Source organism: Streptomyces sp. NPDC051109 (assembly GCF_044455885.1).
Taxonomy (GTDB): domain Bacteria; phylum Actinomycetota; class Actinomycetes; order Streptomycetales; family Streptomycetaceae; genus Streptomyces.
This window is the reverse complement of record NZ_JBITFF010000017.1, coordinates 1-57671: the sequence shown is the minus strand read 5'-3', so window position 1 is coordinate 57671 and position 57671 is coordinate 1. Positions and strand designations below refer to the sequence as shown.

47 protein-coding genes (1 of these 47 running past the window's edge) are annotated in these 57671 nt (G+C 74.3%); 26 read left to right on the top strand and 21 right to left on the bottom strand.

What is annotated here, in order from left to right:
• Positions 1–525 carry the 3' portion of a LysR family transcriptional regulator gene (locus ACIBAD_RS27375; RefSeq protein WP_134076135.1) on the top strand. The gene continues 399 nt to the left of window position 1, outside the view, so only the last 525 of its 924 coding nucleotides appear in the window; its start codon lies beyond the left edge, outside the window; the stop codon is at positions 523–525.
• Between the two features lie 6 nt (positions 526–531).
• Here ACIBAD_RS27375 and ACIBAD_RS27370 read toward each other — a convergent pair whose 3' ends face one another.
• Genes ACIBAD_RS27370 through ACIBAD_RS27345 form a run of 6 tightly spaced genes read right to left on the bottom strand, consistent with a single transcriptional unit; the run spans position 532 to position 6516 of the window.
• Positions 532–1569 carry an oxygenase gene (locus ACIBAD_RS27370; protein WP_398909113.1) on the bottom strand — a complete coding sequence of 346 codons (1038 nt, stop codon included), beginning with the start codon at positions 1567–1569 and terminating at the stop codon, positions 532–534.
• A gap of 5 nt (positions 1570–1574) precedes the next feature.
• A complete protein-coding gene (locus ACIBAD_RS27365) occupies positions 1575–2678 on the bottom strand; it encodes an aspartate kinase (protein WP_398909110.1) in 1104 nt (367 codons plus the stop codon).
• Positions 2675–3715 (bottom strand): aspartate-semialdehyde dehydrogenase, encoded by a 1041-nt coding sequence (locus ACIBAD_RS27360; RefSeq protein WP_398909108.1) that lies wholly within the window; start codon positions 3713–3715, stop codon positions 2675–2677. Before ACIBAD_RS27360 ends, ACIBAD_RS27365 begins: the two co-directional genes overlap by 4 nt.
• Before the next feature lie 22 nt (positions 3716–3737).
• Positions 3738–4733, bottom strand: coding sequence for a transporter substrate-binding domain-containing protein (locus tag ACIBAD_RS27355; RefSeq protein WP_398909105.1), 996 nt, complete (start codon positions 4731–4733; stop codon positions 3738–3740).
• Positions 4730–6067 (bottom strand): methylaspartate mutase, encoded by a 1338-nt coding sequence (locus ACIBAD_RS27350; RefSeq protein ID WP_398909103.1) that lies wholly within the window; start codon positions 6065–6067, stop codon positions 4730–4732. Before ACIBAD_RS27350 ends, ACIBAD_RS27355 begins: the two co-directional genes overlap by 4 nt.
• Complete coding sequence (locus tag ACIBAD_RS27345; protein WP_119097987.1) at positions 6064–6516, bottom strand: cobalamin-dependent protein; 453 nt, start codon at positions 6514–6516, stop codon at positions 6064–6066. The genes ACIBAD_RS27350 and ACIBAD_RS27345 overlap by 4 nt, the downstream gene beginning before the upstream one ends.
• A gap of 275 nt (positions 6517–6791) precedes the next feature.
• Between ACIBAD_RS27345 and ACIBAD_RS27340 the strand changes: the two genes are divergently transcribed.
• From ACIBAD_RS27340 to ACIBAD_RS27320, 5 genes are all read left to right on the top strand, one after another.
• The gene (locus tag ACIBAD_RS27340; RefSeq protein WP_398909100.1) at positions 6792–7979 is read left to right on the top strand and encodes an acetyl-CoA carboxylase biotin carboxylase subunit family protein; all 1188 of its coding nucleotides are present in this window, start codon (positions 6792–6794) and stop codon (positions 7977–7979) included.
• Between the two features lie 434 nt (positions 7980–8413).
• Positions 8414–10372, top strand: a complete 1959-nt coding sequence (locus ACIBAD_RS27335) for a phenylacetate--CoA ligase family protein (protein ID WP_398909097.1) — start codon at positions 8414–8416, stop codon at positions 10370–10372.
• Positions 10372–11658: an MFS transporter gene (locus tag ACIBAD_RS27330; protein WP_398909095.1), complete on the top strand. Its 1287-nt coding sequence runs from the start codon at positions 10372–10374 to the stop codon at positions 11656–11658. The genes ACIBAD_RS27335 and ACIBAD_RS27330 overlap by 1 nt, the downstream gene beginning before the upstream one ends.
• A 317-nt stretch (positions 11659–11975) precedes the next feature.
• A complete protein-coding gene (locus ACIBAD_RS27325; protein WP_398909094.1) occupies positions 11976–12647 on the top strand; it encodes a DUF4097 family beta strand repeat-containing protein in 672 nt (223 codons plus the stop codon).
• A gap of 40 nt (positions 12648–12687) precedes the next feature.
• Positions 12688–13524, top strand: coding sequence for an alpha/beta fold hydrolase (locus ACIBAD_RS27320; protein ID WP_398909092.1), 837 nt, complete (start codon positions 12688–12690; stop codon positions 13522–13524).
• A gap of 262 nt (positions 13525–13786) precedes the next feature.
• Here ACIBAD_RS27320 and ACIBAD_RS27315 read toward each other — a convergent pair whose 3' ends face one another.
• A complete protein-coding gene (locus tag ACIBAD_RS27315; RefSeq protein ID WP_398909090.1) occupies positions 13787–14521 on the bottom strand; it encodes a helix-turn-helix domain-containing protein in 735 nt (244 codons plus the stop codon).
• A 231-nt stretch (positions 14522–14752) separates the two neighbouring features.
• Between ACIBAD_RS27315 and ACIBAD_RS27310 the strand changes: the two genes are divergently transcribed.
• Both ACIBAD_RS27310 and ACIBAD_RS27305 read left to right on the top strand, forming a co-directional pair.
• Positions 14753–15424 carry a DUF4097 family beta strand repeat-containing protein gene (locus tag ACIBAD_RS27310; RefSeq protein ID WP_398909088.1) on the top strand — a complete coding sequence of 224 codons (672 nt, stop codon included), beginning with the start codon at positions 14753–14755 and terminating at the stop codon, positions 15422–15424.
• A gap of 33 nt (positions 15425–15457) precedes the next feature.
• Positions 15458–16561: a serine hydrolase domain-containing protein gene (locus ACIBAD_RS27305; RefSeq protein WP_398909086.1), complete on the top strand. Its 1104-nt coding sequence runs from the start codon at positions 15458–15460 to the stop codon at positions 16559–16561.
• Positions 16562–16645: 84 nt separating this feature from the next.
• Here ACIBAD_RS27305 and ACIBAD_RS27300 read toward each other — a convergent pair whose 3' ends face one another.
• Positions 16646–17218, bottom strand: coding sequence for a TetR/AcrR family transcriptional regulator (locus tag ACIBAD_RS27300; RefSeq protein WP_134076112.1), 573 nt, complete (start codon positions 17216–17218; stop codon positions 16646–16648).
• Between the two features lie 124 nt (positions 17219–17342).
• On the opposite strand from ACIBAD_RS27300, the gene ACIBAD_RS27295 reads away from it, so the two are divergent.
• From ACIBAD_RS27295 to ACIBAD_RS27225, 15 genes are all read left to right on the top strand, one after another.
• The gene (locus ACIBAD_RS27295; RefSeq protein ID WP_134076110.1) at positions 17343–17792 is read left to right on the top strand and encodes a nuclear transport factor 2 family protein; all 450 of its coding nucleotides are present in this window, start codon (positions 17343–17345) and stop codon (positions 17790–17792) included.
• Positions 17793–18217: 425 nt separating this feature from the next.
• Positions 18218–18598 (top strand): hypothetical protein, encoded by a 381-nt coding sequence (locus tag ACIBAD_RS27290; protein ID WP_134076106.1) that lies wholly within the window; start codon positions 18218–18220, stop codon positions 18596–18598.
• Between the two features lie 196 nt (positions 18599–18794).
• The gene (locus ACIBAD_RS27285) at positions 18795–20012 is read left to right on the top strand and encodes an FAD-dependent monooxygenase (RefSeq protein ID WP_398909083.1); all 1218 of its coding nucleotides are present in this window, start codon (positions 18795–18797) and stop codon (positions 20010–20012) included.
• A gap of 129 nt (positions 20013–20141) precedes the next feature.
• Positions 20142–20312 (top strand): hypothetical protein, encoded by a 171-nt coding sequence (locus tag ACIBAD_RS27280; RefSeq protein WP_398909081.1) that lies wholly within the window; start codon positions 20142–20144, stop codon positions 20310–20312.
• A 108-nt stretch (positions 20313–20420) separates the two neighbouring features.
• The gene (locus tag ACIBAD_RS27275) at positions 20421–21848 is read left to right on the top strand and encodes a hypothetical protein (RefSeq protein WP_134076102.1); all 1428 of its coding nucleotides are present in this window, start codon (positions 20421–20423) and stop codon (positions 21846–21848) included.
• Positions 21849–21880: 32 nt separating this feature from the next.
• A complete protein-coding gene (locus tag ACIBAD_RS27270; RefSeq protein WP_398909077.1) occupies positions 21881–23305 on the top strand; it encodes an MFS transporter in 1425 nt (474 codons plus the stop codon).
• Positions 23306–23461: 156 nt separating this feature from the next.
• Positions 23462–24724, top strand: a complete 1263-nt coding sequence (locus ACIBAD_RS27265) for an MFS transporter (protein ID WP_398909075.1) — start codon at positions 23462–23464, stop codon at positions 24722–24724.
• Positions 24721–25734, top strand: coding sequence for a sugar phosphate nucleotidyltransferase (locus ACIBAD_RS27260; RefSeq protein WP_398909073.1), 1014 nt, complete (start codon positions 24721–24723; stop codon positions 25732–25734). The genes ACIBAD_RS27265 and ACIBAD_RS27260 overlap by 4 nt, the downstream gene beginning before the upstream one ends.
• A gap of 98 nt (positions 25735–25832) precedes the next feature.
• Positions 25833–27164 carry a phenylacetate--CoA ligase family protein gene (locus ACIBAD_RS27255; protein WP_398909071.1) on the top strand — a complete coding sequence of 444 codons (1332 nt, stop codon included), beginning with the start codon at positions 25833–25835 and terminating at the stop codon, positions 27162–27164.
• A gap of 250 nt (positions 27165–27414) precedes the next feature.
• The gene (locus ACIBAD_RS27250) at positions 27415–28785 is read left to right on the top strand and encodes an aspartate aminotransferase family protein (protein ID WP_134076094.1); all 1371 of its coding nucleotides are present in this window, start codon (positions 27415–27417) and stop codon (positions 28783–28785) included.
• On the top strand, positions 28782–29792 hold the full coding sequence (locus tag ACIBAD_RS27245) for a Gfo/Idh/MocA family protein (RefSeq protein WP_398909068.1): 1011 nt from the start codon (positions 28782–28784) through the stop codon (positions 29790–29792). The genes ACIBAD_RS27250 and ACIBAD_RS27245 overlap by 4 nt, the downstream gene beginning before the upstream one ends.
• Positions 29789–30739 (top strand): ROK family protein, encoded by a 951-nt coding sequence (locus ACIBAD_RS27240; RefSeq protein WP_398909066.1) that lies wholly within the window; start codon positions 29789–29791, stop codon positions 30737–30739. The genes ACIBAD_RS27245 and ACIBAD_RS27240 overlap by 4 nt, the downstream gene beginning before the upstream one ends.
• On the top strand, positions 30723–31916 hold the full coding sequence (locus tag ACIBAD_RS27235) for an acyl-CoA dehydrogenase family protein (protein ID WP_134076088.1): 1194 nt from the start codon (positions 30723–30725) through the stop codon (positions 31914–31916). The genes ACIBAD_RS27240 and ACIBAD_RS27235 overlap by 17 nt, the downstream gene beginning before the upstream one ends.
• Positions 31906–32694: an inositol monophosphatase family protein gene (locus tag ACIBAD_RS27230; protein ID WP_398909063.1), complete on the top strand. Its 789-nt coding sequence runs from the start codon at positions 31906–31908 to the stop codon at positions 32692–32694. Before ACIBAD_RS27235 ends, ACIBAD_RS27230 begins: the two co-directional genes overlap by 11 nt.
• Complete coding sequence (locus ACIBAD_RS27225; RefSeq protein ID WP_398909061.1) at positions 32691–33251, top strand: NUDIX domain-containing protein; 561 nt, start codon at positions 32691–32693, stop codon at positions 33249–33251. The genes ACIBAD_RS27230 and ACIBAD_RS27225 overlap by 4 nt, the downstream gene beginning before the upstream one ends.
• Here ACIBAD_RS27225 and ACIBAD_RS27220 read toward each other — a convergent pair.
• From ACIBAD_RS27220 to ACIBAD_RS27195, 6 genes are all read right to left on the bottom strand, one after another.
• Positions 33190–35622 (bottom strand): tetratricopeptide repeat protein, encoded by a 2433-nt coding sequence (locus tag ACIBAD_RS27220; protein WP_398909059.1) that lies wholly within the window; start codon positions 35620–35622, stop codon positions 33190–33192. The genes ACIBAD_RS27225 and ACIBAD_RS27220 overlap by 62 nt on opposite strands.
• Before the next feature lie 152 nt (positions 35623–35774).
• Positions 35775–36536 carry a PIG-L deacetylase family protein gene (locus ACIBAD_RS27215; protein WP_398909057.1) on the bottom strand — a complete coding sequence of 254 codons (762 nt, stop codon included), beginning with the start codon at positions 36534–36536 and terminating at the stop codon, positions 35775–35777.
• Positions 36536–37666 carry an aminotransferase class I/II-fold pyridoxal phosphate-dependent enzyme gene (locus ACIBAD_RS27210; protein WP_398909055.1) on the bottom strand — a complete coding sequence of 377 codons (1131 nt, stop codon included), beginning with the start codon at positions 37664–37666 and terminating at the stop codon, positions 36536–36538. Before ACIBAD_RS27210 ends, ACIBAD_RS27215 begins: the two co-directional genes overlap by 1 nt.
• A complete protein-coding gene (gene dapF / locus ACIBAD_RS27205; protein WP_398909053.1) occupies positions 37663–38559 on the bottom strand; it encodes a diaminopimelate epimerase in 897 nt (298 codons plus the stop codon). The genes ACIBAD_RS27210 and dapF overlap by 4 nt, the downstream gene beginning before the upstream one ends.
• 12 nt (positions 38560–38571) lie before the next feature.
• A complete protein-coding gene (locus tag ACIBAD_RS27200) occupies positions 38572–39693 on the bottom strand; it encodes an iron-containing redox enzyme family protein (protein WP_398909051.1) in 1122 nt (373 codons plus the stop codon).
• A gap of 53 nt (positions 39694–39746) precedes the next feature.
• Positions 39747–40442 carry a 2OG-Fe dioxygenase family protein gene (locus ACIBAD_RS27195; protein ID WP_134076075.1) on the bottom strand — a complete coding sequence of 232 codons (696 nt, stop codon included), beginning with the start codon at positions 40440–40442 and terminating at the stop codon, positions 39747–39749.
• Between the two features lie 359 nt (positions 40443–40801).
• Here ACIBAD_RS27195 and ACIBAD_RS27190 point away from each other — a divergent pair, with 359 nt between their 5' ends.
• Positions 40802–41863: an FUSC family protein gene (locus tag ACIBAD_RS27190; protein ID WP_398909048.1), complete on the top strand. Its 1062-nt coding sequence runs from the start codon at positions 40802–40804 to the stop codon at positions 41861–41863.
• Positions 41864–41876: 13 nt separating this feature from the next.
• Here the strand turns inward: ACIBAD_RS27190 and ACIBAD_RS27185 are convergent, their stop codons facing one another.
• Positions 41877–42869 carry a COX15/CtaA family protein gene (locus tag ACIBAD_RS27185; protein ID WP_166682201.1) on the bottom strand — a complete coding sequence of 331 codons (993 nt, stop codon included), beginning with the start codon at positions 42867–42869 and terminating at the stop codon, positions 41877–41879.
• Positions 42870–43161: 292 nt separating this feature from the next.
• Between ACIBAD_RS27185 and ACIBAD_RS27180 the strand changes: the two genes are divergently transcribed.
• Positions 43162–46020: a serine hydrolase gene (locus ACIBAD_RS27180; protein ID WP_398909046.1), complete on the top strand. Its 2859-nt coding sequence runs from the start codon at positions 43162–43164 to the stop codon at positions 46018–46020.
• Between the two features lie 408 nt (positions 46021–46428).
• Entirely contained in the window at positions 46429–46929 is a 501-nt protein-coding gene (locus tag ACIBAD_RS27175; RefSeq protein WP_398909044.1) for a nuclear transport factor 2 family protein, read from the top strand.
• 177 nt (positions 46930–47106) lie between these two features.
• Here the strand turns inward: ACIBAD_RS27175 and ACIBAD_RS27170 are convergent, their stop codons facing one another.
• The 6 genes from ACIBAD_RS27170 to ACIBAD_RS27145 all read right to left on the bottom strand — a co-directional run bounded on the left by ACIBAD_RS27170 (position 47107) and on the right by ACIBAD_RS27145 (position 57274).
• On the bottom strand, positions 47107–48918 hold the full coding sequence (locus ACIBAD_RS27170; RefSeq protein WP_398909042.1) for a thiopeptide-type bacteriocin biosynthesis protein: 1812 nt from the start codon (positions 48916–48918) through the stop codon (positions 47107–47109).
• A gap of 10 nt (positions 48919–48928) precedes the next feature.
• A complete protein-coding gene (locus tag ACIBAD_RS27165) occupies positions 48929–51100 on the bottom strand; it encodes a TOMM precursor leader peptide-binding protein (protein ID WP_398909040.1) in 2172 nt (723 codons plus the stop codon).
• A complete protein-coding gene (locus ACIBAD_RS27160; RefSeq protein WP_398909038.1) occupies positions 51097–52980 on the bottom strand; it encodes a hypothetical protein in 1884 nt (627 codons plus the stop codon). Before ACIBAD_RS27160 ends, ACIBAD_RS27165 begins: the two co-directional genes overlap by 4 nt.
• The gene (locus tag ACIBAD_RS27155; protein WP_398909034.1) at positions 52977–54155 is read right to left on the bottom strand and encodes a lantibiotic dehydratase C-terminal domain-containing protein; all 1179 of its coding nucleotides are present in this window, start codon (positions 54153–54155) and stop codon (positions 52977–52979) included. Before ACIBAD_RS27155 ends, ACIBAD_RS27160 begins: the two co-directional genes overlap by 4 nt.
• Positions 54156–54274: 119 nt before the next feature.
• Positions 54275–56923 carry a lantibiotic dehydratase gene (locus ACIBAD_RS27150; protein WP_398909032.1) on the bottom strand — a complete coding sequence of 883 codons (2649 nt, stop codon included), beginning with the start codon at positions 56921–56923 and terminating at the stop codon, positions 54275–54277.
• Between the two features lie 159 nt (positions 56924–57082).
• Positions 57083–57274, bottom strand: a complete 192-nt coding sequence (locus tag ACIBAD_RS27145; RefSeq protein ID WP_053694258.1) for a thiazolylpeptide-type bacteriocin — start codon at positions 57272–57274, stop codon at positions 57083–57085.
• Positions 57275–57671 lie beyond the last annotated feature (397 nt).

The following is a 57671-nucleotide window of genomic DNA, read 5'->3' as shown; positions in this document are numbered from 1 at the left end:
TCGCTGCGCCAGGGCTCCTTCGACCTGGGCTTCCTGATGGAGGCCGAGACGGAGCACTCCGGGGTGCAGACCGCCGTCCTGGGCTCCGAACCGCTGGCCGTGGTGGCCGCTCCCGACCACCCCCTCGCCCTGGCCCGCGGCCTGACGACGCAGGACCTGCGCACCGCCGCCGTCCTCGCCCCCGAAGCGGGCTGCGCCTACCGCGAGCTGTTCGAGGCCGAGCTGAACGACGGCTCGGGGGAGCCGGTCTCCTTCCTGGAGTTCGGCAACATCGAGTCCATCAAGCGGGGCGTGGCCGCGGGCCTCGGCATCAGCCTGCTGCCGACGATGACCGTCGCCGAGGCGGTGGAGGGCGGACAGCTCGCCGTCCTCGACTGGGAGCCGCCCTTCGAGGTGTTCACCCAGCTCGCCTGGAGGCGCGGCAAGCAGCTGTCGCGGGAGATGCGCCTGTTCGTCGAGCAGACGGTCGCCTTCATGTCCGAGTACTACCGGCCGGCGGCCGCGGCCGCCGCGGCTGCAGCCTGAGGAGGCTCACAGGTGGACGCGGCGGGCGGTCGGCGAGGCGCGGTGGCGGATCGTCCACAGGCTGCGCCGTACATAGGTGCGCTGGACCCAGCGGTCCAGCCCGTCGTAGCGGGGCGTGAACACCGAACGGGCGTGCACCCCCTTGCGGTTGTTGACCAGCAGGGCCTGGCCGGGCCGCAGCCGCACGGGCTGCGCCACCGAGCGGCAGACCTCCTGGAGCCGCAGCAGCGCCGTGCCCGCCGCGGTGGTCATCGGGCGGACCCCGTTGGCCGCCACGGTGATCTCCGGGAAGGCCGCCGCGCCGCCGATGAGGGGCACCGGGTCGGAGAGCACCTCGCGGCCGCCGGCGTGCGCCCGGGTGTAGCCGCCGGGGGCGTTCAGCCGGAACAACGGGCTGCGCAGCGTCGCCAGCACGTCGTCGCCGAGGGAGGCCGCGATGTCGCGGGCGTCCGCGTAGTACGTCACGGCCTCGCCCTCGTGGTCGGCGCGCAGGCAGTTCAGCACCAGGAAGTCGGGGTTGGCCAGGTCGTAGCGGCCCGCCGGGTCGTGGACGATGTCGCTGTGGAAGTTCAGGAAGGCGCGCGAGCCCTGGTTGGTCTGGGTGTGCTCGCCGCCCGGGACGGGCACCACGTCGTGGACGATCCGGCCGTCCTTCTCGGTGAGCATCCCCACCGGCTCGCCCAGCAGCCCGCTCAGCCCCAGCAGCACCCCTTCGGCGACGAAGCTCCCCTTCTCCGGGCTCGGCCCGCCGTCGAGCGGGGTGGGCGGCAGCACGGCGTCCTGCGGCAGGTTCCCGACCAGCGCGACCCCCGGCGTATCGGGATGGCGGCCGAAGTCCAGGAGCCGGCGCAGCAGTTCGGTCGGGAGCTGGGCGAAAACCTGGTGGCAGCGGGCCGTGGCCCAGTCGAGGTCGGCGGCCGGGTCGGCCAGCCGGGCCAGGTCCCGGCCCACCGCCTCGCGCACGGAGTCGGGCAGCTCCCAGACGGCGAGCGAGGAGCCGCTGTCCGGTCGTACGCCCAGGATGTCGGCGACGGTCGTGGTCATGTGCATCACACTCCTGCGAGTCTCAGGGGCCGGCCCCGGGGGACCGGGCCGTTCTCGAACGTGCCGTGGAGCCGCCGCGCGAGGGCCACGGCCCCGTCCGCGTCGGCCGCCAGATGCGTGGTCGCCACCGGGCCGCGCAGCACCGTCACCGGGACGCCCGCGCCCACTCCGGGGGCCAGGCCCCGGCGGCGGTGGAACTCCGCGAGGTCCAGGAACCCGCCGACGGCCACGACCAGCGGGCCCTCGTCCAGCCGTACGGCGTCCGCGTTCGCCGCGCGCAGCGCCGCGTACGCCCGGTCGGCCTCGGCCTCGCCGGCGTACCGCAGGGCGGCCGAGCGCCGGTTGAGGACGACGGCCCGCACCGGCTCGCCCGCCGCGCCCACCCGGGTGCCGTGCGCGAACGGCGGCCGGCCGTGCCGCAGTACGAGCTCCACGCGGCACTTGCGGGCCATCTCGACGGCCCGCCGGTGGATCACCTTCGCGCCGTGCAGCGACAGCAGCGAGGCCGTGTCGTACGAGACCAGCGGCAGCAGCCGCGCCCCCGGCACCACGTGCGGGTCCGCGCTGTAGATGCCGTCCACGTCCGAGTGGATCTCGCACGTGCGCGCGCCGACGGCCGCGGCCACCGCCACCGCCGACAGGTCCGAGCTGTTCTTGCCGAGCCAGGTCGGCCGGCCCCGCGCGTCGACGGCCTGCCCGCCCGGTACGACCACCACCTCGTGGCCGGCCAGCGCCGCGGTCAGCGCCCCCGGGTCCGTGTGCACCAGCCGGGCCCTCGCGAACACCGAGTCCGAGACCAGGCCCAGCTGCTGCCCGGCCAGCACCGCCGAACCGATGCCCGCCCGGTGCAGGGCCGCGGCCAGCAGCTGGGCGCCCGCCGTGTCGGCCAGCGTCAGCAGCCCGGCCAGGGTCTCGTCCTCGGGATGCGGGTCGATGCCCAGCAGCCGCTCCCGCAGGGCCTCCGTCTCGCCCGGCCCCGCGCTCACCACCACGGCCAGGGGGCCGCGCTCCTCCCGCAGCCGGCGGCCGACCGCGTCCGCGACGCGCTCGTACCCGTCCGGCCCGGCGAAACTCGACCCGCCGAACTTCAGGACCCGCGCCCCGCTCACAGCGTGCCCCGGGCGAGGAGTTCCTCCGCGATCTGCACCGCGTTCAGTGCCGCGCCCACCCGCAGGTTGTCGGCGACCAGCCACAGCCAGAAGCCCCGCGGGTCGTTCGGCGAGACCCGGATCCGGCCCACGTGCACCCGGTCCGGGTCCTCCAGCGCTGCCGGCACCGGCGGCTGCGCCTGCGGCCCGTCGTACACGCTCACCTCGGGCAGCGCGTCGAGCAGCGCGACGAGTTCACCGCGCTCGACCTCGCCGGCGCACTCCACCCACACCGACTCCGAGTGCCCGTTGACCACCGGCACCCGTACGCAGGTCGCGGTCACGTCCAGCCCCGGCAGCCCCAGGATCCGCCGCGACTCGTGCAGCAGCTTCTCCTCCTCGCGGGTGAAGCCGCTCTCCAGCACCTCGTCGATCTGCGGCAGCACGTTGAACGCCAGCGAGGGGGTGAACCGCTTCGACAGCGGCTCGGCGCCCGGGTCCTGGAGCGCCAGCGCGCTGGCCTCCTGGAGCTCCTCGATCCCCGAGTGCCCCAGCCCCGACGCCGCCTGGTACGTGCTCACCACGACCCGGCGCAGCCCCCAGCGCCGGCCGACCGCGTCCAGCAGCCGTACCAGCGGGATGGTGGAGCAGTTGGGGTTGGCGACCGTACCGCTGTCCGGCCGGCGGTCCAGCTCCGCGCCGTTGACCTGCGGGACCACCAGCGGGGTCGCCGGGTCCATGCGGAAGGCGCGGGTGTTGTCGATGACGAGGGCGCCCGCGGCCGTGGCGAGCGGCACCCACCGCTCGCTGACCGCCGTACCGGCCGAGAAGAACGCCAGGTCCACGGAGCCGAAGTCGAACTCCTCCAGGTCCCGCACGGTGTAGTAGCGGCCGGCGACGCACACCTCCCGGCTGGCGGAGCGCGGCGAGGCCACCAGGTACAGCTCGCGGTAGGGCAGCCCCCGCTCCTCGAACAGCTCGACGAGGGTGCCGCCTACCGCGCCGGTCGCCCCGATGACGGCGATGCGGGGCGCTGAGGGGTCGCTGACGAGGGTCACACGAATCTCCGATCTCGATCGTTCAGTACAGGGGAACCGGGTAGTGCAGACCACCACCGGTCCACAGCTCGTTGAGGCCGCGCGGCACGTCCAGCCCGGAGGCCGGGCCGAGCGCGCGCTCGTACACGTCCGCGTAGGTGCCGACGGCGGCCAGGACCCGGGCTGCCCACCGCGGGTCCAGCCCGGCGGCCGGCCCGTGCCGGCCCGCCGCCCGGGCCACCCGCTCCAGGGCCGCGGCGCGGTTCCCCTCCCCGGGCCCGGCCTGCGCCACCTCGTGCTCGGCTGCGAGCAGCAGGTTCACCACCCACCGGCACAGGCGCAGCCAGCCCGGGTCGTCCTCGCGGACCGCCGCGGCCATCGGCTCGCGCGAGACGGTCTCCGCGAGGACCGTGTGCTCCGCGGGTACGGGAAGCAGCGCCCGCTGCCCGGCCAGCGCCACCCGGTCCAGCACCAGCGCGGCGCACCCGCCGTCGGCGTACCCGGCCAGCGCCGCCGCGGGCGTCGGGTACTCCCGTACGCGGACCACGAGGCCCCTCGGGCCGTACCAGGCCGCCAGGTTGGCGGCGCTCGTGGTGCCCGCCTGCACCGCGAGCTCGCGGCCCGCAAGATCGGCCGGGCCGGTGACCCCGTCCGCCGTGCGGACCAGGAAGCCCTCGCCGTCGTAGCAGGTCACCGCGGCGAACAGGACCGGCCAGGCCGCCTCGCGGCCCATCGTCCAGGTGGCGTTGGCCACCGTCAGCTCCGCGCCGCCCGCAGCGAGTACGGCGAGCCGGTCCGCAGGATCGGCGGGCACCCACTCCACCGCTTCGGCGTCGCCCAGCGCGGCCGCGGCCACCGCCCGGGCCACGTCCGTGTCCAGGCCCGACCACACGCCCCGCGCCGAGCGTGCCGACAGCCCCGGCACCCCGCGGCTGACCACCGCGCGCAGCGCCCCGTACGACCGCACGGCGGCCAGCGTCGGCCCGGCGGCGTCCCCGGAGCCCGCCCGGCCCGTCGCGGCCGCCCGGTGCGCGCTCATGCCGCCGCTCCGTCGCCCAGACGGCGGCCCAGCACGTCCTCCGCGTCGAAGCGGCGCGCGTGGAAACCCAGCATGTCCAGCAGCTGCCGGGAGCCGACCGCCGCGTCCGCGGCCGCGGACGCGCCGCCCCGGGCCCGCCGGGGGAGCGGGACGCGCCCCGGGTCCGCCCAGCGCAGCACCCCCCAGGGGTCCACCACGGCCCGCGCCCGGTTCGCGTTGTCCGGGTGCAGGCAGTACGGAACGTCCAGCAGCCCCGTCGCGAAGGACCGCACCAGGGCTTCGCCCACCGCCGGGGCCTGCTCCAGCACGCAGTCCACCAGCAGCGCGGCCTCCTCGTACACGCCGTACCGGCCCGGGACGGGCGCCGGCCGCAGCCGCGTGCGCGTACGGCCCCGCTCGTCGGCGGCCACGGCCGCGGCGAACTCCAGCGCGGCCACGTTCTCGTCCAGGGTCGGGATCCGGTGCGCCTCCGCGGGCGTCTTGACCACCAGCCGGGCGGCCCCGCCGCGCACCGCGAGGCGCGCGCTCTCCTCCAGGAGCCGGAAGGCGCCCGCCGCCGAGCGGGGGAAGACCCCCATGAACGTGTAGAGCACCACGTGCCAGTCCGGCCCACCGTCCGGGCCGCCGCCCAGCCGCTCCGCGGCGAGCCGGTGCAGCGCGGCGAGCGCCTCCAGGTCCTGCCCGGGGTGCGTCTGCTGGGCGTAGCTGAGGGACAGGGAGCGGACCCCGTGCTCGCGGAAGAACAGGGCCTCCAGCACGCTGAGCGCCACCAGCAGCGAGGGCGGGCACAGCTGGCCCAGCATGCCGCCGCCGAAGGTCTCCAGGTGCATCGGCTCCTCGCGCGCCGCGACCAGCTCGCAGCAGTGCGCCCAGGCGCGCACCGAGTCCCGCAGCGGTACCCGGCCGTAGGGCAGGCAGTACGAGACCGGGCCGCCCTCGGTGGCGTCCGCACCGGCCGCGCAGGCCGTCGCCACCAGCGGCCCGGCGAGCGCCGAGCCGTGCCGCACCTGGACCGGGAAGCTCGCCGAAGCCAGCCCCTCCAGTACCCCACGCGTACCCTCCGCCCCATGGGCCACGAGCGGGAAGCCGTTCAGCTCCGCCCCGGAGCGCAGCGCCTCCAGTGCCCGCGCGTACTCCCCGACCCGGGTGTAGCTGTCCACGGTGACGGTGCCCGCCGTGGGCGCCGCGACGTCACGGACCGCCCGCAGCCCCTCCCGCATCCGGCGCGCGCCGGCGAAGCCCATCCGCGGCTGCACGACCAGCGACCCGGACTCCCGGGCCCGTCGCACGTGCGCCGCGAACCGGCCCGTGCCGGCGGTGCCGGGCCCGCTCATGCGACCGGCTCCGCGGGCGCACGCCGGCGCGGGCGCAGCTCCCGGAGGAAGTCCGCGAACTCCTCCAGCCCGTGCTCGGATGCGAAGACGGCGTCGTAGCCCGCCGCCACCAGCGCGTCCACGTGGCTGTCCGCCGCCCCGTCCACGCCGAGCTTGCCGCCGATCACCGCGCGCAGCTCCGCCAGGTCCGGGTGCGCCCGCAGGGTCCGAACGAGCCGGGCCCCGTCCATGTGGCCGTGCCCGTTGACCGTGCTGACGACCAGGGCGTCCGGGCGCTCGCGCAGGCAGGCCCCGACGACCTCGTCGTCGGGCGGGCAGGCACCCAGGTTGACCACCTCGTGGCCGCGCTCCTCCAGCATCAGCTGGAGGAACACCAGGTTCCAGGTGTGCGCGTCGGACGAGACCCCGGAGACGACGAACTTCCCCGAGCGGCTGCGGTACTTCGGCATGGGACACCCCCGGGTGGCGGATCGGCGCAGGCGGTACACCGATCCTCGTGGCGCTGCCCGCGCCGATTCAACGCGCCGCCGATGGAGAACCGCTATCGCCGCCATCGAAGAATTCGATGTCCGAGGTCAGGAGGGGGGCCGCGGGGGCGATCGAAGAGGGCGATCGCCCGCATCGCCATTGCCGCACGCCCCGCGTTGACCGGGCCCCGGCGGCTGCACAAGGGTTTTCCCGCCGTCCCCGCGCCGCGGACGGCAGTCCCCTTGGAGCGTCAGGCATGAAGATCCTCGTCCTTCACCAACTGCCGTACCGCAAGGCCGGCTACGCACGGGCCATCGACCACCGCCGCCACGACGTGACCTATGCGGGACACGCCGACCGGCTGGCCGACCTGCCCGCCGGCCTGCCCGCCCGGCGGCTGCCCGTCCCGGCCGACGAGGACTTCGCCGCCGGCGTCATCGCCCGCACCTCACCCGCCGACGGCTACGAAGCGGTGCTGTCCCTCTCCGAGTTCGGCGTCCTCGCCGTCTGCCGGGTCCGCGGCCACCTCGGCCTGCCCGGACCCACCCCCGAGCAGGCCGAACTGGCCCACGACAAGGTCCGCATGAAGCAGGCGCTCGCCGGCTCCGGCATCCGCACCCCCCGCTTCGCGGCCGCGCCCGAGCAGGGCGCCCTGCTGCCCTGGTCCGGGGCCACCGTCCTCAAGCCGCGCCGCGGCACGTGCAGCGAGGGCGTCCGGGTGTTCCCCGGCGCCCGCCGCGCCCTGGCCGCGCACCGCGCGCTGGCCGAGCCGGCGCCGTACGAGCTGGAGGAGTACGTCGAGGGGGACATCCTGCACACCGACGGCCTCGTCCACGACGGGGTCCTCGTCCACAGCGTCACCAGCCGGTACGTGGGCAAGCCCGCCGACTACGCCGCCGGCAGCCCGCTCGGCTCCCACCAACTGCCCGCCGAGGAGCGGTACGAGGACCTCGCCCGCCGCACCGTCGCCGCCCTCGGCATCGACTGCGGCACCGTCCACCTCGAATTCTTCGAGACCCCGCGGGGGGAGCTCGTCTTCCTTGAGGTGGCCAACCGGATGGGCGGCGCCGGGGTCGTCGACGCCCACCTGCGGCACACCGGCATCCACCTGCCCTCCCACGAGATCGCCCTGCGGCTGGGCCTGCCGCGCCCCGCCCCCGACACCCCCAGCGGGCGCTACCACGGCTGGCTCGTCGTCCCCGGACACCACCTGCCCGCCGACCGCCCGCACACCGCGGCCCTCCCCGCGCACTTGCTGGACCACCCCTGCGCCGACCGGGTCCACACCCTCCCGCCCGGCACCCCGGCGGCCCGTCACATCACCTACCAGGAATGGCTCGTACCCCTGGCCGTCGAGGCCTCCCACCCCGACCCGGACGTCCTGCGCGCGTACCTCCACTCCTGCGCCGAGGCCGCCGCAACCCCCTCCGAGGAGGCCGCATGACCGCCCCCGCCGCGCCCCCCGCCGCGCCCGCCAGGCCCGCCCCGCCCGCCGCACCGGCACCCGCGGCGCGCGCCGCCGCGCCCCCCGCCCCCGCCGCGCCCGCCAGGCCCGCCGCGCCTGCTGCGCCTGTCGCGCCTGCTGCGCCTGCTGCGCCTGCCAGGCCCGCCCCGCCCGCCGCACCGGCGCCTGCCGCGCCTGCCGCGCCCGCGGCCCCTGCCGCGCCCGCCGCGCCCGCCGCACCGGCGCCTGCCGCGCCCGCGGCCCCTGCCGCGCCCGCCGCACCGGCGCCTGCCGCGCCTGCCGCGCCCCCCGCCCCTGCCGCGCCCGCCGCACCGGCGCCCGCCCCGCCCGCCGCACCGGCACCCGCGGCACCCGCGGTGCCCGCGGCGCGCGCCGCCGCGCCCGCCGCGGGCGGAAGCGGAGCCGGGCGGGCCGTGCGGTACTACCCGACCGACCTCCTGCTCGCACTGGAGGAGGCCGACCGGCCCGGATCCGGGCTCGACGCACTGCTCGACGCGCACGGACTGACGGCCCTGCGCCCGCTCTTCGGGGCCGGCGAGGAGTTCGCCGACGGGCTCGACGAGCTCCTCGGCGGCCTCGCCCAGTACCCCTGGCAGCCCCTCACCGACACCAACGACGTCGACGAGCTGCGGCCCGTCGGCGCGGTCGTCCTCGACGACGACCGGCCCGGGACCACCCTGCGCGGCCTCCTGCTCGCCTGGGCCACCGGCAACCACGTCACCGTGCGCACCGCGGACCCCGGCTTCTGGCAGGGGCTCACGGCCCTCCTGCGCCGCCCCGGACTGCCCCTGCCGGCCGCCGGCACCGCCCCCCGCGGCGCCCCCGCACACGCGCACGGCACCCCGCTGAGCGTGCCCGACCTGCTGCCCCTCGCCGCCCCCGCCGGGGACCCGGCCCGGTACGGTGCGCCCGGCTGGGACCCGGCCCTGTACGCCACCCCCGACACCGCCGGCCCCGACGCGCTGGAGACGCGGTTCCCGGCCGGCCGGCCGCTGCCCGGGCAGGACGCGTTCACCGCCGGAGTGCTGCGCGGCGACTGCCGCGCCACCTGGACCGCCGCCCTCAGCCGCCGCACCCGCCTGTACGGCACCACCCTCGCCGCCGCCCGCGCCGCCGAGGACCCGCGCCGCACCGGCCGACTCGACGCCCGGCTGCGCCACACCGCCGCCCGCGCCCGCAGGTCCCCGTACTACCGCGACCTGCCGCCCGTACGCACCCTGGACGACCTGCCCGGCCTGCCCGTCCTCGACAAGGCCGCCCTCGCCGCGCACTCGCTGCCCGAGGGCCGCGGCTTCGCCAGCGGCGCCCGCCCCACCGGCGAGGTGCTGCGCAGCGGCTCCACCACCGGCACGCCGCGCTACATCGTCTACGCCCGCACCGACTGGGACAACATGGTCCGCGAGGCCGTCCCGCTCTTCTACGCCATGGGGCTGGAGCCCGGCGACCGCCTCGTCAACACCCTCTTCGGCGGCGACCTCTACGGCGGACTGACCACGACGGTCACCGAGTTCAGCCGGATGCCGCTCGAATGCTGCACCACCGCCCAGGCCGCCACCCCCGAGTCCCTGCTGATGCTCGCCCGCAGCTTCGGCGCCAACGCCGTCATCGGCGTACCGACGCTGATCGTGCCGCTGCTGCGGGAGGCGTACCGGCAGGACCCGCTGCTGCGCATCGAGAAGGTCCTCTACCTCGGCACGGCCATGGGCCGCGCCGACCGCACCTGGCTGCGCGAGCACCTCGGCACCCGCATCGTCTCCAGCGTCCTCGCCGCCAACGACGGCGCCCAGCTCGGCTACCAGTGCGCCGCCCTCGACGGGATGCTCCACCACGTCAACGACGACTACAACTACATCGAGGTCGTCGACGACCAGGGGCGGCCCCTGCCCGACGGCACCGCGGGGGAGCTGCTCACCACGACCTTCCAGAAGGGCGAGGGACCGCTGATCCGCTACCGCATCGGCGACCGCGGCCGCTTCGTCCACCACGACTGCCCTTGCGGGATCTCCGGCCGCACCCTCGAATACCACGGCCGCTCCGACGGCGTCGTCCGCCTCATGGGCGCCGCGCTGCTGCACGCCGAACTCCTCGACGCCGTGTCCGGGTTCGGGGTGTCCGAACTCCAGGCCGAGATCACCTCGCGGGGAGGCCGCGACACCCTCACCCTGCGCACCGAGTCCCCGCGGCCGCTGCGCCCCGAGACCCTGCACGCCCACCTGGCCGACCGCTTCCCGCTCCTCGCCGGCACCCGGATCTACGCGGACGGCGCCGGTCCGGCCGACTTCCGCGTCGAATGCCACGCCCCCGGCGCCCTCGACCGCCACCCGGTCAGTGGCAAGATCCGCCCCGTCGTGGACCGGCGGGTGGACGCCTGATGCAGCGCGACCGCGCCGCCGCCCGGATCCCCGCCGAGATCCCCGACCGCACCCCCGACCGCATCGTCCCCACCCTGCTGTCCTCCATCGCCCTGCTGGGCATCGGCATGGGCGTCTACCTGCTCGCCCTCGGACAGCTCCTGTACGAGCTCACCGGCAGCCCGCAGGCCTTCGCGCTCGCCCTCACCCTGCAGGGCGCCGCCGCCGTCTGCGTCCTGCCCTTCTCCGGGCCCCTCGTCGACGCCCTCGACTCGCGGCGCGTGCACACTGCGTGCAGCATCGCCCGCGCCGCCACCGTCGCCGGGCTCGCCCTGGCCGGGCTGACCCGGCCGCCGGGCGCGGTGGCGCTGATCGCCGCCGGCGTCGTCCTGCTGGCCTTCGTGGACAACGTCCAGCGCGCCGCCCTGTTCAAGTACACCGCCTGGCACGTCGAGCCCGCCCGACGGGCCCGCCTCAACGCCCTCATCAACGTGGCCGTCCAGGTGGGGGCGCTGACCGGCATGGCCCTGCTCGGCCTGCTGCTCCTGTGGACCTCCCTGGCCACAGCCCTGCTGGCCGACACCGCCGTCGCCCTGGCCGTCGCCGCCCTCGTACGCGGCCTGCCGGCGACGGCCCCCGAACCGCGTGGTCCGGCCGCCGGGGTGCTGCGCACGGCGCTGCCGCTGGCCCTGCACGACTGGCGGGCCATGTTCCACCGCTACCGCGGCGACCTCGCGGTCCTCGGCGTGATCGTGCTGTGCGCCGCCGACTTCGTCTTCCAGTCCTGCGTGAGCACCCTGGTCGTCCCCCTGGTGGCGGAGCACTACGGAGGCCGGGGCCAGTACGTCTCCCTGCTGGAGGCGGTCTTCGCCCTCGGCATGATCGCCTCCTCCTTCTTCACCCGGCACACCCAGCGGGCCGCGCTGCTGCCGCTGTGGTGCGCCCTCCAGGCCGCGGCGGCCCTGGCGCTGGGCCTGTCCGCCGCGCCTGCCGTGCACCTGGCGGCCCTGCTCGCGGCCGGCTTCGCCAACCTCTCCGCCCTCACCTGGCTCCTGACGAGTCTGCAGAGCCGCGCGGGCGACGGGGAGAAGGCGAAGATGGCCAGCCTGCGCATGCTGTCGATCGGCGTGGCCACCACCGCGCTGATGCCCCTGGTCGGCCACTTCGCCGGGATCTCCCTCACCGCCGGCTTCATGGCCACGGCCGCCGTCATGCTGGCCTTCACGGCTCTGGCGGCCGCGACCACCGCCCCCCGCCACGCCCCCGGGAAAGCCGAAGCCGCAACGCCCGAGCCGGCGACGCGCTGACTGCCCGGGGCGCCGGGGCAACTCCCGTCCCCTCCTGACCCGAACCCCCGCCCTGCCGCGGCCGGCCCCACCGGGGACCCGGCCGCATCGGCATGTCCACGGCCGGCGCGGCGTCGGCCCGGCCATAGCGTTCACTCACCTCCAATGCAACGACTCGCTTAGCTGACGTTGCGTTACTCGCATATCCATTGCAACGATATTGCCTATGTGACCTCTGAGAATGTCAATTCAGTGCAACGAACTCATTGCGGGATCCCTGAACGCTACGTAGCTTTTCTTTCATCGGAAACGTCGAGTGAGAGCAACAGGAGCCCGTCATGCAGAAGTTCGACACCGCTGGCCCGATCGCCGTCGTTCTCGACGTCGCGGCGGGACGTGTCCAGGTGATCGCCGGCGACCGGGTGGATGCGGCCGTTGAGGTCCGGCCGGTCGATGGTGGGAGGAGCCGTGATGTGGAGGCGGCGGAGCTGACCGGGGTCGAGTTCGTCGAGGGTGTGCTGCGGATCGCGACTCCGGCGGTGAAGCGCCAGGTGTTGGGTGGTTCGGGTTCGGTCGAGGTGACGGTCCGGGTGCCGGCCGGTTCGCGTGTCGAGGCGAGGACGGCCGCTGTCGAGTTCCGCGGGGTCGGCCGGCTCGGCGCCGTCGTCTTCGAGGGTGCGCAGGGCGCGGTCAAGGTCGATGAGGCGCAGAGTGCCCGGATCGCCGTCCAGGCGGGTGACATCGTGGTCGGTCGTCTGGGTGGTCCGGCGGAGATCGGCACGCAGAAGGGCGATCTCCGGATCGGTGAGGCGGTGCGCGGTGCGGTCGTGCTGAGCACCGTGTCCGGTGACATCTCCATCGGTGCGGCCCGCGGGGTCTGCGCCTCGCTGGATGCCGGCACCTCGTACGGGCGGATCCACAACGCGCTCGGCACCACCGACGGCGCCGCCGCCGGCCTGAACATCCGGGCGACCACCGCCCACGGCGACATCACCGCCCGCAGCCTCTGACCCCTCCCCCCCCCGACAACCCCGAAGGACCACCACCGCCATGACGAAGAACCACCATTCCCCGACCGACGCGACCTCGACCTCGACCTCGACATGGACCGGCATGGTGCCGGTCGACGACACGGCCCTGGCCGTCACCGACACCGGCGGTCCCGGCATCCCCGTGGTCTACCTCAACGGCCAGTTCGCCACCCAGGGGTACTGGCGACGGGTCATCGACGAACTGGGCCCGGGCTGGCGGCACATCACCTACGACGAGCGGGCTCGCGGAAAGAAGTCGCGGCGTTCCGCGGACTACTCCTTCGAGGCCGCCGTCCGCGACGTCGACGCCGTTCTCGCGGCCAGGGGCGTCGACCGGGCGCTGGTGGTGGGCTGGTCCTACGGGGCGGTCGTCGGGGCGCACTGGGCCGCCCGGAACCCGGACCGCGCCATCGGCGCGGTCCTGGTCGACGGCGCGGCCCCGTACGACTGGCTCGACGACGCCATGGAGCAGCGGATCCGGAAGCTGTTCCGGCGGATCGGCTGGCTCACGCCGCTGCTGCGCCCGACGGGCCTGACCCCGCGGATGACCGCCGCGGAGCAGGCGGAGAGCAACATCGAACTCGGCAAGCTGTCCCGCGAGCGCGAGCTGGGCCCCGTGCTGGACGACATCACCGTCCCGGTGCGGTACGTCCTCGCCTCGGGAACCTCCTTCGGGAGCAAGGGCGAAGAGCAGGAGAAGATCCGCGCGGGCCTCGACCCGGTGTTCGCGCGCAACCCGAACATCCGGCTCGGCGCGAAGGTCGCCAGCAACCACGGCGCCATCCTGAGGAAGGACTTCCGGGCCGTCGCCGATTCCGTACGCGAGGTCGCCGCCCTCGGAGGCGGGAGCCACTGAAACCTCCCGCCGTGCGCCCCTCCGGTGTCCTCCCCCTCCAGGCCGCGGTCCAGGGGGCGGCCGCCCTCGCGCAGTACGCCGTGGACTGCGGAGCGCTGGACCTGCGGCTGCTCGGTCTCGGTCCCGGTCTCGGTCGGGAGCGTGCATGGGCCCACGCTGCACGAGGTCTGCCGCCGGGGACAGGTACGCAAGGGCAGCCCGTGGTGTCCGAACGGGAAGAGCGGGCCGAACGCCCTCCATGGGCCTCCGCTCTGAACGCGGCTCAGGCAGGGCTGTCCGAGGACGTTTCGGGTTTGGTGTGGAGGACCTCGCGGGCCTGGTCCGCCGCGCGGGCGATGCTCTCGGAGACGAAGTCGATGAAGCGGGCGATGTTCTCCAGGCGGGCGGCAGCGGGGGAGTCCGGACCGAGGACCGCGACACCCTGCCGCGCGATCTCGCCGAGGTGGGCGGTGGCGCGGGCGCTGGCCATCGTCGACTGGTACATCACGTCGTCGTCGACGACGTAGCGCTCGCGGCGGCGGTCGTCGCGCTCCCGTCGGATGAGCCCCTGGCTTTCGAGGAACGTGATCGCCTTGGAGATGGACGCCGGGCTGACCTGGAGGCTCGCGGCGAGCTCGGACGCGGTGAGACGGCCGGCGTCGGTGGTGTAGAGGCCGGCCAGCACCCGGGCCGTCATCTTGGGCAGACCCGATTGCATGAACACGGTGGCGAACACCTCCTCGTACTCGCGCACCGCCTCGGCGTCGCGACCGTGGGCGTGCGCCGCCGTCTCCGACCCCGGGAGCGCGGCCTTTCTGCGCCGGTGGGTGCGGCGTTCAGTCGCGCGGTGGGCCAGGTCGGCACGGTAGGCGGTGGGGCCGCCGTTGCGCATGACCTCGCGGGTGACCGTCGAGGTGGGGCGGTCGAGACGTCTGGCGATCTCCGCGTAGGCGAGCCCGTCGGCCACCCCCAGCGCGATCTGCTGGCGTTCCTGCTGGGTGAGTCTGCCTCCCGGCATCGCGATCTCCTTCCGCGTTTTCCCCGATGTCCCCAGCATAGCGTTCAGTCTCCTTCCAATGCAACGAATCGGGGGGCTGACGTTGCGTTAAAAGTGAATCCGTTGCAACGATGTTCCCGCTTCTACCTGCATAAATAGCAGTCTCACGCAACGAACACGTTGCGAAGTGTCGAAACGCTACGTAGCTTTTCTTTCATCGGAAACGTCGAGTGAGAGCAGCAGGAGCCCATCATGCAGAAGTTCGACACCGCTGCCCCGATCGCCGTCGTTCTCGATGTCGCGGCGGGACGTGTCCAGGTGATCGCCGGCGACCGGTTGGATGCGGCTGTTGAGGTCCGGCCGGTCGATGGTGGCAGGAGCCGTGATGTGGAGGCGGCGGAGCTGACCGGGGTCGAGTTCGTCGAGGGTGTGCTGCGGATTGCGACTCCGGCGGTGAAGCGCCAGGTGTTGGGTGGTTCGGGTTCGGTTGAGGTGACGGTCCGGGTGCCGGCCGGTTCGCGTGTCGAGGCGAGGACGGCCGCTGTCGAGTTCCGCGGGGTCGGCCGGCTCGGCGCCGTCGTCTTCGAGGGTGCGCAGGGCGCGGTCAAGGTCGATGAGGCGCAGAGTGCCCGGATCGCCGTCCAGGCGGGTGACATTGTGGTCGGTCGTCTGGGTGGCCCGGCGGAGATCGGCACGCAGAAGGGCGATCTCCGGATCGGTGAGGCGGTGCGCGGTGCGGTCGTGCTGAGCACCGTGTCCGGTGACATCTCGGTCGGTGCGGCCCGCGGGGTCCGCGCCTCGCTGGATGCCGGCACCTCGTACGGGCGGGTCCACAACGCGCTCGGCAACACCGACGGCGCGGCCGCCGGCCTGAACATCCGGGCGACCACCGCCCACGGCGACATCACCGCCCGCAGCCTCTGACCCCCCCGACAACCCCGAAGGACCACCACCGCCATGACCAACGTGACCAAGGCGACCGACCGCCCGGAACTGCAGAAGGCCATCGAGGCGTTCGTCGACGCCGGCTTCGCCGGAATACAGATGCGCGTGCACGACGAGCAGGGCGAGTGGGTCGGCAGCGCCGGCGTGCGCAAGCCGGGCGAGACCGCGAAGCCGCCGACGGACGGGCACTTCTGGGCGGGCAGCGTCGCCAAACCCTTCACCGCGACCGCGGTGCTCCAGCTGGTGGCCGAGGAACGGATCGCGCTCGACGCCCCGGTGGCCGACCACCTGCCCGAGCTCGGACTGGACCGGCGCATCACCGTGCGGATGCTGCTCCGGCACACCAGCGGACTGTTCAACTACACCGGCGAGTACTACGAGGACGGCACCTTCGCGCCGGGGATCCCCGCCACGGGCAAGGAATGGGTCGACAACCGGCTGCGCACCTACCGCCCGCAGGACCTGGTCGCCCTCGCCCTGTCCGAGCCGGCCCGGTTCGAGCCGGGGGCGGGCTTCAGCTACTCCAACACCAACTACACCCTGGCGGCCCTGCTGATCGAGCAGGTCTCCGGCCGCTCCTACGCCGAGGAGATGCGGCGCCGGATCCTGCAGCCGCTCGCCCTGCGGGACACCGTACTGGGCGGCGACGGCCCGGAGCTCCCCGAGCCGCACGCCCACGGCTACTACCGCTACCAGGACGCCGACCAGTGGAAGGTGGCCGACGTCACCCGCCAGAACCCCTCCATGCTGCACGCCGCAGGCGACGCGATGACGACGACCCGGGACCTCCACACCTTCTTCTCCGCGCTGAACAGCGGCAAGCTCCTGCCGGCCCCGCTGCTGGCCGAGATGCGCACGCCGCACGGGGAACTCGGCTACGGCCTCGGCCTCTTCGCCCAGGACCTCGGCCCGGACCACGGCGGCACCGTCTACCACCACAACGGCGGCGCCCCCGGCGGCTACGGCGCCCTGATGTACAGCACGCCCGACGGCGCGAAGACCCTGACCGCCGGCCTGACCACCGGCGACGCGGCAGTCGACCCGGCGCAGGCCTTCCCCGAGGCCTTGGACGCCCTGGTCAAGCAGGTCTTCACCGCCACCCGGCCGTCGGCCTGACCGCACCGGCACCCGCAACGGCGCACCCGCAACGGCGCACCCGCACCCGCACCGGCGCCGGTGCGGGACGGTCACCCGAGCCGGTCAGCGGGGCCGCAGCCCGTCGAAGACCACCTCGAAGATCCGCTCCCGGGCCGCCGGGTCCGCGCCGAGCTGCTCCAGCATCGCGCCGGTACCGACCAGCAGGGCGAGCAGCTCCGGCAGGCGCAGCTCCGGGCGGACCACCCCCGACCGCTGCGCCGCGGACAGCAGACCGGCCAGCCGGGCCTGGATCTCCTCGGTCGCTTCCCGCAGCGATGCGTGTACGTCCACACCGGCCGCCGCGAGCGCATGGGCGAACTCGTTCTTGCCCGCCGACCGTTCCACCACCAGGCGGAAGCAGGAGAAGAAGGCCTCGGCCGGATCGGCCTGCGCCGCCAGCCGTGCGGTCATGGCCGCCATCTCCTCCAGCCGGCGCACCATCACCGCCTCCAGCAGCGCCTCCTTGGTCGGGAAGTGCCTGAAGAGCGTGCCGACGCCGACCCCGGCGGCCCGGGCGATCTCCTCGGTCGGCACACCGATGCCGCGGCTGGTGAAGACCTCCGTGGCGACATCGAGCACCCTGGCCCGGTTGCGGGCCGCGTCCGCCCGCAGCGGGCGCTCCTGACTGCCGCTCATCCCTCTTCTGCCTTCCTCGTGCTGGCGGCGGCAGACCCTCTAGACAACCGGAGTCGCCAGTCCGTATCGTCGAAAACGGAGCCGCTAGTCCGATTCTAGTGGCTGATCCCGCCGGAGGTTGATCATGCCCAAAACGCTGTCACCGCGAGAGGTCTCCCAGGAGCTGCTGGAGCGCATCGGCGCGGGGCGGTACTCGGAACTGGCCGAGCTCTACGCGGACGACGCCGTGGTGGAGACCGTCTTCGAGCCGGTCGGGCCGCGCAGGTTTGAGGGCCGGGCCGTGATCGAGGAGCGCTTCGCGCAAGTCGCCGCGGGTTCGCCCCTGGAACTGACCCCGGCCGACGTCGTGATCCGCGGGACGGACGACCCGGAGGTGGTCGTCGCCGAGTGGGACTACCGGGTCCACCACCGGGTGACGGGCCGGACCTTCACCAGCGCCAACATCCAGGTACTGCGCGTCCGCGACGGCCTGATCGTCGGCAGCCGTGACTTCCACGACCACCTCGCGCTCGTCCTGGCCGGCGACCACCTGCCCCAGCTCGTACAGGCACTGGAGAGCGAGCAGCACGAGTAGACTGCCAGCTCTCCGGCGTCACGGTCTACGCGCCAGGTCCGTCATCGCGGCGAGGTCCGCCTCCGAGCGGGGGGCGGGACCTGGGGCCAGAGCAGTTCGTGCTCGGTCTGGATCCGGAAGTCCTCATCGGCGAAGGAGCATACGACCTCATCGGTGACCGTGCCCCGCTCCGCGTGCTCGAAGACGACGGCGTGGCCACGCGAGGTCAGGTGGCCGATTCCTCCGGAGTCGTCCCGCCCGAAGAGAACGGCGCGGTCGTACCCGCGCCGGAAGCGCTCCTTCTCCTCCGCGGCGTTCCAGGTCGCCACGTCAAGCGCGGCCCAGCGCGACACTATCGGCGCCGGCCATGGACGGGAGGGCGAGGTGGCGCGATGCTCGTCTCACGAAGAGTGCGCAAGGGCACCGGGCCAGAGGAGAAGAAGCAAGTGATCAGTCGCTGGATCGTCCGTGCCATACCCGCAGTCGTACTGGCAGGGCTGTTGCTGGGTCCGCAGGCCGAGGCCCAGGCCGCACCGGTGACGGCCCGTCCGCTCGCGGCCGTCGCCGCGGCGCAGTCCGCGCCCCAGGGCGCACCGGCCGGGACGGCGTCGTCCGCGCAGGCCCGGTCCGCGGCCGTCGGCTCCGTCAGCCTTGTCGACCGTGACACGAAGAAGGGCAAGAGCAAGGGCAAGAAGTCCAAGAAGAAGGGCTTCTTCAAGAAGTTGGGCATCGCCGCCCTCATCGGCACCGTGCTCATCGTCCTGCTCGTCATCGCCATCATCGCCGCGATCGTCTTCGCCGTCCGGCGCCGCCGCAGGGAGGCGTGACCGCCCCTGACAGCAACTGACCGCCCTCTTCGGGGGGTTGGCAGATCGGTAGCGGCATGCTGTGGTGGGGGAGCGGGCGTACCGGAATCCGGGTCACGCCCCCTTCCTCTCGCCTACCCCTTCGAGGTGCCATGCCCACGCTGCCGATGCCTCCTTCCGGAGCGGCGCCCCGCACCGGCCTCGTCGGGGGCCGGTCGTGACCGGGCACCGGCGCCACGTAGAGGTGGCGATCGTCGGCGCCGGGCCCGCCGGACTGGTCCTGGCCAACGTGCTGCACCGGGCCGGCGTCTCGGTCGAGGTCCGGGAACGGGCCGGGCGGGCCGAGGTGGAGCAGCAGGCCCGGGCGGGCCTGATCGAGCACCGGGTCGTCGAGTACCTGCGCGAGCACGGGCTCGCCGATCGGCTGCTGGCCGAGGGCGGCCGGCACGAGTGGTGCGAGTTCGTGTGCCTCGGCGAGCGGATCCGCATCCCGTACGGGGACCTCTCCGGCGGAGCCGGGCACTGGGTGTATCCGCAGCAGTTCCTGGTGCGCGACCTGATCGCCTCGTTCGAACAGAGCGGTGGCACGGTGCGCTTCGACCGCCCCGTCCTCGAAGTGGACACCTCGGGACCCCGTCCGCTCGTCCGCTGCCCGGACGAGGTCCTGGAGGCCGAGTACGTCGTCGGCTGCGACGGTCCGCACAGTACGGTCGCGCAGGCGTTCCCCGCCGCCGCGGACGGATCCGTCGAACGGCGGTACCCGTACGACTGGCTGACGGTGCTCGCCGAGGTGGACCGTCCCGTGGACGGCATCCGGTACGCCCTCCACGAGGCGGGTTTCGCCGGGATGATGCCCCGCACGCCCCGGCTGGCGCGCTTCTACCTCCAGGTCCCGCCGGAGGCGGATCTCGCGGACTGGACCGAGTCGCGCATCCGCGAGCAGCTGTCGCTGCGGCTGCAGCTGGGGGCGGGGGACCCCGAGCCGGGCGGGGTGACCGAGGTCGGCATGCTGCGGCTGCGGGGCCGGGTCCGTGAGCACGTACGGGCCGGCCGGCTGCTGCTGGCCGGGGACGCGGCGCACGTGCTGACGCCCTCGGGAGCCAAGGGGCTCAATCTGGCGGTGGCCGATGTCGCCGACCTCGCGGACAGCCTGCTGCGCCGCCACCGCGACGGCGACGGCGAGGGCGCCCTGGAGGACTACGACCGGCGTCGCCGCCAGGCCGCCTGGACGACGCAGGAGTTCTCCGACCGGCTGCTGGACCTGCTGCACCTGCCGTCGGGAGACACCGCGGAGTCCGCCTTCGGCCTGCGGCTGCGCCGGGAACGGATCGCCCGCCTGGCCGCTCGGGGTCCGCAGGGCGAGGAGTTCGCCCGGTCCTACAGCGGCGCCGGCCGACTCGGCCCCGCCCAGGCAGCCGTCCGCCGGGTGCATTGACCCGCGGCGTCCCTTCCGGCCCGGCTGGGTCGGCCTCCCGCCCTGGCGCCGGCGTTGCCTGGGCGCAGGGGCAACGGGCAACGCCTTGATCGGCCGATCCCCGGCGAACAGGCTGTTCGCAGAGTCCGCATGCCGGTACGGGCGCGGGAGCTGTGGGCGGTACTCGTACCGCATCCGCCGGCCGGCGCCGCCCAGCGCGCCGCCGCGGGCGCCGACCCCGACGTCGACCTCGTCTTCGCCTTCGTCGTCGACCTCGACCTCGACTTCGTGTTCGTGCTTCCGGCGCGTCGGCACACCTGACGAGCGAGGCAGCACCCCCGGCTCCGCCCTCCACCGCGCCCGCGGCTCCCCGCACCGGTACGACAGCCGCCGCTCCTGCGACGGGGGCGAGAGAGAGGGATCTGAGACATGGGCCGAACCACCACGGTGTTGTTGATAGGCGGCTCGGGACACTGGGCCGGCCGGGAGAACCACGCCCCCGCGCTGCTCGGCATGCAGAGGTCCGGATGGCCCGTCCGCACCGCCGTCATCTGCGACCCGCGCAACCCGGAGAAGCGCGCCCAGGAGCAGGACATGGCGCCGCTGCGCGAACTGCTGTGGAGGGACTCACCGGAGTGGCTCAACCCCGAGGGACTCGACCGTACGGAACTGGCGGCCGTACTGGACCGTGCCCACGCCACCCACAGGTTCTCGCTGGCGATCATCGCCTGCAACCCCGTCCACCACCGCGACTACCTCCTCTGGGCGGTCTCCCGGGGCATCAGCGTGCTGTGCGACAAACCCCTGCTGGTCGCCGAGGGCGCCGCGTACGAGCCGGCGGCCGCCGAGGCGATCATCGGCGGCTACGCGGAACTCGACCGCGCGCTCACCCGGGCCCGCGCCTGCGGACCCGGGCCGGTCCACCTCGCCATGCCGCTGCGCCGACGGGCCAACGACGTCTACCGGTCGATCGCCGCCGACATCTCCGAGATCCAGCGGACGCAGGCGCAGGGCATCACCTCGATGCAGCTGATCAAGAACGGAGGCCTCTTCCGGCACCCGGAGGAGTACCTGTTCGGCGACGCGCACGGGTACCGCAGCGGTGTCGGCGCCCTCTCCTTCTCCAGCTACCACTACATCGACCTGCTGGCCTGGTACTTGGAGCTGGCTCCCGGCGAAGCGACGGCCGTACGGGTGACCAACCCGTACGTACGCAGGGTCGGCGAGTTCCTGCGCACCCGTCAGGCCACCGTGCTCGCGGAGCTGGTCGACGGCCGCACGGGAGTGCGGATCCCCGAACTGCCGCCGCAGGTACTCGCGGCCGAGGCCGACTTCGTCTTCAACCTCGAACTCCTCGGGCGGGACGGCCACAAGGCGGGACTGGTCTCCTACGCCTGCCACTCGAACACCTACTCCCACCGCTCGGTCGGCCTCCAGGAGTTCGACCGCGCCAACCGGCAGCCGTTCCGTGAAAAGGGACGGATGTCCCAGTTCACCCTGGACATCAATCAGGGCAGCATCCAGCACATCGGCGTCTTCAAGAACGACGTCGTCGGCGAGGACTACCGGATCCGGGTGCAGCGGCGCCGCAACCCTGTCGTGGCCGACGAGACCTACGTCGAGGAGGTGTTCGACAACGCCCACGCGGGGAGCTCCGTCACCCCGCAGGACGTCCTGCGCGCGATGGTGGGCCTGGCGAGCGGTGAGGCCGCCCCCGCCCAGGTGGCCGACCGGATCGCCTTCTTCGAGGACCAGCGCCTCAGCCACCACCTGTTCGGCACGTTCTACGAGCTCATCGCCGCGAACGCCGTGGGCGTCGGCCCCGCGGAGCGCTTCGTCGAGCTGGCCGGGGGGTGACCAGGGCTCCTGCAGGGCGGCGGCGAGGGCTCGTGGCGGCGCTGCTGCTGGTGATGTTCCTCGCCGCCATGGACAGCGCGGTGACGGCCGCGGCCGCCCCGCAGATCGTGGCCGATCTCGGTGGCGGAACGGCCTTCGGCTGGCTCCTTTCCGCGTACGTCCTGGCCGCGACCGTGTCCTTGCCGCTGTACGGGACTCTGGCCGACTCCCGCGGACGGCGGCCCGTGCTCATCGGCGGGACCCTCCTGTTCCTCTCGGGCTCCGTGTTGTGCGCGGCCGGCTGGAGCATGCCGAGCCTCATCGCCTTCCGCTTCGTCCAGGGCCTGGGAGCCGGCGCGATCCAGGGGACCGTGCAGACGGTCGCCGGCGATCTGTACGAACCGCACGAGCGCGGCCGCGTCCAGGCGGCGCTCGCCTCGGTGTGGAGCGTCGCCGCCCTGGCGGGCCCCGCCGTGGGCGGCGCGCTCGCGCAGTACGGCCAGTGGCGGGGGATCTTCCTGCTCAACCTCCCCCTCGGCCTGGTCGCGGTGTGGCTGCTGGCACACCGGTTCCCCGCGGAGGAGGCGGCGCGGCGCGGCCCGGGAGTGCCGAGCGGACCGGCGGACTGGCGCGGCGCCCTGGGCCTTCTGCTGACCTGCGGTGCGCTCATGGCCCTGCTGGGCCGGGGCGGCACCGCGTGGCCCTGGTTCTCCGTACCGAGCGGAGCACTGCTCGCCACCGTCGTGGCCCTGGCGCTGACCACCGTGCGGATCGAACGGCGCGCCGCCCGGCCCCTCGTACCGGGCTGGGTGTGGAAGCGGCGCGAACTGGCGGTCCCGAGCCTTGTCCTGGGCCTTCTGGGCGTGGTCATGGTGGCGCCGCTGCTCCTGCTGCCGGCCTACGCCCAGGCGGTGCTCGGAGTGGGCCCTGCGGCCGGCGCGGCCGTGCTGGCCGGGATGACCTTCGGCTGGCCGACGGCGGCCGCCTTCAGCAGCGCCGTGTACCTGCGCATCGGGTTCCGCGGGGCCGCGCTGGCCGGCGCGGCGACGGTGACCGCCGCCCTCCTGGCCACGGCCTCCCTCACCCTCGTCGGCGCGCCCGCCGCGCCGTTCGCCGCGGCTTCGACGCTGCTCGGCATCGGCTGCGGACTGCTCCAGCCGGCGCTGCTCGTCGGTGTCCAGGCGGCCGTCGCGCGGGACGGCCGGGGCGCCGCGACGGCGAACCTGATGTTCTGCCGGGAGCTGGGCCAGAGCCTGGGGGCGGCCCTGTTCGGGGCCCTGTTCAACGCCGCCGGAAACCAGGGCATCGCGGTCGCCGCCGACTGCGCGGCCGCCTGCGGTGACCGGGTCGCCGCGGGCCTGCGGTACGCCTACTTCGCGAGCGCGGGCTGCGCGGCCGCGATGGTCCTCCTGCTGGTGGCCGCGGAGCGGGCGTTGTCAGCCGTTGCCTGGCGGCAGGGGCAACGGGCAACACCTTGATCACCCATTCCGCGTCGAACAGGCTGTTCACAGAAACCGGAACGCCGGTCCGGCAGCAGCCGGGAAACGGCGAACGGCGGGACCGCGGGACCGCGGGACCGCGGGACCGCGAAGCCGCGACACGCGAGATCGCGAAACAGGGAGAGGAGGTGCGGCATGGCCGTCGGATGGACGAAGCGCTTACTCGGCGCCGATTCCGGGATGCCGCCCGCGCTCGCCCTGGGGTCCGTCACCACCGCCATCGGGTCAGGGGTGTTCGCCGCCGGCAGCGCCGTCTTCTTCACCGGGTACGTGGGGTGCAGCGGCGCGCAGGTGGGCCTCGGGCTCTCGGCGGCCGCGCTGATCGCCTTCGCCGCGCAGGTGCCCCTGGGGATGCTGGTGGACAGGATGGGCTCCTGGCGCTGCTGGCTCGCCGCGGTGCTGCTCCTCGCGTTGCTCTTCGCCTGCTATCCGGCGGTCACGGGCTTCGCTTCCTTCCTCGTGGTCGTCGTGGCGTGCACGCTGTGTTCGACACTCGGCGGCCTGAGCCGGGGCCGTTACATAGGTGACGTCCTGGACAAGCAGTCGAGGCTCAGGGCCAGCGCCCGCATCCGGGTGAACGCCAACATCGGTACGGCCCTCGGCATGCTGCTGGCGGCGGCCTGTCTCGCCATCGGTACGCGGGAGGCCTACATCGCGCTTCCCATCGTCAACGCGGCCAGCTACGTCGTCGATCTGGTCCTCATCGGCTTCTTCATGCCGCGGACGGAGCCCCTGCCACGGGACCGCACGCGGACGGGGAAGGCGGCCCTGCGGGACGGCCCGTTCCTCACGCTGACCGTGGTCAACGGCATCATGATGGTGAACGACACGCTGTTCGGCATCGTGCTGCCGCTGTGGGTGCTGCGGCGGACGGACGCGCCGCACGCCACCATCGCGGCCCTGTTCCTCCTGAACACCGCGCTCGTGGTGCTCTGCCAGACACGGGTCGGCCGCAGCGCCGAGACGATTCCGGGCGCTGCCCGCGCCCAGCGCCGAGCCGCCTGCGCGATCGCCGGCGCGTGCGTCGTCTTCGCATCCACCGGCGGTACCTCCGGAGGGCAGACGCTCGGCCTGCTGGCCGCCGGAACGGTGCTCCTGACGGCCGGGGAGCTCCTGGAGGCCGCGGCCGCCTGGGGGATCTCGTACGGGCTGGCACCGGACGACCGCCGCGGCGAGTACCTGGCGGTGTTCGGTCTGGGTCCCCAGCTCATGGACGTCGTCGGCCCGGTCGCGCTGACCGGCCTGACCCTGGCCTGCGGATGGGCAGCCTGGCTCGGCATCGCCGTCGTCGTGCTGGGCGCGGGGGCGGCCGTCGGCCCCGCCGCCGCGTGGGCGCAGCGGCGTACGGCCGCGGCCGCGGCACCACTTCCCCACCACGTGAGACAGGACGTGCAGTGAAGGCATTCATCCTCGCGGCGGGGCTCGGCGAACGCCTGCGCCCGCTGACCGGAGCGCTACCCAAGCCGCTGGTCCCGGTGTTCAACCGGCCGGTCATCGGCCACGTGATCGACGCGCTCTTCGCCGCCGGCTGTACCGAGATCGGCGTCAACGTCCACGCCTTCCCCGACAAGATGACGGCCTACCTGACGGAGCACAGGGCCGACGCGGGCCGGTTGTCGGTCTTCCACGAGGAAGAACTGCTGGGTTCGGTCGGCACGATCCGGCGCTGCCGGGAGTTCTTCGCGGACGGGCCCGTACTGGTCACCTGCGCGGACATCATCAGCACCACCGACTTCGCGGGCCTGATCGCGCAGCACATGCGGCGCCGGCCCGCGGTGACCATGGCGGGGGTCCCGGTCACCGCCGACTGGAGCGGCGACTACGTCGAGACCTCCGACGGGATCTCCGTCCGCTCCTTCTCCTACAAACCGGGGAAACCCGTCGGTGATTCGGTCACCGGCTGTTTCGGAACGTGGATCGCCGAACCGGGCCTCCTGGACGGGGTGGCGGCCGACGCCTTCGACGTGTCACGGGACGTCCTCACCGCGCTGCCGTCCGGCGCCAGGACCATGGACGTCTTCGAGGACGACCGGGTCCGGCTGTGCGACGTCGGGCAGTACGAGCTCCTCCACCTCGCGAACACCAAGGGGATCGAGGGCGTGTTCCGGACCGACCACAGGGCCCGGGAGGCCGCGCCGGGCGTGTACGACCAGGGCGACACCGACCTGGGTCCCGCCGCCGTCGTCACGGGGCCCGTGCTGCTGGGCCGGGAGGTCGTGCTCGGGGACGGCTGCGAACTGTCCGGCCCGCTCGTCGTGGGCCACCGCGCTGTCATCGGCGCCGGGGCCAGGGTCGTCGACAGCGTGCTCCTGCCGGGTTGTGCCGTACCCGACGGCGCGCTCGTCGAGAACACCGTCTACGGCGATCCGGCAGCCGTCTGGCCGGCCATGGTCGCGAACCTCTTCTAACGACCGGCGACCGGCGACCGGCGACCGGCGACCGGCGGCCCCCGAACCCCGAACCCCGTCCATCCGCACCGACCGTGCACAAGCCGTGGGGAAGTTCCATGATTGCGACAACTGACGACGACATACGGGCGAGTTACCGGGCCACCCTCGCGTCGACCGCCGCGCAGGAAGCGCTGCTGGTCGACCGGATCAGAGCACTGACCCTCTCCGAGGAGCAGCCGCGGGAGCTCGCGGAACGCCTTGCGGCGACCCTCGTACGGGCGGTGCGGGACGTCCCGGCGTACCGCGCGGTCGGACTGTCCGGTGAGGACGTCGAGGACTTCGAGGACCCGCTGTCGGCGTTGGCCCGGTTCCCGCTGGTGGACAAGAGCGACCTCAGGGACCGGCTGGCGGACTTCTGCAGCGACGACATCGACCCCGACGAATGCCGGTTCGGCACCACCTCGGGAACCACCGGCATGCCGCTGAAGGTCATCCACAGCCTGGACTTCATCGCGTCCGAGTACGCGGCCGCGCTGCGCAGGAACCGGGAGTCCGGTCTGCCCGGCAGGCGCCGCATCCTCATGCCGATGAAGACGGTCCCCCTGCCGTGGACCGAGTACGAGTCACCTGCGAAGGGGTACTCCGTCGTCGCCGAATTCGGCACCGGGGCCTACGAGGACCCGGCCGAACTCCTCGAACACGTCCGGACGTTCGATCCGGACGTGGTGTACGGGCACCCCTCCGACTGCATGGCCCTGGCGCAGGCCCTCAGGGCGGCCGGCGTCGCCGTGTCGCCGACACTGGTGGCCACTTTCGGGGAATACGTTTCCACCCCCGTTCGGGAATACCTCGAATCGACCTTCGGGGAGGCGAGAGTCGTCGACTTCTACGCCATGTATGAATTCGGCAACATTGCCGTGCAATGCCTCCATGGCGCCTACCATGTCGAGGAAAAAGTGTATGTTGAAGTCGTCGATTTGGAAGGCGCTCCGGTGGCTCCGGGAATTTCCGGGGAAATCGTCGTGACCGGTCTCAACAATGACGTCATGCCGCTGATAAGGTACCGTACGGGTGATCTTGGAGCCGTCGCTTTTTCCGAATGCCCCTGCGGAAAGCGGAGCCAGGTGATCACCGGCCTGGTCGGCCGAGGGTCCGGAGTGGTCTCCTTCGGGGACGGAACACAGGTCAGGCTCAGCGGAGTGACGCGCATCCTGCGCCGCTACCCGCTCCTGCGGTTCCAGATCGCCCGGGAAACCGAATCGGCGTTCACGGTCCGGATCCAGCCCTCCTCGGACTTCGAGGAGGAGATGCTCTCCGGAATGCGCGCCCTCCTGACGCGGGAGCTGGCGGACCGGTCCGTCGCCGTCAGCGTCGTCGGACCCGATGAATTCCTCCCGGACGGCAGGCGCAAGACCGTCGACTACCTCGACCTGCGCCCCGCCCGCTGAAAGCTTGCGGAAATCCACGGATTTCCGCGCCACGCGCCGGCCCCGACCCCTCGGGGAGCCGGTCCATCCATTCCCGGAAGCCGAAGGGAGGTGTCCGCCATGACCAAGCTCGACGCGATCAAGAAGATCCAGGAGATGCGTCTCTGGGAGAGCCGGATCTGATCCCGCTCGCACCGGGCCGGGGCCGTACCCACGGGGGTCGGCCCCGGCCCCTCCGCACCACGAACGACACGTCCCGATCGGAGCAGGAATGACTCGCGAAGGCAGCATCGAGCCCGTCGCCTGGGGGATGCGGGCGCCGGCCGTGCGTTCCCGGGCGCACTGGGCAGCGGAACAGGAGACCATCGGCCCCGGACTGCAGGCAGTCATGCTGTGGGCCCGCCTCTGCGTCGAGTCGGCCGACGGCGCGGTCATCACCGACCAGGACGGGAACCGGGTCCTCGACTTCCAGGGCGCCGGCGGAGTCAACTCGATCGGCCACGCCAACCCCCGCCTCGTCGAGGAGATGACCCGGCAGCTGACCACGTGGACCGCGGGCGCCTTCGGCTCGACGGCGCGGCTGGACATGGTCCGGGCCCTCCAGGAGTACCTGCCCGCCCCCCTCGACCGGATCCAGCTCTACAGCGGCGGCACGGAGGCCGTGGAGGCCGCGCTGCGCCTCGCCAAGTCGGTCACCGGAAAGCACGAGTTCCTCTCCTTCTGGGGCGGCTTCCACGGCAAGACCATGGGGAGCCTCGCCCTGACCACGGGCAGCGCCCGGTCGAAGCTGGGCCCGCTGCCCACCGGCAACTTCAGCGCCCCGTACGCGAACTGCTACCGCTGCCCGCTCAAACTCAGCTACCCCGGCTGCGGGCTGGCCTGCGTGGACAGCGCCCGGGAAGTGATCAAGCAGCAGTCGACCGGCGCCCTGGCGGCGATCGTCGTGGAGCCGGTCCAGGGCCGCTCGGGCAACGTCGTACCCCCGCCGGGATACCTCCCGGCGCTCGCCTCCGTGGCCCGGGAGTTCGACGCGGTGCTGATCGACGACGAGATGATGACCGGATTCGGCAGGACCGGCGAGTCGTTCGCCTTCCAGCACGAACATGTCGTCCCCGACATCGTCACGGTGGGCAAGGGCATGGGGGCCGGCTACCCGGTCTCCGGCGTCATCGCCTCGGCGCAGACCATGTCGGCGGCTCCGTTCAGCGAGCCCAGCGCCAGCTCGTCGAGCTTCGGCGCGTTTCCCATGGCCTGCCGGGCCGTCGCCACGACGGTCGAGATCATCCGGGAAGAGGACCTGGCCGACCGGGCGACACGGCTCGGCAAGCTGTTCCTGGACGCGCTGCGGCCCCTGGTGGACAGCGCCCCGCTCGTTGGCGACGTACGCGGCCTCGGCCTGGCCCTGGGCATCGAACTGGTCGTGGACAAGCGGACGAAGGAGCCCGCCGACGCGGCGACGATCCGCCAGGTCTACCTCGCGCTGCTCGAAGCCGGCGTGCTGGTGATGACGGGCGGCAACACCCTGCGGCTGTACCCGCCGCTCACCGTGGACGAGGACCAGGCCGCCGAGGCCATCGACATCATCTGCCGCACCCTGCGGGCCCTCCCCTCGCCGGCTCCGCGCTCCGGAGGTGCCCGATGAAGGTCGCCCTCGTGGGCTTCGGCACCGCGGGCGAGGCGCGCATCACCGCCTACCGGCCCGTCCCCGACGCCTCGGTCGTCGCCGTGGTCGACCCCTCGCCCCAGCGGCGGGCGCGCGCCACCGCCCTCTCGCCCGGGGTGTCGGTCTACGCCGACATCGACGCCCTGCTCGCCGACCGCGTCGCCGACGTCGTCGACATCTGCGCACCCCCGGTCTTCCACGTTCCCCACGCACGCGCCGCGCTGACCTCCGGGCACCACGTGGTCTGCGAGAAGCCCGTGGCCTTCACCAGCGAAGAGGCACGCGGGCTGGTCACGCTCTCACGGCAGCGGGACAGGCTGTTCTACCCCGTCCACAACTACGCCTTCTCGCCGATGATGGAGGCGCTGGCCGAAGCCGTTCCCCGGGCGGCGGGCGACGTCCCCATGGAGCTGGCGATCGAGATCCTGCGCCCCCGGCACGCCGTCGGCGTACAGGCGTGGCAGGCGGACTGGCGCACCGACGCCGCCGTGGCCGGCGGCGGCATCCTCCTCGACCACGGAACGCACTGCGTCTACATGGCCACCCGCCTGTTCGGGGCCGTCCCCGACAAGGTCGCCTGCCTGATGGTCCGCGACGAGCAGGGAGCCGGGGACCGCGCCGTGGACGTACGGGCAGACCTGCGGCTGGAGTTCCCGAGCGGCATCTGCGAGATCACCCTCAGCTGGACCAGCGAGGTGCGGAGCAACAGGTACCGCCTCGCCGCCGGGCGCAGGACCGTGGAGGTCCGTGACGACCTGGTCGTCACGGACGGCCCCGGCGGACGGGCCGAACGCGGCCTGACCCCGCCCACGGCGAGTTCCACGCACGAGGAGTGGTTCGCCGCGATGTTCGCCGACTTCACCGAGGCCGTCGGCGACCGCGCGCAGTGGGACCGCCCCCTGGACGAGGCGCTGTCCACCGTACGGATCACCGAGGCGGCCTACCGGTCGGCGCGCCAGGGCGGGCTCCCCGTGGGTCTCGGATGACGCCCGGCCTCATGCTGGGCGTCGACATCGGGGGGACTGCCTTGCGGGCCGGCCTGGTACGGGCCGACGGCTCCTCGCCGGTCGCGCTCGTGGACGTTCCGCGCGGCTCCGACCTGCGGGGTCAGCTGGCGGAGATCGCCGACGGCCTGATCGGCCCGGCGGCCGCGGCGGGCATGCGCGTGACGGGCGCGGGCATCGCCGTTCCCGGCCACCTCGACCCCCGTACGGGCCTGGTGTCCTGCGCGCCCGGCGCGGAGGACCTCCTCGGCCTGGACCCGCGGGACATCGACCTCGGCCCGGTGCACGTCACCCACGTGGTCAACGACGCGAACGCCGCCCTGACCGGCGAATGGCTGCACGGCGCGGCGCGCGGCGCCCACAGCGCGCTGGGCGTCTTCGCGGGCACCGGCGTCGGCGGCGGCCTCGTCGCCGGGGGCGCCTTGTTCACGGGCAGCAAGGGAACGGCCGGCGAGATCGGCCACATGCCGATCCTGCCGGACGGCCCCCGCTGTCCGTGCGGCGGCCGCGGCTGCCTCCAGCAACTGGCCTCGGGAACCGCCGTGGCCCGCTGGTACGGCGAGCGCACCGGGACGACGGTGTCGGGCGCCGCCGCCGTCGCCGAGGCTGCCCGAGCCGGAGACCGCCTCGCCCAGGAGGCCTTCGCACGGGCCGGCGAATGGCTGGGCGTGGCCGTCGCCGCCGCCCTCAACCTGCTCAACACCCAAATCGTCGTGGTGGGCGGTGGCATGGCCGCTGCATGGGACCTCTTCGGTCTGCGCCTGACACGCACGGCGGACCGACTCACGATGCCGGCCACCGCCGCGGCGTGCCGGATCGTACCGGCGTCCCTGGGCCGCCGCGCCGGAGTGGTCGGCGCGGCCCTGGCCCCGGCACTCATGCCCGGAACACTCATGACACACGGAACTGGAGATGGTGATGATCGGTGACTCCACGGGCCGCGCCGCCCGGTCGGCCTTGCTGGACGAGGTCATCCGGGACGTCGTGGCCCCCCGGGCCCGCGAGGTCGACGAGAAGGGCCTCTTCCCCGAGGAGGCCGTCCGCGCCCTCGGCGACATCGGCCTGCTGGCCCTCACCATCCCCGTGGAGGACGGCGGAGCCGGGGCGAGCGCGGCCGAACTGGGGGACGTCGTACTGCGCCTGGCGACGGCCTGCGCCTCCACCGCCATGGTCTACGTGATGCACGTGACCGCGCTGAACTCGTTCCTCGCGCTTCCCCGGGGAACGCTGCGCAGCGGCTACCTGTCGCGGATCCGCGAGGAGCGGCTGCTGGTGACCGAGGCCATCAGCGAACCCGGCTCCGGCTCCCAGTGGTGGTCGGTCGAGAGCACCGCCGAACGCATCGAAGGCGGTTACCGCATCGAGGCGGACAAGAGCTTCTCCACCTCGGCCGGCCACGCCGACCTGTACGTCGTCTCCACCCGCACCCCGGGATCCGACAACGACCGCGACCACGCGGTCTTCGCCGTCCGGGCCGGCGAGGGCCGGATCGAGAGCGGGGAGTGGAAGGGACTCGGCCTGGCGGGCAACAGCAGCACCTGGATCACCTTCCGGGCCGACGTGGGGGAGGACGCGCTGCTCTACTCGGGTTCCGGGGGCGCCGGGCTGCGCACGTACAACGAGGCGAACCAGCCGCTCTACCACCTGGGCGTCTCGGCCGCCTACCTGGGCATCGCCACCGCCGCCTACCGGGCCTGCCTGGACCGGATCCGCACCCGCCGGTACAGCGGGAACCCCAGCGGCTTCGGCTCCGACCTCAGCCAGTACCCCATCGCGCGCCGTCACATCGGCACCATGGCGATCCGCCTGGAGGCGACCCGCGGCCTCGTGGAGGGGCTGGCCCGGGCCATCGACGAGGAGCAGGGCCTGGACGAGATGGCCGTGCTGATGACCGCCACCAAGGTGGCCGCGGCGGAAGCGGCGGCCGAGATCGCGCAGGAGGCGATGATGGCGAGCGGCGGAGTGGCGTACTCCCGCGGCTTCCTGCCCATCGAACGGCATCTGCGCGACGCGCTCGCCGCCTCGCTCATGGGGCCCAACGACGACTTCTGCAAGGAACTGATCGGGCGCCTTGAGATCGACGGGTCTTCCTACCATGACCTCTGAGCGACTCCACCTGGCCCGTGAGGTGGCGCGGCGGGCGTCCGCGACTGCCCTCGCCTACTTCTCCCGGCCCCAGGTGCGCCACTGGGCGAAGGACGACGGATCCCTGGTGACGGAGGCCGACCTCGCGACCGAGGAACACGTCCGCCGCCTGCTCGCCGAACTCGCGCCGGGCGAGGAGGTGATGGGCGAAGAGTACGGCGGAACCGCGTCGGACTCCGGCCACTGGATCGTCGACCCCGTCGACGGGACGGAGAACTTCCGCCGCGGGGTCCCCGTCTGGGGCGTCCTCGTCGCCTGGCGGTCGGGCGGCCGGGTGACGGACGCCGCCGTCTGCGCCCCGGCACTGGGGCGCAGCTGGTCGGCGAGCCGCGGACGCGGAGCCCACGACGGCGAGGGCAGGCGGCTGCGGGTCTCCGCGGTGGCCCGGCGGTCCGAGGCGTCCTTCTGCTACGGCGGCGCCCACGAGTACACACCGGAGGGGATGGCCGCCCTGGGCGCCTTCGCCTCGGGTTTCCGCACCGCGTGGGGCATCGGGAACTTCTACGCCCACATGCTGGTCGCGGAAGGCGCCGCCGACGGGGCCCTGTCCGTGGGCACGTCGGTGTGGGACGTCGCGGCGCCCTCGCTGATCGTCGAGGAGGCCGGCGGTTCCTGGTGCGATCTGGAGGGAGGTCACGACCTCATGTCGGGAGCGCTGCTGACGAGCAATGGGCACATCGGCACGACGCTCCTGGACGGAGTCCGGGCGGCGTGCGGACACCCGGGCGGCGTCCGATGACCGCCCCCGAGCCCGGACACGAGATCACCGCGACGAGTTCGGCCGTCGTGTACCGCAACCGCTGGATGACCGTACGGGAGGACCGGACACTGCGCCACGACGGGCGCGAGGGCGTGTTCGGAGTGGTGGAGAAGCCGGACTTCGCGCTCGTCGTCCCGTACGAGGACGGCGGCTTCCACCTCGTGGAGCAGTACCGCTACCCGGTGCGCGGGCGGTACTGGGAGTTCCCGCAGGGCTCCTGGGAGGAGGACCCGGCTGCCGACCCGGTGGCCCTGGCCCGCGGCGAACTGGCCGAGGAGACCGGACTGTACGCCGCCCGCATGGTCCGCCTCGGCCACCTCTTCGAGGCGTACGGCTACTGCGACCAGGGGTTCCACGTCTTCCTCGCCGAAGACCTCAAGGCCGGTGAACCGCGGCCCGAGGACGCGGAGGAGGGGCTGGTCTCCCGGTGGTTCCCGGAGGCCGAGGTCTGGGACCTGATCGCCCGGGGCAGTTTCAAGGACGCGCCGTCGCTGGCCGCCCTCGCCCTGTTCCGGCGCCACCGCGAGCAGGGCTGACACCGCCGGGTGCCCGGCACGGCGGGAGCCCGGCGAGCCGGTCGCGGACCTCCTGTTCGCGGGGGTCCCCCAGGGACTCGTACACGGCCCACGCCTGCAGCCAGGCCTGCCGGGCCTGTCGCGTGCGGCCCTGGAGGCCCCAGCAGATGCCGAGCTGGTGCAGGGCGTGAGCGGTGCCCGCGCGCATCCCGGTACGCCGGTGCAGGTCGAGGGCCTCGCGGTAGCAGGCCTCGGCCTGCGCATGTGCGCCCAGCTCCCGGTGCGCGGTCCCGCGCAGCGTGCAGTTCGCAGCCTCCAGCCACAGCACACCCTCCGCGCGCTGGAGTTCGCGCGCCCGGGCCAGCGTCGCCAGCGCCTCCTGCGGCCGGCCCTGCGCGAGCAGCCCCTCGCCGATCCCGCTCAGGGCCAGCGTCTGGCCCCAGCTGCTGCCCGCGGCGGTGAACAGCGCCAAGGCCCGGTCCATGTGCCCGGCGGCTTCGGCCGCACGGCCCTGGCGCATGCAGGACATGGCGTACCCCACCATCAGGGCTCCCGCGCCGACCTGGTCCCCGGCGGCGGTGAACAGGTCGACCGACCGGCGGTAGTGGCCGTCCGCGGCCGCGTGCCGGCGCAGCCCGGCGTACGCGCTCGCCAGGACCAGCTCGGCGCACGCCTCGGGCACCAGCCCGCCGTCGCGTGCGGCGGCCCTGCGGGCGATGCGCCCGGACTCCAGCTGGTCGTGGTGCTCGTGGCGCAGGAAGAGGAAACCCCACAGCGCGTAGGACAGGTGCCAGGCCACCGGGCTGCCCGCCTCCTGCGCGGTCCGCAGGCAGGCCAGCAGGTTCACCCGCTCGGTCTCGCACCACCGCAGCGCCTCCGCGACGGACGCGAAGTGCGGGGGCTCGTACCCGCGGGGCGGCGCGCCGATCGGCACCCGGTGCCGTCCGCGCCCCACGAGCAGATCGGCCGCGGCCTCCTTCGTGTGCAGGTACCAGGCGAGCACCCGTTCCGTAGCGGCCGCCAGCTCCGCCCCGGACTCCTCCGCCTCGGCGCGTTCCCTCGCGTAGTCCCGCAGGAGATCGTGCATCCGGTACCGGCCCGGCGCCACCTCCGCCACCAGATGCCCGGCCTGCAGCTCGCCGACCAGCCGTGCGGCCACGGCGGGCGGCTCGCCCAGCAGCGCCGCCACGGCGTCCACCCCCGCCACGGCGCCCGGGTGCAGCGCCAGCAGCCGGAAGGCCCTGGCCTGTGCCTCCGGGAGCCCGCGGTACGACCATGCGAGCACCGGACGCACCGCCGTCTCGGCCTCGCCCGGAACGGCCAGCGCGTCCAATCGCTCGCCCGCCCGGCCCAGTTGCTCGGCCAGCGGCGCGGCGAACACGGGCCCCAGCTCCGCCATGCGCTCGGCCGCGATCCGCAGCGCCAGCGGAAGGTACGCGCAGTGCCGCGCGATCGCGGCCAGGACCGCATCGGCGCCATCGGGCCGGGCGGCGGCGTGCGGGTCCGGGTCCGCGGACGGGTCAGCCGCGGCCTCCGTCCCCGCCGGACCGGCCGCCGCAGCGCCCCGGCCGAGCGCCCGGTGCAGGAGGGAGACGGCGTCGTCGGGAGCCAGCGGTCCCAGGGGCAGCCGCAGGGCGCCGTGCCTGACGCTCAGCCCCGCCAGCCGCCGCCTGCTCGTGACCAGCACCAGGCTGCCGCCCGTGCCCGGCAGCAGCGGCGCCACCTGCGCCGCCGACTCCGCGTCGTCGAGCACCACGATCGCCCGGTGCTCCGTCAGGGCGCTGCGCAGCAGCGCCGCCTGCTCGGCCGGCCCGCCGGGCATGTCCTCCGGCGGTGTCCCGAGGCCGCGCAGAAGACCCGCGGCCACGTCACCCGCAGCGGCCGGGACGCCGGCCGGTCCGTGCGCGTGCAGGTCGGCGAAGAGCACCCCGCCCGGGTAGGAGGGGCTCAGCCGACGGGCCATGGAGACGGCGAAGGTGGTCTTGCCGACTCCGCCCATCCCGTCGACCGCGATCACGGCCGGTGCCCGGTGCCGCGCGAGGTGCGCGCGGACGCGCTCCAGCTCCCCGTCCCGGCCCCACATCTCCCCGGCCGCGGGCAGCTGGGCCGGGACGGGACGCCTGCGCACCTCCGGTTCCGCAGCCCGCGCCGTTGCCGGCCCCCCATCCTGCACCTGCACCTGTACCTGCGCCTCGGCCGCGACCAGCCGCGCGAACGTGCCGTCCGTGTCCATCACCTGATCGCAGACCTGCGCGAGTTCCGGGGTGACGGCCCGGGTGCCGTTCTCGACCCGGCTCAGGTAGCTCTTGCTGTAGTGCACGAGCTGGGACAGCTGAGACAAGGACCAGCCGTGCTCCATGCGCAGAGCACGTATCTGTTCCCCGATTAACATGCCGCCTCCAGTGACGGGCCGCCGAGTGCGCGGCCCGACCCGCATACTATGCGGCCCCGACCGCCCCTCCCGGCCCGGCCGTTCCCGGTCGGCCGGATCCCGATGCATGCCACGCCACGGCTCTGACCAGGGAAATGCCGTCCTCCATCGGCTCATCGGTAGTGCAGTTCGTTGTTCCGCCTGCGGTACCGGTCGCGGTGGAACAGCTCGAACGCCACCGCGGGACGGCCGCCGAACCGCTCGCCGGCCGCCGCCAGATTCCGTTCCAGAAAGCCCTGGACGTACGCCTTCGGATCCTCGTCGGTCAGCGCCTCCAGGTACGCGGCATGGGCGAGGACGGCCCGCACCCCGCGGTCCGTCGCCCAGGTGACGTCGACGGCATGGGTCGGATACGGCGAGTTGGCCACCGCCTGCCAGCGCACGCCCTCCCACGGCGCCAGGCCCTCCTGCGCGAACAGGAAGCGGTTCGCCGCGTCCGCGGCGGAGTCCAGGGCCGCACGGCCGACGTTGCGGTGGTCCGGGGTGTTCCACGAGACACCGCGCCAGTGATCGTGGTGGTTCAGCGTCACGATGAGCTCCGGGCGGTGCCGGCGGACCGCGTGGGCCAGGTCCCGGCGCAGTGCCGGACCGTATTCGATCAACCCGTCCGGGTGGTCGAGGAACTCCACCTCCGTCACGCCGACCACCGCCGCGCTCGCCCGCTGCTCCCGCTCCCTTACCTCCCTGGCCCGCTCGGGGTCCATGCCGTCGATGCCGGCCTCGCCCCGGCTGGCCATCAGGTACACGACTTCCTTGCCCTGGTCCACCCAGGTGGCGACCGCCGACGCCGCGGCGTACTCCACGTCGTCGGGGTGGGCGACGATGGCCAGGGCCCGCGTCCAGTCCGTCGGCATTTCCTTGAGCTGCTGCGTCATCACCGTTCCTTGTGCTGGGGGGAGAGGGGTCGTTCGGCCGCCGCTGCGGAGCGGCGGCCCTCCAGTACGGCGCCGATCCGGGCCAGTCCTTCCGTCAGTACGTCCTCCTCGCGGGCGAAAGTGATCCGCACTCCGCGCCGCGCGCCGAACACCTCGGCGGGCATCAGCAGGACCCGGGCCTCGTCCAGCACCCTTCGGCAGAAGGAGAGGGAGGGCTCCGAGCCCGACAGCGCCAGCCAGGCGAAGGGAGTGCCCTGCGGTGCCCGCAGGGCCACCGCGTCCGCGTGCCGGGCCGCCCAGGCGCCCAGCAGCCGGCCCCCGGCCGAGGTCAACCGCCGGTAGCGCTCCAGGTAGTGATCGCGCCGCTCCAGCACCTCGGCCGCCAGCCATTCGGTCAGCACGGAGTTGGAGACGGTGGTGTAGTGCTTGTGGTCCATGGCGGCACGCACCACCTCGGGCGGTCCGCACATCCACCCCGTCCGCAGCCCGGGGAACCCGTACACCTTCGAGACGCCGGAGACCGAGACCGCCCGCTCGTAGCGGCCGAGCAGGGAGTCGGCGGGCAGGTCGGCGACGTACTCCTCGTCGATCAGCAGATGGCTGCCGTACCTGCGTGCGGCCCGTACCAGGACGTCGGCCTCGGCGTCGGTGACGCGCGCCCCCGTCGGATTGCACGGGGAGTTGAGCACCACGACCCTGCAGTCCGGGCCGATCAGCGCGGCGGCCCGGGCCACGTCGGGCCGGCCCTCGCGGGTGGTGCCGACGAGGTCGGTACGGCACCCCATGCGGGTCGGCACCTCCCAGGCCTGCTGCCAGCCGGGGGCGAAGGCCACCACGCGGTCGCCGGGGCGCAGCAGCACGCTGTACAGGAGGTAGAGCGCTTCCTGAGCGCCGTGCGTGATGCCGACCTCGTCCGCGGTGCGCCCGTAGAGCCCCGCCACGAGGGCGCGGAGCCGGTCGCCGCCCCGGTCGGTGCCGTAGTCCAGTACGAGCCGGGAGGGGAAGGGCAGTTCGGCGACGGTGCCGCAGTCCACGTTGCTGTCGCCGAGGTCGATGTCGTACCGGCCCGGCGCGTCCCGGAAGACCCAGTGGCGCATCGGGTACCCGGAGTGTGCTTCGGTGAGCGTCATACGGGCTCCCGGCGGGCGAACCGCTGCCCGAGCCGCGGCGCCCAACGGCCGCACAGCACGGGGCGGACCTCACCGCTGAGCGTGATGCGGTCGTCCCCGTCGACGTCCACGGTGACCCGGCCGCCGGGCATGTGGACCGTGGTCCGGCTCCCGGTGAGTCCGAGCGCGCGGGCCGCGAAGGCGGCGGTGCAGGCACTGCTGCCGGAGGAGAGCGTGTAACCGGCCCCGCGTTCGAAGATCTCGATCCGGATGTTCTCCCGGTCGATGACGTTCAGCAGTTCGACGTTGACCCGCTGGGTGAACAGGGCGTGGTCGCGTACGGCGGGACAGATCCGGCGGGCGAGTTCCTCGTCGGCCCGATCGTCGTCGAGCAGGACGACGCAGTGCGGGTTCGCGAGCCGTACGCCGGTCACGCGCAGGTCGAGACCGGCGGCGTGCAGCGGCTCGCGCAGCAGCGGGCGGGCGGGGCCGGCCGCCCCGACGGCCCGGCTGTCCGTCGTGGCGGCTCCGAGACCGATGCGCACCGTCCCCGGACTCCCGTGGAGGACGTGCACGGGGGAGGGCCCGGCCGGCGAGTGCAGGGTGAACGCGTCGGTGCCGGCCCGGCCGGACTCGCGCAGGTACCGGGCGAAGATGCGCAGGCCGTTGCCGCTCTTCGCGCACTCGGTGCCGTCCGGATTGAAGATCTGCACGCGGAAGCCGTCCTCGGCGGGCAGCGGCCCGTACAGCAGCCCGTCCGCGCCGAGCCCGAAGTGCCGGTCGCAGGCGAGGCGCACGTTGTCCGGGGTGGGCTCGAAGGCGGTGTGCCGCGGATCGACGACGACGTAGTCGTTGCCCAGGGCCTCGTACTTCACGAAGTCGGCGGCGGGGGCGGGGGCGGTGTTCGGCAACACGGCGGCGGCCCCTCAGGCCGCGGCGGAGGTCGTCGAGGACGCCGATGGCACCGTGGGCACCGCGGCCCGCGCGCCTGCCGCGGGCTCCGCGTGCATCGCCGAGCAGCGCTCCAGGAGGGCGTCGAGGTAGTCCTGGGAGGTGTTCAACCGGATCATGGCGCCCAGGGCGATCTCCCGCCCGATCCGCGGATCGGCGTCCACCAGGGGGGCGACGACGTTCTTGAACCACCCCGCGGCATGCCCGGCGTCCACCCCGATGTGCAGGTCGTGGTAGACGATGCCGACCTCGTCCAGGCCGTGCCGCCGCCAGGCGTCGACCACGCAGCGGAAGCGGCGCGGGGCGAGGTACTCGGTGACGCCGAAGTAGCCGACGGCCTTGTAGTAGTGGCGGCGGGAGAGCGCGAGGCAGGCCGAGATGTTGCCGGACACCCCGGCCGCCGGCAGGAAGGTGTCCCGTACGTAGTCCGGATCGGCACCGATCGAAGCCAGTGCCTCACCGAACAGCCTCGTGTGCACCTGCGCCGGGTCGCCGTTGCCCATCTCGTCCCAGTAGTTGGCTGCGATCTCCAGCTTCTCGCCGCCGTGCCGGCCCACCTGCATGAGGGCGAGGATGTCGTCGAAACGCGGATCGAGGTTGGTCTCCTGGGCGAGCAGCAGGCGCAGGTCCTCGGGGCTGCCGTGCTCGGCGAGGTGCCGGTGGTAGAACGGGTGCCAACCGGCCGGGTGCTCGCTCACCGTCTTCTTGAGCCAGCGGACGTACGCGCCTCCCGAGACGGGGTGCCCGGTGACGCTCGCCTCGGATATCCGCCCCAGCTCACGGCCCAGTACGGCCCGCTCCAGCAGGGCGGCCACGTCCCGCAGGATCGGCTGCCGTTCGTGGTCGGCGTCCGTGACCTCGGCGCCGGAGAAGTCCCGTTCGTAGACCAGGGCGAGCGCCGCGTGGAGCTCCTCCTGTGCGGACGGCTCGCCGTCCTCGTACGCCCGGACGGCCAGGGCCCGGCAGGCCTCGGCGAGCCGGCCCCGGAACGGGTAGTCCTCGGACAGCCGGGTCAGCTCGTCGGCGGTGCTCCCGTCCAGCCCCCTCAGCAGGGCGAGCGGGCCGGTGGAGAGCAGGTGGTTCCAGTTCGTACACATGCGGCGGTTTACCGTTTCCTCTCTTCTATCGGACGTCGGCTATCGGACGTCGGCTATCGGACGTCGGCGTCGGCGAGGGCCGCCGCATCGTGTTCGGCGCCGTACCACTTCTCGCTCCAGCGGGAGAAGGCGACGATGAAGATGTCGCGGTGGCCGGGCTCGGCGGAGGCGGCCACGACGTCCGTGACGTCGTGCGCGAGCCGCCTGTCGTCGAGCAGGACGGCCTGGCCGGCCCGCAGGGTGCCGGTCCAGAAGGGCCGCTCCGCGTCCGGTCGCCACAGCCGGGTCTCGCCGCCGCCCACCCGCTCGCGGCGCAGCACGCCGATCATGACGAACTCGTGCCCGTCGTGATGGACGCCCTCGGGGGTGAGCGGGCCGGGCCGGCCGGGCTCGGCGCGGGTGCGGTTCTGGTGCAGGTTGATCTGCCAGTCCTCACCGCGGTCGAGGCCGAACGCCTCGACGCCGATGCCGATCAGCGCGGTGAAGTCGACGGCCACCGGCGGATAGGAGCGGCGCACACCGCCGCCGACCGCGTTGAACTTCTTGAACGCGGTGTAGTCCCGGTGCGGCAGCAGCGCGAAGTCCCAGCCCCCGTCCTCGGCCGGCGACAGCCGGTACTGGGAGAACTTCTTGTGCCGGGTCCCGTGGCCCATGTACGCGTCGACCGGCAGGTCGTCGTAGCTCGCCAGCAGCTCGGCCGGAGCTTCTGGCAGGTCGATCAGGGAGAACCCGGAAGGTCCTAACGACATGGCAACGTCCTTGTTTTCGAACGCCCGGCAGGGGTGGAATTCCGTACGGATTCCATTTCCGGCGGGATGACGAGCCGCAGTCAAATCTCGACGGCCGATCGATGTCAAGGCCGTTGCCAGGACCTTCCGCACCCGGCACCAAGGCTGTGGCGCGCGGAATTCCGCCAAGTCGGCCGGATTTTCCTTCCGTTCGAGGGCCTCGGCGGCGCCGCCGATTTCCCCCGTTGCCAATATCCCGGGCAACGGGCAACACCTTGATGGGCATATCGGATCGTCGTTCCGCCAATTCCCGCACGAGACGCGCCTCCGCCGCGTTCCATATCGCCGAAGGCGTCGGGTGGACGGCATACGATGCCGTCATGTCCGGACCGGTCGCCGTCGCGTACGCCGCCTTGCCCGGCGCGCGGCTGCGGTCCGCCGCGCGACTGGTCCTGTGCGCCTCGGTGTCCTGGTACCTGTGCCTGTGGTGGGGCACGAGCACGGCGCCGGTGCCCGCCGTACTCCCGGCGGTGCTGATCCTGCGCGAGGACGTGTACGCCTGGCCGCGCCTGGGGTGGGAACGCCTGGCCGGGGTGCTCGTGGGCGTGGTGCTGAGCTCGGTCGTGCTGCACTGGCTGCCGGACCCGGCGTGGTCTTTCCCCGCCGTGCTGATCAGCGGCTGCGCGGGCATGTACCTGCTGGGACGGCCGGGAGCGCCCAACCAGCAGGTCCTCATCACGGCCCTCATGGTCTACGCGACCGCCGTTCCCGGATACCCGCTGGCGCGCGTGGAGGAGACCCTGGTCGGCATCGCCGTGGTCGTGCTGCTCGGGCCGCTGCTGTGGCCGCCGGACCCCTACCGCTCGGCCGCGGCGGGACTGGACGGCTACCGGGCCGACGTACGGGAGCTGCTCGGCGCGACCGCCGGCCGGCTGGAGCGGGGCCTGGCTGCGCCGGGGCCCGCGGCGCTGCCCGAGCGGGCGCGGATGTGGCTGCGGCCACAGGCCGCGCAGGACGCGTTCCAGCGGGCGGCGGCCGGCCGGGTGGCGCCGGGCCGTCGGGCGGGCCGGCCTCCGCCGGACGGGCTCGACGGGCGACTGGCCCTCGCGGTCCGGACCGCCCTGACCCTCCAATACTTCGGCCAGGAACTGCGCGAACGGTCCCGGACCGACAGCCCGGTCCGGCCCGCGCCGGGCGCACCCGATGCCCCCGGCGCCCCCGATCCCGCCCTGCTCGCCCTCGCGCCGCTCGTCAGGGCGACCGCCGCCGCCTTGGACGCCGCCCTGCTCGGCCGGGACTTCACGGCGGACCTCGACCGGGCCCGCGCGCTCGACACGGCCCACCGCGAGGCCCACCCCGGCCGGCACGACGCCGTTCTCCGGGCCGGCCTCCACCTCACCCACGAGGCCCTCGCCGACCACCTCCCGGCGGACACGCCCTAGGTCTCCGGGTGGGTCACGCGTGCGTGGCGGCGGTGCCCCGCGCAGGCGGCAGCGGTGCACCGCGCAGCGGATCCGCATGCCCGGAACAGGCCTTCTTGAGCGTGAAGTGCACCTGGAGCGCTCCGGTCCACACGAGGGCCGAGCCCAGCAGGTGGAGCATCACGACGAGCGAGGGCAGGGACGTCAGCGACTGGACCAGCCCCACGACGCCCTGCCCCAGGAGCACGGCGAGGAAGACGGCGACCTTGCGGCGCGCGGCGTCGAAGCCGTCCCCGGGCAGTGCGGCGCGCAGGGATCCGGCCAGCACCAGGACCGCCCCGGCCAGTACGCCGTGGACCACGGTCACGGCCGTCCAGTCGAACGGCATGCGCGCCACGTCGGAGGAGTCACCCGCGTGCGGTCCGGAACCGGTGGCGAGCGTGCCCACGACGACGAGCAGCGCCGTCACCGCGACCAGGGCCGCCGACAGCGACCGGAGCCGCGCGGCGGACCCCGGAGCGAGCGGGGCCGGCGCGCCGTCGGCGCCGGCATCGGCGTACGCCGCGTGCCAGGTGTACACCGCGGCGGTGAGCAGCAGCGTGGCGGCGAGGAAATGCGCGGCGACGATGTACGGGCTCAGCTGCATCCACACGGTCACCCCGCCGACGACCGCGTTCAGCACGACGATCCAGAACTGCGCCCAGCCTCCGCGCAGTACCGCGGGCATCGGCCTTTCCTGGAGGCGCGCGGCAATGACGACCCAGCCCACCACCGCACACAGCGCTCCGGTCAGGAGCCGGTTCCCGAATTCGATGGCGCCGTGCACCCCCATTTCCGCGGTGGGGGCCAGCGTCTCTCCCGTACACATGGGCCAATCGGTGCAGCCGAGACCGGAGCCGGTGACGCGGACGATTCCCCCGGTCACGATGATCGCGATGCTTGCCACGACCGAACCCAGTGCGGCCAGTCTGACGCTCCTCGCTCCGAGCGAGTACCTGCCGGCAAGCCATGAGAGGGGAGTTCGCACGATCAGCCTTCCTCTATTCGCTTTTGACGTGCCGGGGCACGGAACCTCAGCCTACGCCGCACGTTTCCCGGCTTGACGGGGCGTCGCGCGTCGCACCTGTCGCCGGAGTATGACCGGACGGTCACAGGATCGGGTTGCGGGAACGGAGGGCGCGCGGCGTACATCTAGCCGGTCAGCGAGGCTCCTGCGGGGGCCTCGTTCGACGGTATCGGCAAGATCCGGCCGGCAGCCGACCCACCGCGTGAGCGTGTGGCGGCTGCCGGCCTGGGGTGAGCGGCAAGGCGGGGCAGGAATGAAGGCGGTAGCGGTGGCGGGCGGTTCCCCGGACACCCCGGAGACTCCGGAGACGGAAGGGACCGAGGTCCCCGAAGCGGATCCCGGTACGCAGGACACGGCCCCCGAGCAGGCAGAGGCCGCGACTCCGCAGAAGCCCGAGCCCGAGCCCGACGGCGACACGGAAACCGGATCCGAGGAGGACGCGCCGGGCGAGCCCGAGGCGAAGGCAGAAGCCGAGCCGGAGCCGGAAGCCGGGGCCGGGGCCGACCACGCATCAGATTCGGCGGCCGCCGAGACCGCTCCCGGGGCCGACGTCGAATCACAGCCCGACACGGAGGCGGGACCCGAGGCGGAGGCCGACGGCGGGGACGTGCCCGAGCCCGAGACCGAGGCGGAAGCCGGGGCCGGAGCCGACGACGCATCTGATTCGGCGGCCGCCGAGACCGCTCCCGGGGCGGAGGCCGAAGCACGGCCCGACGCGGAGGCGGAGGCCGATGGCGGGGACGTGCCCGAGCCTGAGGCAGAGCCCCACGGCGGGGACGTGGCCGGGTCCGAGGCGAAGGCTGACGGCGGGGACGTGCCCGAGGCGGAGGCAGAAGCCGAGCCCGAGGCCGAGCCCGGGCCTGAGGCCGACAACGCATCTGATTCGGCGGCCGCCGAGACCGCTCCCGGGGCCGACGTCGAATCACAGCCCGACACGGAGGCGGGACCCGAGGCGGAGGCCGACGGCGGGGACGTGCCCGAGCCCGAGACCGAGGCGGAAGCCGGGGCCGGGGCCGACGACGCATCTGATCCGGCGGCCGCCGAGACCGCTCCCGGGGCGGAGGCCGAAGCACAGCCCGACACGGAGGCGGGGCCCGAGGCGGAGGCCGATGGCGGGGACGTGCCCGAGCCTGAGGCAGCGCCCCACGGCGGGGACGTGGCCGGGTCCGAGGCGAAGGCTGACGGCGGGGACGTGCCCGAGTCGGAGGCAGAAGCCGAGCCCGAGGCCGAGCCCGGGCCTGAGGCCGACGACGCATCTGGTTCGGCGGCCGCCGAGACCGCTCCCGGGGCCGGGGCCGGGGCCGAAGCACGGCCCGACGACCCCGACGACACGGAGGCGGAGCCCGAAGCGGCGGCCGACGCCGGGGACGTATCCGAGACCGAGGCGGAAGCCGACGGCGCAGGTCCGGACGGGGGCACGCCTGACGACGAGGCCGACGTGGCCGAGGCCGATGCGGCCGACGAGGCCGACGAGGCCGAGGAGTCCGCAGACCCCGAGCCGGACGACGGCGGGGGCCGGGAATCCCGGCCGGTGCCGTCCTGGGCCCGGGACGGCGAGGCCGACGCGGAGCGGACCAGCCAGTTCGTGGCCCTGAAGGAGCTGGACGCCCCGGCGCGGAAGGCCCCTTGGCCGGGAGCCGTACCGCAGAACCGGCCCGCGGCCGGGGCCGCAACCCCCGCTCCCGCTGCGGCCCCGGCCGCAACCCCCGCCCCCGCCCCGGCCAGGGCCGCGACCCCCGCTCCCGCCCCGGGTCGGGCCGCGGCGCCGCCGGTGGTCGTCGAGCCCACCCGCGAGGTCCCGCTGCCCCCGCAGCCCCCGCTGGATCTGCTGGCCGAGCTCACCAACACGGCTCCGGCGCCGGAGACCCCGCGCCGCACCGCGGTCCGCCGCGTGAAGATCTGGACCCCGATCCTGCTGCTCCTGGCCGGCGCGGTCACCGGCGCGCAGCTGCTGCGCCCGCTGCCCGCCCCGCAGCTCGTCGCGGCCGAGCAGGTGCACGCCCTCGACGGGCAGTTCTCCGTACCGTGGCCCGCCAAGGGCCAAGGCGCCGTGCGCGTCCCCGGCTCGGGCGACATCGGCACCTTCGGCGAGCAGAAGCCCGTCCCCACGGCGAGCGTCGCCAAGGTGATGACGGCCTACGTGGTCCTCAAGGGCCACCCGCTGCGCAAGGGCGACCCCGGCCCCCAGATCGAGGTCGACGCGAAGGCCGTGGCGGACGGCGCCTCGACGCACGAGTCCCGGGTCGAGGGCCTCGTCGCCGGTACGAAGTTCAGCCAGCAGGACATGCTGAAGATGCTCATGATCCCGTCGGCCAACAACGTGGCCCGGCTGCTGGCGCGCTGGGACAGCGGTACCGACTCCGAGGCGGCCTTCGTCGAGAAGATGAACGCCGCCGCCAGGGAACTCGGCATGACGAACACCACGTACACGGATGCCAGCGGCCTGGACGCCGGAACGGTCAGCACGGCCGCCGATCAGCTGAAGCTGGCCGAGGCCGTGATGAAGGAGGAGGCGTTCCGCGCGGTGGTGGCGCTGCCGAGCGCCGATATCAAGCGGCTGTCCACGACGCTCATCAACAACAACATCCTGCTCTCGGCCAACGGTCTGAGCATCCGCGGCATCAAGACCGGGTCCAGCACCCCCGCGGGCGGCACGCTGATGTGGGCGGCGTACAAGTCGGTCGGCGACGAGACCCCGTTGATCCTCGGCACGCTCATGGACCAGCACGTGGACGGCCCGGACCTCAACGGCGAGAACAGCCTGAAGCTCGTGCTGGCCAACAGCAAGAAGATCATCGAGGCGGTGCGGCAGGCGCTCGACTCGGCGCCGGTGGTCCGTAAGGGCCAGACGGTCGGCCACGTGGACGACGGCCTCGGCGGCCAGACCCCGCTGGTGGCCACGAAGGACCTGAACGTGATCGGCGTACCGGGCCAGCAGCTGAAGCTCACCCTGCGGCCGGGTGCCGCTGCGACCCCGCACACCGCGAAGGCGGGAACCGAGGTCGGCGTCCTCACGGTCGGCGCCGGGGAGGGCGCGAAGAGCGTCCCCGTGGCGGTCGGGACCGCACTGGCCGAGCCCTCCTTCACCACCCGGGTCACCCGCCTGCGCTAGCCGGTGTCCGGCGGATCAGGCAACGCCGGTGCCCGGTACGGACATGCCGTACCGGGCGGCGGTGAAGGGGATGGTGTGAGCTGCGAAAGGGCCAGGGCCGGCATCGCGGGCCGCTCGTAGTACGCGTTCACCGGATCGTCCTCGTTCTCCGCCGAGGACAATCCGCGAAGCCGTCGTGGTCGTTCACCTGGGCCGGTACAGCAGGCCGGGCGGGGTTCCCGCGCAGGTCGGTCAAGCCTCCGTCGTCGGAGCCCGGTTCCGTCGCGGCTGGCGCCCGCCGGGGCCGCCCCCGGTGGACAAGGGCGGGCAGTGCCGGACAGGCGCCGACCCCGCAGGGCCTGGAGAGTGGACACCGCCCGGTACGAGCCTGGGGGCCCACCCGTACTCGTACCCGGAGGAACACCAGCCATGACGTCCCGCGCGCTCCGCACCCTGACCGTCCTGACCGCCACCGCAGCCCTCTGCGCCACCGCCTCCCACGCCCACGCCCACGCCCACGCCGCGCAGGGCAGGCTCGTCGCCGACTGGGCCCGCGCCTGGAACGGCACCGAACCCCGGGCGCTCGGCGCCCTGTTCACAGCCGACGGCACCTACACCGACGAAGCCGTGGGCGTCACCTTCCGCGGCCGGGAGGAGATCGCGGGGTGGAAGGCCCGAGCCGACGCGCTGATCGACGACGTCCGCGTCACCGTCCGCGCCACCCGCCTCGACGGCGACCGCATCACCGTCCGCTCCGTCTACTCCGGCCACCTCAAGGGCGCGCCCAAGCCCTTCGCCGTGCCGATGACCACCCTGCTCGACCTCGACGAGAACCACTGCCGCATCGCCTCCGACCAGGACCACTACAGCCTGGCCACCGTTCTCACCCAGTCCGGCCTGCCGGCCGACTGGACCCCTCCCGCCACCTGACGCCGACCGGAGAGGGCTCGGGCGGCGTCGCCCGCCCGCCCTCCCTCGCCTGGCGGGACTGGCCCGCGGAACACCTCCCCGAGCACGTCCGGACCCTCATGTCCGGCACCGTCGGCCAACACCAGAGGCCGCACCCCGCACCCCGCGCCCCGCACCCCGCGCCCTGAGCCGCGGCGCCTACATCCCCGGGTCCGTGCGCCCGAGCGGCAGCAGGTACTGGATCGGCTCGTCGAGGTCGTCCAGGCCCAGCAGCTCGTGCGCCAGGTCGTCCTGCAGGCCGCCGAGCGGAATGGTGGCCAGCCCGAACGCCCCGGCCGTGAGCTGGAGGGTCTGGGCCAGGTGCCCGGCCTCCAGCAGGCCGAGCCGCAGCGCCCGCAGCCCGTAGCGCCGCCGGAGCAGCCCGAGGTCCAGGTGGACCGCCAGCACCGCCGGCGCCTCGTCGATCCCGACGGAGTCCGGGTCCTGCGCCGGGCGCGAGAGGTACGAGGACAGCGCCTTGAGGCCGTCGAGGTCCGGCGCGGGTCCGAGGGCCACCAGCGACCGCCGCTCCGGCATGCAGTGGTACGTACCGGGGGCCAGTCCGGCCACGGAGAGCGCCAGGAGGCGTACCCGGACGCTGTAGAGGGCGCCCGCGCTCGGGTAAGGGCGGTGGTGCAGGGTGCGCTCCGTGCCGTCGGCCAGCGGCCGCCGGGACACGTGGCTCGGCGCGTGGGCGTGCCACAGCACCCCGCCCAGCTCCTCGGCGGTGAGCGGGCCCCGCAGCGCTCCGCGCGCCGAGCTGCGGCGGCGCAGCGCGTCCGCGAGGGAAAGCTCCGGCAACGGGGCCGCGGGGAGCGCCCGTTCCGCCTCGGGCCGGTACTCGGACGGCAGGCCCGGCCGCGCGATGCTCCGTACGGCGGTGTCCTGTGCCCGACCGATCTGGAACTTGCTCTGCTCCAGGTACTGGTAGTCGGCCGCGCGCGGCCCGGCCCCGAAGAAGCCGCCCCCGTCGCCCGTCTCCAGCAGGGCGCGCCCCGCGAGCCGGCACACGGCCCGCTCCTCGTCGGGGGTGACCCCCAGCCGGTTGAACAGCATGTGGAGCTGTGAGGCCCACACCCACAGCCTGCGGTCCGCCCGTCCCGGCGCGTCCGCCCGGTCCGCGCCCGGTACGGCGGTACGCAGCCGGGCGTCGGCCGCCCGCACCTGCCGGGACCACTGCGCGAGCCAGGGATCGGCGGAGCCGTCCTCCAGCCCGGCGCGGACGGCCCGGGCGCGCCGCGCCAGGTTCGTACGCTGGGCCGCGAACACCGTGTTGACCCGGGTGTGGACGGCGGCTCCGGGCAGCGGCCGCACCTCGGCCGCCCAGCGCCAGGAGGCGGCGTGCCGGCGCAGCCAGCCCGCCGAGTCCAGTTCGTCCAGGCCCAGGGCGTACGCCGTGGCGTGGGCGAGGTCCAGGGCGAGCCGCAACCGGTCGGCCCGCCCGGGCACGGCGCGCAGGGCGGCGACGGCGGCGCGCGTCGAGTGCACGAACACCTCCTCGGCCACCGGGAGCGCGGCCGGCCCGCCGTACCGCTCGGTCTCCGGCTCGTAGCGTGCCGCGCGCACCTCCCCGTGCCGGCCGGGGAAGGGGCCGGCCGCGGGGGTCGCCGCGGCAGCCGACAGGGCCAGTTCCGCGGCGAGTTCGTCCCGCTCCGCAGCCGAGCCCCCGAACCTGATCCGCAGATGGGGTCCGCCCTCGTGGTAGCGGATGAAGAACCAGGCGCCGCCGTTCGGCCCGTACCGGCCGTCCATCAGGGGGGCGAGCGCCTGCGTGACGAAGGCGTCGGTGTCCGCGCCGTCGGTGTGCAGGGTCAGGTGCAGGCTCTGCCAGCCCCCCGCCGGGGCCGCGGCCGGACCGTCACCCGGTGCGGGGGCCGCCGTCGTGGAGGCGGGCGCTCCCGCCCCCGCGGGGGACGCGGACGCGGACGCGGACGGGGGCGGGGGCGGGGGCGCGTACAGGTCTTGGGTCATCGGAAGGTCCTCACGGGAACGGGTGCGGGTACAGGGGGAGTTCGTCGTGGCGCAGCGGACGGGCGGCGCGCCCCAGCCGGTGGGGCACCTCCAGCAGCCGGGGCAGCCCGAGCGTGCGGCGGTTGACGTGGCCGAAGGTCATCGGGAGGGTGCCGGGCACGATCACCTTGGCGCAGTGCAGCCCCAGCCGGTCCCGGATCCCGGGCTCGTCCTGCGCGACGACGACCACCTCCAGCCCCTCGGCGGCCAGTCGCGCGACCGTCCCCGCCAGCAGCCGGGTGAGGTCGGCCACCGGCGCGGGAGCGCCCGGCCACCGTTCCTGCCAGGGGACCTCCCGTACGCCGTCGAACAGGAACTCCAGCCGGTGCTGCGCCTCCGGCAGGGTGTTCAGGCCCACGTGGTCGTCGAGGCCGACCACCAGCTCGGGCCGCCACAGCATGGGGCGGAGCCGCTCCGGGTCGCGCGCCCCGCCCGGACCGGCCGGCCGGTGCACGGCGTCCTGGACGTTGGTGACGACCTCCGCCACCGCCGAGCGGATCGCGGCGCGCGGATCGTGGTGGGCTCCGGCGGCCAGGAAGGCGCGGGGGGCGTCGGGGTGGCCCCCCTCGTAGCGGCAGAGCGAGACCACCGCCGGAATGCCGAGGTCGTTGGTGGCGTCCAGCAGGCTCAGCCGGTACCCCATCAGTTCGGCCCGCGAGGCCAGGGCGGTCACCAGCGGGTCTTCGGCGGGCAGGGCGATGCCGGGCAGCGGCGTGCGCGCGTACCACGCCATCAGGAAGGCGTCGCGTTCCGCCACCTCGAACAGCCCGTAGAGCGCGGCCTCCTGGGGGCTGTTGCCGAGCCCGCAGCCGTTCGAGGACTCGTAGAGCACCCGTGCCCGGCCGGGGCCCGGGGCGAGGTCCCAGTAGGCCACGTGCTCGGGCACCGCCCGTGCCCGGCCTTCGGTGAGCGACCAGCCGTACACCCAGTCCAGCTCCAGGTCGGCGTGGTACGGGACGGTCCGGGTGGCGGGGTGCCCCCGGTGGGCCGGATCGGGCAGACCGAGCCGGGCGGGGTCCACGGCGGCCTCCGGGCCCAGTTCGGCGAAGGACGCGCGCAGGACGGTGCGCCGGCCCAGCGGGCGCATGCCGGCCAGCCGTTCCACGCCCTCGAACAGCGCCACCCGCTCGCTGGAGCGGAAGTCGGCGGAGCGCCCGTATCCTCCGTCGTCGACCAGGCGGCCGTCCGTCACCCAGGCGGTGGTGAGGGCGAAGGCGGAGTCCTCGGTGCGGAACAGGCGGCGCACCGGGCCGAACCGTTCGTCGTACAGCTCGGCCCGCAACCGCTCCGCTCCCGTACGGTCGTTGGGGCCGCGCAGCACCGACGGGTCGGGCAGCGGCCGCGGCGCGTCCGTGAAGCCGCCCGCCGCGGGGGAGTCGGCCGGCAGCGGACGGCACACCGGGCAGCCGCCCACCGGGCGGATGTGATGGGTGGACCAGGTGGCGCGGTGGCCCTGGACGATGTGGACGGTGGAGGGCGTCGCCCCGGCTTCCGCCCCTGCCCCGGCTTCCGCCCTTGCCCCGGCTTCCGCCCTTGCCCCGGCTTCCGCCCTTGCCCCGGCTTCCGCCCTTGCCCCGGCTTCCGCCCTTGCCCCGGCTTCCGCCCTTGCCCCGGCTTCCGCCCCTGCCTGCGCCTCCGCCCCTGCCTCCGCCTCCGTCCCCGCCCGCGCCTCCGTCCCCGCCTCCGGGGCGGGCCCGGGCTCCAGAAGGGCGGCGGCGAGCAGCAGGGCCGCCTCCGCCATGGCCGGCGTGCCCGTGCCGCCGAGTGCCAGCCGGGGGCTCTGCCAGGGCACCCTGCCACCCGCGGTGGCCAGGCGCCGGTACTCGACGCACGCCAGGCACGCCCGCATCGCGGGCTCCAGCACGGGGCCGATCACCGTCAGCGCACCGTCCTCGCGCACCGGCACCAGGCGTACGGGATGGGCCGTCGCGTGGCGGCTGAGCTGCTCCGCCAGCTCCAGGGTCCAGGAGGTGAGGTGGACGATGGCGGCCCCGCCGGTGGTTTTCAGCGCCGCCGCCGGATCCAGGACGGGTACGGAGCCGGCGACCGCGGCCCCCATCGCACCGCCGGCAGCCGCCGTCCCCCCGTCCGCCCCGTTCGTCGTGATCGCGCCCATCGCACCCGTCGCACCCATCGCGTTCATCGCGCTCCTTCCCACCCGGCCAGAACGGTGAATCCGCAAGCCCGCAGGGCAGCCAGGACCGGCCCGCCGGATCCGGCCGCTCCGCCGCCGACCGGGTCCGCCCCACCCGGCGGCTGCCAGGGCTCGGGGCGCACTCCGGTCAGCCGGGCCAGCGCCGCGCACAGCTCCGGCTCCCGCCGGGTGATCCCGGCCAGCCAGCGGTCGGTCCATCCCTCGTCCGTCCAGGCCGCCGGCTCGACTCCCGCAACGGCGAGCGGCGCCTCGGCCCCGCTGAACGCGGCGTGCACGGCCCCGGCCGGACCGTGCCGGGCGGCCATGGCCCGGGTCACCGCGCCGAGCGCGGCCAGCGCCGCGGCGTCGGCGGCCGTCGCCTCCACGGCACGGGCGGCCACCCCCGCGGTCCCGACCCGGCCCTCGGGGTCCCGTACCACCGCCAGATAGGCCCGCTCCGCGGTGAACCGGCGAACCGTCATCTCCACCGGAAGTTCCAGATGCCGGGTCAGCACGGTCCACCAGTGGCGGGCTTGCGGATGCTCGCGCCATTCCTCCTCGCCCAGGACGTAGCCGGGGCCGGCGGGACCCGCGGCGGCGAGGGCGGCCCGGCGCAGGGCCCGCCCCAGGGCGTGTCCGGGGCCGGCGCCGACCGCCACCGGACCCGGCAGCCCTTCGCCCAGGTGCAGTTCCGCCGCACGGCACGCCGCGGAGAGCCGGGCCAGGTCCGTCCGCGGAGCCCCGGCCATCAGGGGCCCGGCCACCGAGCCGCAGACCGCGAGCGCGGCGGGCAACTGGGGCAGGTCCCCCGCCCGCGGTGCGTCGAGCACTCCCAAGTACGGGTCGCCCAGCGCCCCGACACGGCGCAGCGCCTCGGCCAGGTCGCCGACGGGGGCGGGGGAAGGGGACCCGGGGTCGGCCGGCCCGGTGACCCAAGGGCGGTAGGAGGCGTGCGGCGGGCGGGCCTCGGCGACCAGTACGGCGGGAAGGTCCGGGAGCAGGTGCGGGTCCTCCTCCCGCCCCGCCGGATCGGGCAGACCGGCGGCGGAACACAGCAGCCGCTGCGCCGCCGCGCCGGCCAGCAGCGCCGTCAGCGCCGCCGCTGCCCCGGCCTCAGCCCCGCCGGGCAGGGGTACGGGTACGGGGAGCGACCCGGTGTCCGCGGTGCCGGTGCTGCTGCCGGAGTCGCTGCCGGAGTCGGTGCCGACGCCCAGGCGTACGGCGATCGACTCGGCGTCCGTACGCGTCCGTTGCGGCTCGGCCGGGGCCGTGACGAACCCGCCCTCGGCGGTACGGGCCACGGCCACGGCCACCGGCGGAGTGCCCGCGACCGCCACCACGCGCTCGGACGGCAGTCCCGTGTCCCGGTACACCCGCGGCGGGGTACCCGCGCGCTCCAGGACGCCGATCAGCGCCGTCGCGAGCGGCCCGCCGGGATCGGCCGCCGCGACCACGGGCCGTGCGGCGGCCAGGGCCGCGGCCGCGCTGGCCGGCCGGTGCGCGGAGGCCGCCAGCCAGGCGGCGGGCCCGGCCGCTCCGGTCGGATGCTCGGCGAGCAGCAGATCGTGCGCGTGCAGCTGCGCGGTCAGCGCGGTCAGCGCGGCCTCGACCCGTGGATCGGCCGGATCGAGGCGCGCCCGGCCGGTCGCCGGGTCGACGTACCCCTCCGCGCCCTCCGCGAACTCCCCGTCCTCCCCGACCTCCGTGCCCGAAACGTCCTCGGACCCCTGGCCGAACCGCTCGGACAGCAGCTCCCACAGGGCGGGCAGCGCCCTGCTCCCTTCGAGCGTCACGCTCCCGTCCCGGCCGCGCAGGTGCAGACCCTCCCGCAGCGGAGTGACCGCCACCCCGGGCCGCAGCCGCAGGCGCGGCCGTCCGGCGGCGCTCACGGCGTCCCCTCGACGGCGGCGATGACCTCGTCGACGCGCGCCTGCCACCGGTGCCCGGTGAGTTCCGGCACGCTGCGCACCACGAGGTGGGCGGCGAGGTAGCGCTCCACGGGCCGGACGTCGCAGATGGTGAGGAGCCGGTACAGCCCGTTCGTACACGCCCGGTAGACCATGTAGTCGGGGCGGGTCCACATCGTGCCCTGCGGGTCCGAGCGGTGCAGCCGCCGGTGGAAGTCGCTGTACCGGGTCCGCACCCGCCGGTCCCAGCGCTCGACGGTGGCCCGGTCGCCGAGCGCCGCGGCCCGGTCCAGGTACTCCGCACGCACCCCGGTGAAGTCCGCGCCCGCGCGCAGCCGTTCCTCCGTGATCCGCCAGGCCCCTGCGGACCAGTCGGCCCATGCCCGCTCCCAGCCGGTCGCACCCCCGCTCGCGATCCGGCCCACCAGCGCCGAGATCCGCTCGCCCGCCGCGTCCCAGCGGCGGTCGAAGGCCGCCCGCATCCGCCCGTCGCGGTCCTCTTGGACGAGGAAGTCCTCCAGGTGGGAGACGTACGAGTAGTGGCCGCCGACCAGCCCTTCCGGGTGCGCGGCCGCATGGGCCGCGAGGGCCGACACCACGAGTTCGATCCGGGCGGCGGAGGTGTCCGAGCGCTCGCCGAGGAACGCGGTGCCCGCCTGGAGGGCGGGCAGGCCCAAGGCCAGCAGCTCCTCGCGCAGCCGCACCCCGTCCGGGCCGATCAGCGCGTTCAGGGAGGAGAGGTCCACCGGCTCCACTCGCACGGTGTTGTCGGGTACGAGCGGACCGTACGGGGGCGGTATCAGCTCCGCCCGGCCCGCCGCCGCGGCCTGCGCCAGCAGGCGCTCCCCGTCGGCGGCGGCCCGCGAGGGGTGCGAGGCCGCGCGGGCGCGCAGCTCGGCGGCGGTGCGCTCGGCGGCGGCGGCCACCGCCCCCGGGCGGCCGCGCAGGCGCAGCCGCAGGTGCGGGCCGTGCAGCCAGTGGCGTTCGACGTGGGCGGTGAGCCCTTCCGCGGCGGCCCGGCGGGCGAGGGGCAGCACGGCTTCGCGCAACAGGGGCGCCTTGACCGGCTCGTAGTGGTGGACGACCACGTCGAGGGCGGTGGCGGCACCCGGGGCGGGCGGGGCGGCGGTGTCCGGGCCGGTGGCCGGGGCGGTCATGGGTTCTCCTCGGCGGATGACGGGCGGGGTGGCGGCGGGGCCCGGCGGGCCGGGCGGCCGCAGCGGCGCGGGGGACATGGGGGACACGGGGGACACGGGCGGCACGGGTCGCACCGGGCTCAGTCCGGCCGGGCGGGGCGTGCGGGCCGGTAGGTCTCGGCGATGAGCTCCACGGCACGCCCGGGCCGGCTGCGGCCGCCGAAGACGGGCAGCGACTCCTCCAGCACCACTCCCCGCGGATGGCGCGCCAGCCAGCCGGGGAGGCAGCGCAGGTGCAGGGCGCTGCCCAGGTCGAGGGCCTGCGGCTTGGGCGCGCGCAGACTCCGTACGAAGTCCTCGGCGGGCCGCCCGGCGGGAGGCTCGGGCACCGGGTGCAGGAACAACTGCTCCGGCAGTCCCAGCAGAGCCCGCCACCGGGCCGCCGCGGCGGCCGGGATCGCGCCGGGGTCGGCCGCGAGGTCGGCGCGGAGCTCGGCCAGCACCCCGGCGGGCAGGTGCCAGCGGCGCCGGGCGAGCACCGCACGTCCGTGGCGCAGCCGGGGGGTCAGCCGCACCTCGCCGCCGGGGACGGCGAGGGTGCGGCGGGGGAGGAGCCGCCGGAAGTCCACGACGCCGCCCGGGTGGTCGCACAGGAGCGGCGCGAGGCGCTGCGGCAGCATGACCGGGGCGAGGAAGCCGAGGTAGAGGACGTCGAGGGGTTCGCCGGTGGCCCGCAGCCGGAGACGGAGCTGGTCGGAGTCCAGGTCGTGGACCAGCTCCACATCGGCCTCGGCGAGCGTGCTCCGACAGCGGTCGGGGCCGATCTCCGCGCCGACGAGCAGCGGATGGAGATTGGCGTTGAAGCCGCCCACCGGCCGGATCTGGGCGGCCCGGGCGCCGTTGCCGAGCCCGCGGCGGATCTCGCGGGCCACCTGCTCGGCGGCGCCGCTGGGGAGGTCGTCCAGGAAGCGGCTGGTGAAGCGGCCCCAGCCGCCGTAGACGTGGTTGACGCAGAGCAGGCCGCCGGGGACCGCGCCCCCGGGGCCGGCGGCGGTCGGCTCGGCGCTCTGGACGAACCACGAGTAGCTGAGCGGGCGGGCGGCGGTCCAGCCGGGCAGCCGGGCCGCGAGCCCCCGTACCTCCTCGGCGGGCAGGACGACCTCCTCGGCCCAGCCTCCGGGTGCGGCCGCCACCGCGCTTCGTGCCAGATCGGTGAACTCCTCACGCAGTGCGGCCAGTTCGGCCAGCTCGGAGGAGAGTCCCGGGTCGCCGGACGGCCGGACGGCGAGGCGCGCGGCCTCCTCCCACGCGGCGGCGGTGTCGGCGCCGAACTCCCAGGGGGCCGGGCAGGTCCCGCCGCGCCCGTAGCGTGCGACGAAGCGTTCCAGCGCGGCCCGCCGCATCAGGTGTCCGAGGTCGAACAGCTCGGCCAGGGCGGTGAGTTCGCCGAGCACGGCCCGGTCCGCGCCGGTCAGCCGGCCGGTGGCGGTCGCATGTCCCGCGGCGATCACGTCCTCGGAGAGCACGTTCAGCGGGGCGGCGTCGGCCGGCACGGGCCGGCCGGCGTCGGCCAGCAGCCGGCGCCAGCGGTCCGCCAGGTCGGCGAGCAGGGCGGGCCGCTCCTCGGCCCGGGTGTCCGCGAACCCGGCGGTGTCGGCGGCGAGCCGGTCCATCCGGTCGGCCAGGGCCGCGTCCTCGGGCCACCGGCGCAGCCATTCGGCCAGCGCACGCAGCGGGTGCGGGTGCTGGGGATCGACGGGCTGCACGGGCACCAGCAGCCCGCCGTCGGTGAGCTGACCGAGAAAGCGGCCGACGGCGGGGTCGGTGCGGGGGCGGCCGAGGGCCGGACCGAGTCGGTCCGCCAGCTCGTCGAGGGAGGCGGGCGCGGCCGCGAGCACGTCCAGCGCGGTCAGGGCGGGGCGGGCGGCGAGCTCGACCGTCTCCTCGTGCGTGACGAGGTACCGGCCGCCCGCGAAGACCGCGTGGTCCCGCATGTACAGGGCCCGCCCGTCGGCGCTGTGCCGCGCACCGCTGGTCATGCGGTGGGCGAGGCCCCGGCGACGGCGCGGTTCGTCCAGCAGCGCGGCGACGAGCGCCTCGACGAGTGTCCGGTGCTCCCGCACCACGGACCGCAGCGGAGGCAGCGGAGGCAGCGCCGACGGAGCCGGTACCGGCCCGGCCGAGGGGTCCGGGCCTCCGGACCACCCCACGGCGGTGAACCAGGACAGCGGACTGGTCTTCGTGCTGGCGCGCAGGGCATGCCGCAGTACCGAGGCCTCCTCCTTGCGGGCCCTGCGGCCGCCCTCGTCCCTGGCGGCCCGGGCCACCGCGCGCAACAGGTCGGCACTGCCGAGCGCGACGGCCCGGGCGAAGCCGGGGGAGCGGCACAGCTGCGCGAGGGCGGAGCGCTCGGCGGTCAGGGCCTCGGGGGCGGCCGCGGCCAGATCCGTCAGGAGTACGTCGCGCAGCTCGCGCAGACCCAGCCAGGTGCCGAGCCGGGGCACCCGTACGGGCAGGTCACCGAGGCGGGCCAGCAGGGCGGGGCGGGGGACGCGGCCGTTGTGCAGCGCCCGGCGCAGCGGGAGCACCACCTGGCGGTGGAACTCCTCGTCGTGCCCGGGCCGGGAGGAGAAGAGGTCGTCGCACAGGGCCGGACGCAGTGCGTCCTCCTGTGCCGTGAGGGCGGTGAGCCGGTCGAGCAGGATCCGTACCGGCGCGGCCGCCTCCGGCTGCGCGGGGTACGCCGTCACCGTGGTGCGGACCAGCGCGTACGGGGCGGTCCCCGGCACGGGCGCGACGTGTTGCGCTGCGGCTGGCTGGGCGGGGTGCGGCAAGGCGGGCTCCCGTCGTGCGGTGTGGGCCTGTGAGCTGTCCTCCGGCTCGGGCCGCCGGCCGTGGCGGCCGGCCCGGGTGGGCCGGCCGCCACGGGAGCGGCCTCGTCACAGCCGTCAGACGACGGGCGTCTCCACCTGCGGCTGGGCGCAGGAGGACGAGCCCTGACAGGAGCAGGAGCCCCATGAGGCGCCGTTCTCGGGCAGGGCGGCGGTGTCGCTCAGCGCGGTGACGGTCAGCTCGCTGAGGTCGAGGTCCAGGTCGAGATCGAGGTCGTTGTACCCGGTGGTGGCGGAGTTTTCGGACATGCGGATTTCCTCTCGTTTCCGGGGATTGCGGAGCCGCGAAGACGGTGTGCGCGGGGCATCCGAAGGAGCGTCGCGGTGCACCATGAGTGTCAGCGCCGTCACGGACCGAAGGCAATCGCGGTGTCAGGTCGGAACGGCAGGGCCACCTCCGCGCCGGCGCCGCCGGCCCGGTCCCACCCGTGCGACCTGACGCGGGCTGGGCGGCGGGGCGTGCGCTGGGGGTGGAGCGGGTAGTGCGGAAAGCGGCGTTCGAGGTGCCGGTTTCCTTCGGTTCGCGTTGAAAGTGGCCCCGACCACACACTATTTCGCGTAGCGAACCGGTACGGAAAGTGACATTCGGGGCGTTTCCCGGTGACCCGCCCCACAGGACCCACGTCACATACGACACGCACTAGTA

Coding starts and splice junctions, on each gene's coding strand:
- ACIBAD_RS27370 (WP_398909113.1), bottom strand. CDS start 1,569: ATGACCACGACCGTCGCCGACATCCTGGGCGTACGACCGGACAGCGGC.
- ACIBAD_RS27355 (WP_398909105.1), bottom strand. CDS start 4,733: ATGAGCGCGCACCGGGCGGCCGCGACGGGCCGGGCGGGCTCCGGGGAC.
- ACIBAD_RS27350 (WP_398909103.1), bottom strand. CDS start 6,067: ATGAGCGGGCCCGGCACCGCCGGCACGGGCCGGTTCGCGGCGCACGTG.
- ACIBAD_RS27345 (WP_119097987.1), bottom strand. CDS start 6,516: ATGCCGAAGTACCGCAGCCGCTCGGGGAAGTTCGTCGTCTCCGGGGTC.
- ACIBAD_RS27340 (WP_398909100.1), top strand. CDS start 6,792: ATGAAGATCCTCGTCCTTCACCAACTGCCGTACCGCAAGGCCGGCTAC.
- ACIBAD_RS27330 (WP_398909095.1), top strand. CDS start 10,372: ATGCAGCGCGACCGCGCCGCCGCCCGGATCCCCGCCGAGATCCCCGAC.
- ACIBAD_RS27325 (WP_398909094.1), top strand. CDS start 11,976: ATGCAGAAGTTCGACACCGCTGGCCCGATCGCCGTCGTTCTCGACGTC.
- ACIBAD_RS27320 (WP_398909092.1), top strand. CDS start 12,688: ATGACGAAGAACCACCATTCCCCGACCGACGCGACCTCGACCTCGACC.
- ACIBAD_RS27315 (WP_398909090.1), bottom strand. CDS start 14,521: ATGCCGGGAGGCAGACTCACCCAGCAGGAACGCCAGCAGATCGCGCTG.
- ACIBAD_RS27310 (WP_398909088.1), top strand. CDS start 14,753: ATGCAGAAGTTCGACACCGCTGCCCCGATCGCCGTCGTTCTCGATGTC.
- ACIBAD_RS27305 (WP_398909086.1), top strand. CDS start 15,458: ATGACCAACGTGACCAAGGCGACCGACCGCCCGGAACTGCAGAAGGCC.
- ACIBAD_RS27300 (WP_134076112.1), bottom strand. CDS start 17,218: ATGAGCGGCAGTCAGGAGCGCCCGCTGCGGGCGGACGCGGCCCGCAAC.
- ACIBAD_RS27295 (WP_134076110.1), top strand. CDS start 17,343: ATGCCCAAAACGCTGTCACCGCGAGAGGTCTCCCAGGAGCTGCTGGAG.
- ACIBAD_RS27280 (WP_398909081.1), top strand. CDS start 20,142: ATGCCGGTACGGGCGCGGGAGCTGTGGGCGGTACTCGTACCGCATCCG.
- ACIBAD_RS27275 (WP_134076102.1), top strand. CDS start 20,421: ATGGGCCGAACCACCACGGTGTTGTTGATAGGCGGCTCGGGACACTGG.
- ACIBAD_RS27265 (WP_398909075.1), top strand. CDS start 23,462: ATGGCCGTCGGATGGACGAAGCGCTTACTCGGCGCCGATTCCGGGATG.
- ACIBAD_RS27255 (WP_398909071.1), top strand. CDS start 25,833: ATGATTGCGACAACTGACGACGACATACGGGCGAGTTACCGGGCCACC.
- ACIBAD_RS27250 (WP_134076094.1), top strand. CDS start 27,415: ATGACTCGCGAAGGCAGCATCGAGCCCGTCGCCTGGGGGATGCGGGCG.
- ACIBAD_RS27245 (WP_398909068.1), top strand. CDS start 28,782: ATGAAGGTCGCCCTCGTGGGCTTCGGCACCGCGGGCGAGGCGCGCATC.
- ACIBAD_RS27240 (WP_398909066.1), top strand. CDS start 29,789: ATGACGCCCGGCCTCATGCTGGGCGTCGACATCGGGGGGACTGCCTTG.
- ACIBAD_RS27235 (WP_134076088.1), top strand. CDS start 30,723: ATGGTGATGATCGGTGACTCCACGGGCCGCGCCGCCCGGTCGGCCTTG.
- ACIBAD_RS27230 (WP_398909063.1), top strand. CDS start 31,906: ATGACCTCTGAGCGACTCCACCTGGCCCGTGAGGTGGCGCGGCGGGCG.
- ACIBAD_RS27225 (WP_398909061.1), top strand. CDS start 32,691: ATGACCGCCCCCGAGCCCGGACACGAGATCACCGCGACGAGTTCGGCC.
- ACIBAD_RS27220 (WP_398909059.1), bottom strand. CDS start 35,622: ATGTTAATCGGGGAACAGATACGTGCTCTGCGCATGGAGCACGGCTGG.
- ACIBAD_RS27215 (WP_398909057.1), bottom strand. CDS start 36,536: ATGACGCAGCAGCTCAAGGAAATGCCGACGGACTGGACGCGGGCCCTG.
- ACIBAD_RS27210 (WP_398909055.1), bottom strand. CDS start 37,666: ATGACGCTCACCGAAGCACACTCCGGGTACCCGATGCGCCACTGGGTC.
- ACIBAD_RS27200 (WP_398909051.1), bottom strand. CDS start 39,693: ATGTGTACGAACTGGAACCACCTGCTCTCCACCGGCCCGCTCGCCCTG.
- ACIBAD_RS27195 (WP_134076075.1), bottom strand. CDS start 40,442: ATGTCGTTAGGACCTTCCGGGTTCTCCCTGATCGACCTGCCAGAAGCT.
- ACIBAD_RS27190 (WP_398909048.1), top strand. CDS start 40,802: ATGTCCGGACCGGTCGCCGTCGCGTACGCCGCCTTGCCCGGCGCGCGG.
- ACIBAD_RS27180 (WP_398909046.1), top strand. CDS start 43,162: ATGAAGGCGGTAGCGGTGGCGGGCGGTTCCCCGGACACCCCGGAGACT.
- ACIBAD_RS27175 (WP_398909044.1), top strand. CDS start 46,429: ATGACGTCCCGCGCGCTCCGCACCCTGACCGTCCTGACCGCCACCGCA.
- ACIBAD_RS27170 (WP_398909042.1), bottom strand. CDS start 48,918: ATGACCCAAGACCTGTACGCGCCCCCGCCCCCGCCCCCGTCCGCGTCC.
- ACIBAD_RS27165 (WP_398909040.1), bottom strand. CDS start 51,100: ATGAACGCGATGGGTGCGACGGGTGCGATGGGCGCGATCACGACGAAC.
- ACIBAD_RS27155 (WP_398909034.1), bottom strand. CDS start 54,155: ATGACCGCCCCGGCCACCGGCCCGGACACCGCCGCCCCGCCCGCCCCG.
- ACIBAD_RS27145 (WP_053694258.1), bottom strand. CDS start 57,274: ATGTCCGAAAACTCCGCCACCACCGGGTACAACGACCTCGATCTCGAC.